Below are 57,671 nucleotides of genomic sequence, written 5' to 3' on the forward strand. Positions count from 1 at the left end.
CCGCGCCCGGCTCCGGGCAATGGATTCATGGCGGGTCCCGATGGCCGCTGGCGCCGGCTTGGCGATGACGGCAATCGCGACCGGGGCAGGCATGATGCGCAAGTCCGGGGCAATGTCGCGAAATCGCCCGCTGTGCAGACGCCGCACGCCGTTCAGACATCACCCGCCGTTCAAACACCACCCGCCGTTCAAACACCTTGGCGTCGTCCGCCGGTTGCGAATCAGGAGCATCGGGGATCCGCGCAGCCGCGCGTTCAACCGCCATCGTTCGGAGACAACGAACGCAGACCAGCGGATGCGAGACAGTTTCCGCCACGTGAACGCGTATTGGATCAGCGGCAGGCTAACGAAGTCCTTCCGCGCCCGCGGGTGGATGGACGGCTCATCATCGATCGCTCGCGCGTAAATGGGCAACAGGATCGGCCGGCGTCACAGGTGCAATCCCCGCAACGCATCCCCTCGGTTGCAGGCGTGCCTATCGAAAGGATGCCTTCGCAGCCGCAGCGTGCAATACCGCTGTCGCGCAGTTTTTCGCCGCCCGCGGGCCGCATCGAGCGACCCGCCATAACCGATCCTGGCCGCATCGAACGTCCGGCAATAGCCAATCCCGGTCGCGGCATGGAGCGTCCTGCGGTCAATGTGGGACGCAGTGTCGAGCGGGAGGGCGATCGGCCGCAGGCTCGCGGGGCCGAGGGGCGCAGCCATCCGGGTGCGGGTGTAGGAAGAGGACCGCGCATCGGCGAACGCTGAGCGCGGGCGCCGCTACGACTGGAAGCGCAGGGGCCGGTGCCACCAGTGCTCGAAGGGGTTGGAATGCAGAATGCCGTCGATGACATCGGCGGAGATGCGTGGCAGTCCGGTGCCTTCGACCATCTTGTTTACGTTCTTCAGTCCGTCGATGCTTTCCTGTACGCCCGAGAACGGAAAATCGGTTCCGAAAAAGATTTTGTCCGTCATCCGGTATTCCTGCGCGCAGGCGAGAATATTCCAGAATTGCCACGGCCGGTAAAACAGCGCCGATATCTCGCAATAGACATTTGGCTGCTTGCGCACCACGGCGATGGTTTCCTCGTACCACGGGTGCCCCATGTGGGCGCAGATCAGCTTGAGATCGGGATACTGTTGCGCGATCGGCTCAACGTGGATCGCGCGGCCGAGTTCGACCGGCGCATTGCGCGCGAAGGTCGTGCCCATATGCATGGTCAACGGCAGATCGTGGCGCACGCAGTATTCGTACACCGGCTTCATGCGCGGATCGGACAGCGGCACGCCATTGTAAATCGGTCCGTACTTGACGCCTTTGAGTTGCAGATCTTCCACCGCGTGCACCAGGCGATCCATGCAATCCGGCATGCGCGGATCGACGTAGGCGAAACCGACAAACTTCGACGGATACTTTGCGACACAGGCAGCGCAGGTTTCGTCGTCGCTCTCTACGCCGGCACTGTCGCCATAGCGGATCGGAAACACGATTGCCTTCCAGACGTTCTCCATTGCCTCGAACAAGGTATCGGCATCGGCAAGCACGCCAGGCGTTCCGTCCGGACGCATGCGCGCCATCTGGCTGCGCCACAACTCAGTCAGCTGATCGCGATTCCAGATATTGACGTGGCAGTCGACGATCATCTTCATGTCGTCAATCTCCGCGATTGCGAAGCTCGTGCCGGATGATTTTTCCAGTCGTGGTCATGGGCAGCGAATCGACGTAGCGCACCTGCCGCGGATATTCGTGGGCGGCAAGGCGCGTCCTCACGTGATCCTGCAGTTCGCGCGTCAGCGCGTCGCCGGGCGCGAAACCCGCCTCGAGCACCACGAAAGCCTTGACGATCTCGGTGCGCTCGGCATCCGGCGCGCCCACGACTGCCGCCATTCGCACGGCGGGATGGCCGAGCAGGCAATCCTCGATGGGTCCGGGTCCGATGCGATAGCCGGCGCTGGTGATCACGTCATCGTTGCGGCCGACGAATGTCACGTAGCCGTCCGCGTCCTTCATGCCGGTGTCCCCGGTGATGAGCCAGTCGCCGATGAACTTCTCCTGCGTGGCTTGGCGGTTGTTCCAGTAGCCGAGGAACATGACGGGGTCGGGGCGACGCACCGCGATGGCGCCAATCTCGCCCGCCGGCAGAATGCGCCCGGCGTCATCGACGATCTCGACGTCATGTCCGGGGGCCGCCTTGCCGATCGCGCCGGGTTTCGACGGGAATAATGTTTCGCAGGAAGACAACACCATGTTGCATTCGGTCTGCCCGTAGAACTCGTTGATGGTAAGGCCAAAGGTGTCGCGTCCCCATTGCAGCAACTCAGGTCCCAGCGATTCGCCGCCGCTGGCGAGCGAGCGGATGTCCAGTTCCCATCGCGAATTCGCATCGGCCACGCCGCGCATCATTTTCAACGCGGTCGGGGGCAGGAAGACATTGCGCACATTGTGTTTCGCGATCAGCGCGAAGGCCGTTTCCGGCTCGAATTTCTCGAACCGGTGCGCAAGCACGGGAATGCCGTGATGCCAGGCGGGCAGCAGGACATCGATCAAGCCGCCGATCCACGCCCAGTCCGCCGGCGTCCACATCAGATCGCCGGCTTCACCGAGAAAGTTGTGTGACATCTCGACGCCGGGAAGATGGCCCAGCAAGGTGCGGTGGGCGTGCAGCGCGCCTTTCGGCGGGCCGGTGGTTCCCGAGGTGTAGATGATCAGCGCCGGATCGTCGGCACGGGTCTGCACCGGCTGGAAGGTTTCGCCCATCGAATTCAGGGCTGCGTGGAAATCCTCGCCGCCTCGCCTCGCCCCGTCGATGCAGAACACGGTTTCCAGATCGGGAATATCGGCGCGGATATCTTCGATCTTGCCGATGCTGCGGGTATCCGTGATCAGGACCTTGATCCCCGCATCCTTCAGGCGATAGCGCAGGGCGTCGAGACCGAACAATGTGAACAGCGGAACGACTATCGCGCCGACCTTGTAAGCCGCTACGTGCGCTATCGCCGTTTCCGGTCCCTGCGGCAATAGGATGCCGACGCGATCGCCCGCGCGCAATCCGCGGCTGACGAACAGGTTCGCGGTCTGGTTGGACAGCCGGCGGATGTCCGCAAACGTATAACGCGCTGCGGACCCGTCGCGTTTTTCGTGAATCAGCGCAATGTGCATGGGATCGGCGGCCCACTTGTCGCAGATGTCGACGCCGATGTTGAAAAATTCCGGAATGGCCCAATCGAATCGGCTACGGACAGCTTCGTAGCTTTCGAAGCGTTGCAACACCTTTAATTCCTAAGGCAGGACTTTTATCTGTCTTACGAACTCAAGCGTGTAGGCCTTGTGGACATCCACGTCGGGCTTTACCAGCCTGGCCTTCGCCATGAAATCGAAAGTCTGCTTCCAGCGCGCGTCGGTCATCGTGAACAGGCCGAGCTTCTTCGCATCGCCGCCTTCGACGATGCCGTATTCCTTGAGCCTGGCGATGCTGAAGGCAAGCTGCTCGTCGTCCATCTGCGGATTGTCTTTCTTGATGAGCGCATTGGCCGGTGCCGGATTTTTGAGGTAACTCTTCCAGCCCAGCGCGGAAGCCTCGATGAAACGCTTGATCACATCCGGGCGTTCCTTGACGGTCTTGTTCAGCGTCACGACGGTCTGCGCATAAGGCGGATAGCCGTACTTGGCGAGATGGAAGATCTTCGGTTTCACGCCGCCCTTCTCGATGGCATAGGGCTCGGAGGTGATATAGCCTTGCTGCGCGATGTTCTTGTCCACCAGGAACTGCTGCACCGAGTAGGCGTAGGGCCGCTTTTGCGCTTCGGTGAAACCGTACTTCGCCTTCAACCACGGCCAGTAAGTGGTCTCGCTTGCCTGGCCGATCAGCAGCGTGCGGGTCTTCAGGTCTTCGATCTTTTCCACATCGGGATGCGCGATCAAACCGACCGGTTCGCTCTGGAAATTGGCGGCGACGGTGATGAGCGGCAAGCCCTGTTCGACGGCGTTGATGGTGGCGACGTCGTAGCCCATCACGAAATCGGCCTTTTCACCGAGCAGCAATTGATAGACGTTGACCTGCGGACCGCCCATGCCGATCTTTACATCCAGACCGTATTTCTCGTAGATCCCCTCGGCCACTGCCTGGTAGAAACCGCCGTGCTCGGCTTCGGCGAACCAGTTGGTGAGGAAGGTGACCTTGTCGAGCGCTTGGGCGGCGGCAGCGCTGAGCAAAAGCAACAAGGCGGCGGCAAGGCGGGCGAAGGTTTTCATTTTGAACAGCTCCTGCTGGACGGGATGCCGCAGTTTACGCCGCTCAAGCTTTTCCGGCATAGGGCTTGAGCCGGATTGGCGCTTAAGCGTCCAGCCAATTCGGTAGAGAGCGGAAAGTACCTGTCGGGCCTTGGACGAAGGCCAAGACGTCATGCAGCCGCTATCCCAATAGAGATGGGCTGTGGCACCGGTGCCGGCGAACGTGCCGGTTCTGGGCCAGGTTTCAATCAAGGCGGGCGAGCGCGCGCTGATCTGGCCTCCAGTGCTACTTCGTGAAATCTCTTTCTATTCGGCCTTTGACCAGTTTCGCGACTACGGGATCGAGCTTCGTCACTGCGAGGCGCTCGAACAATGCCGCCTTGTTCGTCATTGCATATCTTGCAAGAGCCTGGGTGAATTCGCGATCCTTTTCTCGTCCCGCTACATATTTGGAAATTGCGAGATCGTGAACTTCCAGACACAGACCGGCGAACCCTCCTGTATTGGGATTCTCGATGCGGACGAGACGCTTCTGCCAGTTTTTAGGAAGCGTGGCAGTGTCCGGACCTACACCTTGCGCGTAATAGCCATGGGTCCGATGGAATGTCGAACCTTCTCCAATTGCGCCGTCTATGCTGCCGGCCAGTTCGGGTCGCGACAAGGGATAGAGGTCGGCCTCCATGGATCGCGACAGTATCCCTGGCGCTTCGGGAAACTGACCGAGAACGGCCTGGCTGCCGATGATTACCAGTTCACGATCTCCGGCAATTTTTCCGGCAGCACGAATCAGGTGTTCAAGATCGGAACGCGTCATAGATCCGTTCCCGTTCTCTCATACTGAGAATGGTGGAAAAAGGCGACGATTGGCGCAGGCGGGTGGCACGTTCTCCAGGGTCGGTAATGACTGCGGAAACCTCCGCCCATGGCCGCTCAAGAAGCAGCCGCCATTCTTCCAGTGCTGATGGAATGCCATCCTTATACCGGGCACGCCAGCCGTCGAAAATTCTTTTCACGACTCGTAGCAGCGCACGATCCTGCTCGATTTTTGCCGCCGCCAGACAGTGCATCGCAAGGCTGCGCGCATCGAGGATCCGATGCTTCAATGCTCCGGCGGAGAGTGCCTGAATCGGTGCTTCAAGCCTTGTAACAGCGCGCAGGCCCGCCGCCCGGTGTCGTGCGCGGTAGCGCCGCATGCGCTCGGCGGCAGACTGCGCTTTTCCGGTCGACGGCCGGCCGATCCTGGATCGTGAAGATTTGGGCATTCATTTATCGTAACGAGTTACGATAAATATGGCAATCTCCATCGCGCGAACCTGCGATCGGTCATTTTCCCGGATGGGCGTCACGACAATCACGACTCCTGCGGCAATTCGCTTTCATGCCAGCGGCGCAATGCCAGCCTGGACAGCCAACTTACCACGAGAAAGAGCACAATTCCCGTTGCCGTGATCAGAAACAATGCGGCGAACAGTCTCGGGATTTTCAGTTGCAAGCCCGCCTGCAGTATCTGGTAAGCCAGGCCCGATCGCGTGCCGCCGGTACCGGCGACGAATTCGGCGACGACGGCGCCGATCAGCGCCAGTGCAGTCGCGACGCGCAGTCCGGCAAAAAAATAAGGTGCGGCGCTCGGGATGCGCAACCGCAGCAGGATTTGCGTGCGCGACGCGCCATAGAGACGAAACAGGTCGATCAGCCCGGTATCCACGCTGCGCAGACCCACGGTGGTGTTCGCGATTACCGGAAAAATAGAAGCCACCGTCGCGCAGATCACCAGCGCGTCGTACGGGTCGCTCACCCAGATGATGATCAGCGGCGCGATGGCAACCAGCGGCGTGACTTGGAGAATCACCGCGTACGGCAGCAGCGCAGATTCGAGCAGGCGGCTTTGCACGAACAGGATGGACAACAGGGAGCCGAGGAATACCGCGAGCAGCAGGGCCGAGCCGGTGACTTGCAGCGTGATCAGCAATGAGTGATAGAGCGATTCCCAATCGTGCAACAGGGTCTCGAGCACCAGCAGCGGGCCGGGCACGATATAGGACGGGATCTGGTTGATCGCGACCACGGCGTGCCACAACACCAGGAAGACCAGTCCCACCACGACCGGTGCGGCGATACTCGTCCAGTGGCGGCCGTTCATTCCCCGGCCTCCTGCATCACGGATCCGAGCATCTCCGACAACTGCGCGCTGTACGCCGCGAATTCGGCCGTGCCGCGGAAGGAGTCGGGGCGTGATCGCGGCGCATCGATACCGACCTCGGCGTGGATCCGGCCGGGTCGGGGAGACATCACCAGCACGCGCGAGGACAGGAATACTGCTTCGTAGATGCTGTGGGTGACAAACAGGACGGTGAGATTCTCGCGGGCGCTCAACTCGGAAAATTCCCGATCGAGGCGATTGCGCGTGATCTCGTCGAGCGCGCCGAAAGGTTCATCCATCAGTAGCAGGCGTGATCCGGTGACCAGTGCGCGCGCAATCGAAACGCGCATTTGCATGCCGCCGGAAAGTTCGCGCGGAAAGGAACGCGCGAATTCCTGCAGGCCTACACGCTCGAGCGCATGGCGCGTCGTCCTGTCCGCCTCGGCGCGGGCGGTTCCAGCCAAATCGAGCGGCAGCCTGACATTGGCCTGGACGCTCGCCCACGGCATCAGCGTCGGCGACTGGAATACATAGGCAAGGCGGGGCGGCGTAAATCCTTCCGAAATCACGATGCCGCCGCCGGTGGGAGGGGACAATCCCGCGATCAGCCGCAACAGGGTGCTTTTGCCGCAGCCGGAGGGGCCGACGATCGTGACGAATTCGCCCTCGCGCACGGTCAGGTCGATCGGTTCGAGCGCGCGAGTGTCATTCGGGTAGGTCTTGCAGGCGCCGCGAATGTCGACAGCGGCAACGGGTGTGTCTGGATGAGTCACGCCGCGATTCTAACAGCGCCGCTCCGCGGCCAGCCCAGAGAAAAATATTCATCACGGCAGCTTCAGCTCCAAGTGTTCCCTTGAGTGTTTCACCTTAAGGACACGGATACCCTGCGCGATAGCGTGGAGTACCCTTTTAGGAAAAGCAAAACTAGAAGAAGCGAATCGGGTTAATAGCAGGGTGACTATTCGCAGTTCCGTGCCGCCAACTTTTGCAGTGACGGATCATCAGTCACTGAAACAATCCAGCCCGAACATTTTCCTCGTTCTTGCCTTTCCTCCGCGCCCTCCGTGTCAGCCGCGGTGAAAAGGCTTTCCTGATCTTCACTTGCGTGTATCGATCGAAGGAAATGCCTCTGCAATCGATTCGATCTGACCTGCGCGTGGAGCGCTGTAGCCGGGCAGGCCGGCAATGAGATCGAGGAAGGCTTGCCCACGGATTAGTCCGATCAACTCCCGGGATTCCGGCAAGTCGAGCGATTCGTCGCGGCCTATCAGCATGTAGCGTTCCTTGGCCATCGGCAGGAAATCGAGCGCGAACTGGCGCGCGGCGGGTTCCACGCCGAATCCCGCGTCGGCCATGCCGCTGGCGACATAAGCTGCGATCGCGGCATGCGTGAATTCTTCGGTCTGGTAGCCATCGAGACGCTGATGATCCACGCCGGCGTCGTCGAGCAGTTGATCGATGAGCAGACGGGTTCCGGAACCGCGCTGCCGGTTGATGAATACCACGCCCGGACGGCCGAGGTCGGCGAAGCTGCGGATATTTTTCGGATTTCCCCGCGCCAGAAACAGTCCCTGGGTGCGGGTCACGAGGTGAATCAGTTTCTGTTTGTCGGGAAGGAGCCATTTCGCGTACTGGGCGAGCGCCAACTCGCCCAGCTTGCCTTCCGGCACGTGGAAGCCGCCGAAGTTGCAGGCGCCCCGCGCGACGGATGCGAGCGATTCCTGCGCGCCCAGGTAACGCAAGTCGAGCTGGATCAGCGAGTGCGCCCGCAACAACTCCGGCAGCTTGGCGACGGCGAAGCCATGGCTGGCGTGGATCCGCAGCGTGGATCGGGCTGTCGTGACGAGCTTGCTGATCTCCAGATTGAGTTCCGAGGCGAGGCTTTCCAGTTGCGGAGCGAGGCGTGCATTGATGCGCTGCTCCGCCCAGAGCAACTTTTCCCCCAGGGGAGTCAGGGTCGTGCCGCGACCGCGTTCAAGATTGACCAGCGGACTGCCGAAAAACTCCGACCAGCGGCCGATGAGGTTCCAGGCATGGCGATAGGAAAGGCCGGCTTTGGCGGCGGCCACCGTCAATTTCCCGGCGTCGTGAATGGCCTGCAGCACCGGGAAGAGTTGCTGATCGAGCTCATCCCCTGCCTCGTTGCTGACCAGCCAGGCTGGACGCACCAGAATCTTGCTCACTGCCCACGTCCTCTATATGCACGAATATTCATATTGTGGGATTATCACCCAGGCGCTAGCTTTTGCCTCCTAAAAGGATAGCACCGTCCACCCAATATGCAATTTCCTGCATAAGGGTCTGTCGAAGCGTGAGAATAGACCTGCCTCGCACGTCAGGCAGGAATCTAAGGAGGCGTTGTGTCTGAACACGAGCAGGACCGGAACGCGGTCATCAGCCGCGTTCTCGAAGAGCGAAAGCATCAGCCGGGAGCCTTGCTGCCGATTCTTCATGGCATTCAGGATGTCCTCGGCTACATTCCTCGCGAGGCCATTGCGCAAATCGCGCAGGCGCTCAACCTGTCCCGTGCGGAAATCCACGGCGTGGTGAGTTTCTATCATCACTTCCGCACCTCGCCGCCGGGACGGCACACGGTTTATCTCTGTCGTGCAGAGTCCTGTCAATCGATGGGGGCCAACCAGCTTGTCGAGCATGCCAAGGCGAAACTGGGCGTCGATTTCCACGAGACCACACGCGACGGTGCGTTTACCCTCGAACCGATTTATTGCCTCGGCAACTGTGCCTGTTCGCCCGCGATGATGATCGATGAAGAGGTGTACGGGCGCGTTACGCCCAAGCGTTTCGAGGAAGTTGTTCGCACTGTGAAAGAAGCAGCATGAGCGTCACGATCTACGTGCCGCGTGATTCTTCCGCCCTTTCGGTGGGGGCCGAAGCCGTAGCCGGCGCGATAGCGGTCGAAGCGGCGCGCCGCAACAGCGATGTGATCCTGGTTCGCAACGGGTCACGCGGACTGTACTGGCTGGAGCCGATGGTCGAAATCGAAACGGCGCAGGGCCGGGTTGCTTACGGCCCCGTGGCCATGAAGGATGTCGCTTCCCTGTTCGACGCCGACTTTTTGCACGGCGGACGTCACGTGCTTTGCATCGGCCCGACCGAGAAGATTCCCTATCTGCAGAAGCAGGAACGCCTGACTTTCGCTCGTGTCGGCATCACCGATCCGTTGTCGCTCGCCGATTATGCGGTGCATGGCGGCTGGAAGGGTTTGCGCGCAGCGCTGGCGATGGATGGCGCGACCGCCGTCAAGCAGGTTACCGATTCCGGATTGCGCGGCCGCGGCGGTGCGGCGTTTCCGGCCGGCATCAAATGGAAAACCGTGCTGGATACGTCCGCCGACCAGAAGTATGTGGTGTGCAATGCCGACGAAGGCGATTCGGGTACGTACTCCGACCGCATGATCATGGAAGGCGATCCTTATGTGCTGATCGAGGGCATGGCCATCGCCGGCATCGCCGTAGGTGCGACCCAAGGATACATCTACGTGCGTTCGGAATATCCTCATTCCTGCCAGGTGCTCGCCGAGGCGATCGCACTCGCCAAAGCCGGCGGCTATCTCGGCCCCGACGTATTGGGCAGCGGCAAGGCGTTCGAGCTCGAAGTGCGCAAAGGGGCCGGGGCCTATATCTGCGGCGAAGAAACTTCGCTGCTGGAAAGCCTCGAAGGCAAGCGCGGCATGGTGCGCTTCAAGCCGCCGTTGCCGGCCATCGCCGGGCTGTTCGGCAAGCCGACCGTCATCAACAATGTCATCACGCTTGCCTCGGTGCCGACTATTTTCGCCAACGGCGCGGCGCACTATCGCGATTTCGGCATGGGCAGGTCGCGCGGCACCCTGCCGATCCAGCTTGCCGGTAATCTGAAATACTGCGGCCTGGTGGAAAAGGCCTTTGGTGTGACCTTGCGCGAATTGCTCTACGACTACGGCGGCGGCTCGGCGAGCGGACGTCCGCTCCGTGCAGTGCAGATCGGCGGTCCGCTGGGCGCGTACCTGCCGGAACAGCAGTTCGATACGCCGCTGGATTACGAAGCCTTCATGGCGATCGGCGCGATGGTCGGCCATGGCGGCATCGTCGCTTTCGACGACACCGTGGATATGGCCGGCATGGCGCGCTACGCGATGGAATTCTGTGCCATCGAGTCGTGTGGAAAATGCACGCCCTGCCGGATCGGCTCGACCCGCGGCGTCGAAGTCATCGACCACATTGTCTCCGGTCTCGAGCGCGAAAAGAATATCGCGCTGCTCGAGGATCTGTGCGACACCATGCTGAACGGTTCGCTGTGTGCGCTGGGCGGCATGACGCCGTTTCCGGTGCAGAGCGCGCTGAAGTATTTCCCGAATGATTTTCGCGCGGCGCCCAAACGCAAGGTTGCGTGAGCGACGCAGCCCGGTAGAGGAGACTACGATGTCGCTGCAGACCAGCCCCGATTACGGCACCCCGAAGCGGGTTTCGGAAAAACTCGTCACGCTGGAGATCGACGGCGCCGAAGTTTCCGTGCCGGAGGGCACCTCGGTAATGAGCGCGGCCGTGGACGCCGGCGTACTCGTGCCCAAGCTGTGTGCGACGGACAGTCTCGAGGCATTCGGTTCCTGCCGCCTGTGCCTGGTCGAGATCGAAGACCGCAAAGGCTACCCCGCTTCCTGTACCACCACGGTTGCGCCGGGCATGAAGGTGCGCACGCAAACGCCGAAGCTCGCGGATCTGCGGCGCGGCGTGATGGAGTTGTACATCTCCGACCATCCGCTCGACTGCCTGACCTGTTCCGCCAACGGCAACTGCGAGCTGCAGGATATGGCCGGCGTGGTCGGCCTGCGCGAAGTGCGCTATGGTTACGAAGGCGAGAACCACCTGAAAGCCGAGAAAGACACCTCCAATCCTTACTTCAGCTTCGATCCGAGCAAGTGCATCGTCTGCTCGCGGTGCGTGCGTGCCTGCGAGGAAGTGCAGGGCACGTTCGCGCTGACCATAGACGGCCGGGGATTCGCTTCCATGGTCTCGCCGAGCGAAAACCAGCCGTTCATGGAATCTGAATGCGTTTCCTGCGGCGCCTGTGTGCAGGCGTGCCCGACCGCGACGCTGATGGAAAAATCCGTCATCGACAAAGGCCAGGCGGATCACAGTGTCACCACCACCTGTGCCTATTGCGGCGTGGGTTGTTCTTTCCGCGCGGAGATGAAGGGTGCGGAGGTCGTGCGCATGGTTCCCAACAAGGACGGCAAGGCCAATCACGGGCATTCCTGCGTAAAGGGCCGCTTCGCCTTCGGCTATGCCACGCATCCGGATCGCATCGCCAAACCGATGGTCCGCAGCCAAATCACCGACCCCTGGCGCGAAGTCTCCTGGGACGAGGCGATCGGCCATGCCGCTTCGGAATTCAAACGCATCCAGGCGAAATACGGCCGCGACTCGGTCGGCGGGATCACGTCGTCGCGGTGCACCAACGAAGAAACCTACCTGGTGCAGAAGCTGGTGCGGGCGGCGTTCGGCAACAATAACGTCGATACCTGCGCGCGCGTGTGCCACTCTCCGACCGGCTACGGACTGAAGACCACGCTCGGCGAATCCGCCGGCACCCAGGACTTCGACTCGGTGATGAAAGCGGACGTAATCATGGTGATCGGCGCCAATCCGACCGACGGCCATCCGGTGTTCGCTTCGCTCATGAAGCGCCGGTTGCGCGAAGGCGCGAAGCTGATCATCGCCGATCCGCGCACCATCGACATGGTGCGTACGCCGCATATCGAAGCTTCCTATCACCTGCAACTGCGCCCGGGAACCAATGTCGCACTGATCAATTCGCTCGCCCATGTGATCTTGACCGAGGGATTGGTGAAAGACGATTTCGTCGCCGCACGCTGCGACGTGAAGGAATTCGGCAAGTGGAAGGCGTTCATTTCCGAATCGCGTAATTCGCCGGAGGAGATGGAAAAAGTCACCGGCGTTCCCGCCGAGCAGGTGCGCGGCGCCGCGCGCCTGTACGCTACGGGCGGCAACGCGGCGATCTATTACGGACTGGGCGTCACCGAGCACAGCCAGGGTTCGACCATGGTGATCGGCATTGCCAACCTCGCCATGGCGACCGGGAACATCGGCCGCGAGGGCGTGGGTGTGAATCCGCTGCGCGGCCAGAATAACGTGCAGGGTTCCTGCGACATGGGTTCGTTCCCGCATGAATTACCGGGCTATCGCCACGTTTCCGACGACAAGGTTCGTGCTCAGTTCGAAAGGAAATGGGGCGTGAAGCTGGACAACGAACCGGGCCTGCGCATTCCCAACATGTTCGATGCGTCGATCGACGGCAGTTTCAAGGGCTTGTACATCCAGGGTGAGGACATCGCCCAGTCCGATCCGGATACCCAGCACGTCACCCATGCGCTGGAGGCGTTGGAATGCGTGGTAGTGCAGGACATTTTCCTCAACGAGACTGCGAAATTCGCGCATGTATTTCTGCCGGGCTCCTCGTTCCTGGAGAAGAATGGGACCTTTACCAATGCCGAGCGGCGTATCTCGCGCGTGCGCAAGGTGATGCCGCCGCTTGCCGGCAAGGAAGATTGGGAAGTCACGGTTGCGCTGTCCAACGCGCTCGGCTACCCGATGAAGTACAAGCACCCTTCCGAAATCATGGACGAGATCGCGCAGCTCACCCCTACCTTCACCGGTGTGAGCTACGACAGGATCGACGAGTTGGAGAGCATACAGTGGCCGTGCAATGACAAGGCGCCGGACGGTACGCCGGTGATGCACGTGGAGGAATTCGTGCGCGGCAAGGGCCGGTTCGTGGTCACCGAGTATGTGCCGACCGAGGAGCGCACCACCGGCAAGTATCCGCTGATCCTCACCACCGGCCGCATCCTGTCGCAATACAATGTCGGCGCGCAGACCCGACGCACGCCAAACAATGCCTGGCACAGCGAGGACCGCCTGGAACTTCACCCGCACGATGCCGAGCAGCGCGGAATCAACGATGGCGACTGGGTCGGCATCACCAGCCGTGCAGGCGAGACGGTGTTGCGGGCGACCCTCACCGAGCGCGTGCAGCCCGGCGTGGTCTACACCACGTTCCACTTCCCGGAGTCCGGCGCGAACGTGATCACCACCGACAACTCCGACTGGGCGACGAACTGTCCCGAATACAAGGTCACTGCGGTGCAGGTCACGCGCGTGACGCAGCCGTCCACCTGGCAGAAGCGCTTCCGCGAGTTCACCGATACGCAGCTCGACCTGCTGCCGCAACGCGAAGCCAGCGGGGCGTGAAGGCGTGACGCGCCGCGAGTTCGATGTGGCGACCGAAGTGCGCCGCGCCGTGCCGGCCGTGCGAGTCGACGAAAACTCGACTGGCGCCGTGGTCGAACAAATCGCCGAAGAAGCGCCGATCGCGCTGGTCTACAACGGCGTGCCGCATGTCGTCGTGATGGCTTCGCCGGCGAACCTCGGAGACCTTGCCCTCGGTTTCAGCCTGAGTGAGGGCGTGATCGCATCCGCGGCCGAACTCGGCGGCATCGAAATCGTGCCGGAGGAGACCGGCTACTCGGTCTATCTGAGCGTTCCGCCCGAGCGCGTCGCGGTCATCGAGCAACGCCGCCGCAATATGACGGCCCGCACCGGCTGCGGGGTATGCGGTGCCGAAACCATCGAGCAGGCGATGCGCAATGTCCCTAAAGTAGTAGCGCCGAAAGTTGCAAGTGCGCAACGGGTGACACGTCAGGCAATGGCAGGCGCAATGAAACAGCTGCCTGCGCTGCAAACGCTGAATGCGGCAACCGGCGCGACTCACGCGGCGGCTTGGGCGAATCTAGACGGGCAACTGCAACTGGTACGCGAGGATGTGGGCCGCCATAACGCACTGGACAAGCTGATTGGCGCACTGGCTGCCGGCGGCATCGATACCGCGCAAGGTTTCGCCGTGATCACCAGCCGCGCCAGTTACGAGATGGTGCAGAAAGCGGCGATGGCCGGTATCGGTTTGCTCGCAGCGGTGTCGGCGCCGACCGCTCTGGCCGTGCGTATTGCGCGCGAAGCGGGTGTGACGCTCGCCGGCTTTGTCCGCGGGGAGCGTTGCATGGTTTATGCCGATGAGGCGCACCGGTTGACCAAGAGTAAAGACTGGAAAGCATGAACATCGAACGTCTGGTTCGCATGGCGAACGACATCGGCAATTTCTTCAAGGCGGAACCGGATCACGCGGTGGCAGTGGACAGCGTGGCTCTGCATCTCAAACGGTTCTGGGATCCGCGCATGCGCAAAGAGATCGTGGCTTACGTCGATGAAGGCGGCACCGAACTGATGGATCTGGTGCGCGAGGCGGTACTCAAATTGCGCTGATGCGCGATTTGAAGGGGCTAGGGAAAAAGACGAGGGGCTAGGGACTAGGGGTTAGGGGCTAGTAAAGTTTCAGGCTTTATTCCCCCCTAGCCTCTAACCCCTAGTCCCTAGTCCCTAGTCCCTAGTCCCTAGTCCCTCGGCGGCTCACGCCGCCATCGCCTGCCGTTTCTCGGCCTGCTCGCCCACTCCCAGCACCGCAATCAGCGATAGTGCCTGGAAGGCGCCGATACCGATGAATACCCAACCGGGATGATGCGCGTCCATGAGCAGGCCGAACATCAATGGCGCGCCGGACAGTCCGATGTCGAGGCCGGAATAGACCACACCGTAAACGCGGCCGGTCGCATTCTTCGGCGCGGCAGCGCGCACCAGCAGGTCGCGCGATGGGCCCGCCACGCCGGACCCGAAGCCGATTGCACCCAAAAGTACGATGACCATCGCTACCGGCGGCACGGCGCTCGCCACCAGCACTGAAACTGCGCCCGCGCCGGCAAAGGCAATCGCGATCACCTTGTCATGCTGCTGGAACTTTGCCGCCAGGAAACCGCCGACCACAATGCCACCGGCACTCGCCAGCATATAGGCCGTGATGCACGCCGTCGCATACGTCAGGGGAATCTCGTACAGTTCGCGCAGCGCGGTGGCGGCGAAGCTCTGTATGCCGCCGAAGGAAATCGAGGAGATGAAGAAGAAGGCGAAGCACATCCACACCGCCGGTACTTTCATGAAACCCAGTGTTCCGCTTCGGGCTTCTTTCTTCTTCGCCGATTCCGCCACTGCGTCACCGACTTCGCGGGGATCGAGGAGATGGCGGAACGCGATCAATACCGCTAACACGGTGAAAGCCAGCACTGCGGCAGCCAGCAGCGCCATGCGCCAGTTTGCGACAGTCGCGATCCCGGCCAGAAAAATGGGTGCAATAGCCCAGCCGAGCGTGCCGGTCAGTCCGTGGACACTGAAGGCGTGCCCGAGACGCGGGACGCTGACGCGTCTGTTCAGCAGGGTGAAGTCCGCGGGATGGAATACGCAGTTACCCAAGCCGGCCACGCCGGCGAACAGGACCAGCATCGGATAGTTCTGGCTGGCGGCCAGGCCGAGCGCCGAAATGCCGAGCAGGGCGATACCGCCGAGCAATACCCGCAGGGCGCCAAAGCGGTCCACGACGAAGCCGGCGAGCGCTTGGCCGACGCCGGATACGATGAAAAATACGCTCATCAGCAAGCCGAGTTCCGCGTAGCTGACAGCAAAGGCATCCTTCAGCCAGGGGAACAGCGGTGCAAGTGAAAGATGAAAAAAATGTGATGTACCATGCGCCAAGCCGACTAGGCTGATGACCTGGGCGTCGCGCCGGAACGAATCGACCGTAGCGGTAGTCATGTGACGGGAGGGAAATGACGAGACTCGAAACATAGCGCAACCTTGCCGATACGGCAAACCGGTCGGTCGAGGCACTTGTTTCGCAGTGATTTATTTTGCGGCGATTTAGGCATAATCCGCATCACTTCGAAAGGATGCCGAACCCACTCATGCCCGCAGCCGGAAAACCTGGTTCAAGACCTGTGGCAAGCCGAAAGCGCGGCCCCGATCACAGCCTGACCGATCAGGCGTATTCGAAGCTGGAAGAATTGATCGTAACGCTGCAATTTGCGCCGGGAGAAATCGTGTCGGAGGCGGCGCTCAGCCGGCAACTACGCATAGGCCGTACCCCGATCCGCGAGGCGCTGCATCGGCTCGCGCGGGAACGCCTCGTGAACATCCTGCCGCGGCGCGGCATCATCGTTTCTGAAATCAACATTGGCGCGCAGCTTCGGCTGTTGGAAGTGCGGCGTGAGATCGAGCGCCTGGTGGCGCGCTCTGCGGCAAGGCGCGCCAGCGACGTCGAACGCAGGCAATTCATCGATCTCGGCAAGGCATTCGAAGCCGCGGCCCGTACCGATGATGCAACCGCCTTCATGCGGACCGACCGTGGCTTCAACGAACTTTGCCTGGTGGCTGCGCATAACGAATACGCGGCCAGCGCGATGGTGCTGATGAATTCGTTGTCGCGGCGGTTCTGGTTCATCCATTACCGGCAGGCGGCCGACATGCCGCTTGCCGCCAAACTGCATGCAGCGGTCGCTCGTGCGATTTCAAAAGGCGATGCAAAGGCCGCCGCCGGGGCCTCGGACCGGCTGCTCGACTACATAGAGGAATTCACCCGGTCCACGGGGGAAGCCGCCTAACGCCGGCCTGCTTGACTCCCGGCCGCTCGCGAGTGTAGGGTCGCATATCACTGATATATCAGAACGTACCCCTCGCTGCGGAGGCCTGACAATGAACGCTGGAACCCTTACGCCGAAGCAGGCGGCATTCCGCGACGAGTATCGGCGCAATATCGCTTCCTGGTACAACGGCTGGGGCCATCTGTTGTCGATCTTCGTTCCCGGCATCGCCGTCGTCTGGTATTGCGTCGCGCACGTGCACGAACCGACCGCCTGGGAACTGCTGTTCGTGATTCCCGTGCTGGTGTTCTACAACTGGAATGAGTGGTGGCTGCACAAGAACGCCATGCATCGTCCCATCAAGGGTCTTGGCGGCATCCTGATGCCGGTCTACCACCGCCATACCCATCAGCACCACCAGTACTTCACGGCGCAGGTGATGACCTACGACACCAACCGCGAATGGCGCATCGTGCTGTTCCCGCCTTATGCGTTGATCGTGTTCCTGGTGATGACGCTGCCGGCCGCGTTGATACTGGGCTTCCTGTGGTCGGCGAACGCAGGCTACATGCTGATGCTGCTGACGCCGATCTACTACCTGAACTACGAGACTTTCCACCTGTGCTGTCATGTGCACGACAACTGGTTCGTGCGCAATTTCCCGTTGGTGAACACGATTCGCCGCCACCATGCCGCGCACCACAGTCAGCCGATCATGATGGAACGCAACATGAACCTGACTTATCCGGTTGCCGACTGGTACATGAGGACCAGCGACCTGCAGCGCGGCCTGCTCGGCCATCTGTTCAACGGCTACAGCACACGGTATGTGAAGAAGGAATATACGAGCGACCAGGGTGCCGAGCTCGACGCTCGCGTGACCACTACCTGAAGATGAGGATTCCCTGACAACAACAAACCTCAAGGGAAAGGGAGGATGGGCGCCTTCGGCGCCCATCTGTTTTTTTTGCGGGCAAAAAACGTGGAATCCATCGATAATGGCGTCCTTGGACCGCCGAGCAACATGGACCTGCAGGAATTCACGCTGACCACGTCCCGGGATTCGCCGCCGGCGGGATTGATTCCCGCGCTGGAGGCGCTATGGTATCTGCGCAAAGGCAACTGGGATCGCGCCCACGCGATCGTGCAGGAACATGAAGACAACAACGCGAATGCGCTGGTGCACGCGCACTTGCATCGCATAGAAGGCGATCTTGCCAATGCGGGCTATTGGTATCGCCGTGCCGGGGAAAAGACGGCTGACGCCGCACTCGAAGAAGAATGGAAGTCGCTGGTCGCGTACTTCCTCCGGGAGAACGCTACATGAGCAAGCTCGAGATCCGCATCGAACCCTGCACGCAGTCGGCGCCTTCAACGCTACCGAACCCGCTGGGTTTCGGGCGGCATTTCACTGCGCGCATGTTCACGCGGCATTACACGGCCGGAAAGGGCTGGCACGATGCGGTCATCGGGCCTTATCGGCCGCTGGCGCTCGATCCGGCATCCCAGGTTTTCCATTGCGGGCAGATGATTTTCGAGGGAACCAAGGCCTACTCGCGCCCGGACGGCAATCTCAATCTGTTTCGTGTCGAGAAGAATGCCGAGCGGTTCAATCGCTCCGCCGCGCGTCTGGCAATGCCCGAGGTCGACATCGACGAACACGTTCAGGCAATTTCGGAACTGGTGAAGCTCGAACATGGCTGGGTGCCGAAGCAGGAAGGCGCGGCGCTCTATATCCGCCCGGTGATGATCGCCGTCGAAAATACGCTGGAGGTTCGCGCCAGCCGCACTTTCCTGCATTACATCATCCTGAGCCCGGTCGCGCCGTACTTTGCAGGCGGCTTCAAGCCGGTCTCGGTGTTCGTGTCCGACGGCTATGTGCGTACGGTACGCGGCGGCACCGGAGAGGCGAAGACACCGGGTAACTATGCGGGCAGTCTGGCGGGGACGGAGGAAGCGATCGCCGCAGGCTATCAGCAAGTGCTGTGGCTCGACGCGGTCGAACGGCGTTACGTCGATGAAGTCGGCGCGATGAATATCGCCTTCGTTTACGAGGGCAAACACATCCGCACGCCGATGTTGTCCGGCGCCATCCTGCGAGGCGTGACGCGCGATTCCCTGCTGACGCTTGCGCCCGATCTCGGCTACAGCGTGAGCGAGGACCGCATTGACATCCGCGACGTGCTGCGCGACATCGAGGCAGGCAGGATCACCGAAGCGTTCGGCATCGGCACGGGCGCCGTTATCGCGCCGGTCGGCAGCTTTGGCTACCAGGGCCGCGACTACGACTTGGGCACTGGCGAACCGGGGCCGGTGGCGCAGCGGTTGTTCAAGGGGTTGACCGACATCCAGTACGGCCGTGCCGCCGATCCCTACGGCTGGACGCGCGTGGTCAAAGTTGCGTCCGAAACCAGGGCAACTTCCGTCACCAGCGCGTAACGCTTTCCCGTCTTGCCGTGCCTGCCCCGAGCGTCTGCCGTTCCTAGCGACGTCGTTTGCCTCCATACTTGTACCCGAGCATGTGGTGCAATCGACTTCCCATCTTTCGTTTCCTTTTGCTGCGGATCGCCAGAGGCGGACTATTCGCGGTGCTGGTCTTTGCGAGCACTGCCCGCGGTGAGGACAATTACGCCGCAGCGCGCGGAGTAATGGTGCGCGAGATCGAGCAGATGACACGGCTCACTGCCGAAGAAACCGGGCGCCCTCGGTTCGACCAGCGGGTGCTCGAGGCGATGGGCGAGGTGGAGCGGCATCTGTTCGTGCCTGGCGCACAGCAGGGCAATGCCTACGAGAACCGGCCGCTGCCGATCGGACACGGGCAGACGATTTCGCAGCCGTACATCGTCGCGCTCATGACCGATCTGCTGCAGACCAGGCCCGATCACGTCGTCCTCGAGATCGGTACCGGTTCCGGCTACCAGGCGGCAATCCTGGCCAAACTCGCCCGCACGGTCCATACGATCGAGATCATCGACCCGCTGGGCCGCCAGGCTGGCGTTCGTCTCGCGCAACTCGGCTACCGCAACGTGCAGGTGAAAGTGGCGGACGGCTACTACGGTTGGCCGGAGCACGCGCCGTTCGATGGAATCATGGTGACCGCGGCCGCCAATCACGTCCCTCCATCGCTGGTCCGCCAGCTCAAGCCGGGTGGACGCATGGTGATCCCGGTGGGCACGAGTTTCCTCACGCAGGTTTTGCTGCTTGTGGAAAAAGAGCCCGACGGCTCGGTGACCAGCCGCCAGATATTGCCTGTGCGTTTCGTGCCGCTGACCGGCGGGCATTGATGGTGCCGCGGCAGCGGCCAAACGCCATGGACAATGCCGCGATCGCGCGCTTGCGCTTCACAACCGGCGGCGGAACCGCATGCCGTCGCTAGCGAACGGCGCTGCGCCCGAAAGGATCGGCCTGCCGCTTGCGCTCGGCCTCGCGCTGGCGCTGGTCTCCGCTGCGGCGCTGGCGTACGAGATCCTGCTTACGCGGCTCTTTTCGATCATCCAGTGGCATCACTTCGCCTACATGATGATCAGCGTGGCGCTGCTCGGCTACGGCGCCGCGGGCACGGCGGTAACATTGCTCCGCGCGCGCCTCGAGCCGCACTTCGTCGCAACCTTCGCCGCGGCCGCTGGCGGGTTTGGGGTGACTGCGGTCGCGTGCTTTCTGGCAGCGCAGCGGCTGCCGTTCAACGCGCTGGAGTTTCTGTGGGACTGGCGCCAGCCGTTGTGGCTGCTCGCAATCTATCTTCTGCTGTTCGTGCCGTTCTTCTTCGCGGCGATCTGCGTATGCCTCACCTTCACGCGCTTCGCCGCGCAAGCGCATCGCATCTACAGCTTCGATATCGTCGGTGGCGCGGCGGGCAGTCTCGGCGTGATCCTGGCGCTGTACGCGATGTCGCCAGCAACAGTGCTGGGTTGCGTCCCAGCCGCGGCGTTGAGCGCGGCGGCGTGCGTCTGGTGGTTTGCGGGGGGAAGGCCGCAACTCGCGGCGGCGCTGCCGATCGCGCTTGCGGTGGTCATCGTTCTGGCCCTGCAGACACCGCTTGCGCAACTGCGCGTGTCGGAATACAAGCAACTGTCGCAGGCGCTCAATGTCATGGGTGCGCGCGTCGTCGCCGAGCGCTCCAGCCCGCTCGGACTGGTGACAGTGGTCGAGAGTCCCGAGGTGCCGCTGCGGCATGCGCCGGGGTTGAGCCTCAGCGCACCAGACGAGCCGCCTGCGCAACTCGGCGTCTTCACCGACGGCGACGGATTGAGCGCGCTCGACCGTTTCGACGGCCGGCGCGAGTCCCTGAACTATCTCGACTACCTCACGTCAGCGCTGCCCTATCACCTCGCGCGCGATCCGCGCGTACTGGTGCTCGGTGCGGGGGCGGGCGGGGACGTGCTGCAGGCGCTGTACCACCGTGCCGCCAGCGTGGATGCGGTGGAGCTGAATCCGCAAGTCGTGGACCTGGTGGAGCGGCAGTTCGCCGGATTCTCCGGCCGGCCTTACAGCCAGCCTGGCGTCAGACTGCACATCGGCGAGGCGCGCGGATTCGTCGCTGCCGGCCGGGAGCGCTACGACATCATCCAGGTTGCGCTGCTGGACTCCTTTGGCGCCTCGTCTGCGGGATTGCACGCGCTGTCGGAAAGCTTTCTCTACACCGTCGAGGCGATGCAGCGTTTTATGGCGCATCTCGCTCCGGATGGAGTTCTGTCGATCACGCGCTGGGTGAGTCTGCCACCGCGCGACACCTTGAAGCTCTTCGCCACTGCCGTCGTCGCGCTGGAGCGGGACGGGGTGCGCGATCCGGCGGCACGCATCGTGCTGATCCGCAGTTGGAAGACGGCGACACTCGTCGTGAAGAACGGCGAGGTCACCACGGAAGATATCGCGCGACTGCGCGAATTCTGCCGCCTGCGTGGATTCGACCTGGTGTGGTATCCCGGTATGCACCCGGAGGAGGCGGACCGCTACAACCGACTTGACCGGCCGTACTTCCACGAAGGTGCCGTCGCGCTGCTCGGGCCGCAGCGCGACAATTTCATCGAGCGCTACAAGTTCGACATTGCGCCGGCGACCGACGACAGTCCCTACTTCTTCAATTTTTTCCGCTGGAAGACGCTGCCCGAACTGCTGCGCCTGAAGGATCGTGGCGGCCTGCCGCTGCTGGAATGGGGTTATCCGCTGGTGGTTGCCACGTTCGCGCAGGCGCTGCTGGTCAGCGCCGTACTGATCCTGCTGCCGCTTGTATGGTCGCATCGGGCGAAGCCGGAAGACCGTCGAACGGGGCGGCTTCGCACCGCAGCCTATTTCGCCGCACTGGGAACGGGATTCATGTTCGTCGAGATCGCCTTCATCCAGAAGTTCGTCCTGTTTCTGAGCCACCCTCTGTATGCCGTCGCGGTGGTGCTGTTCGCCTTCCTGCTCTCGGCAGGCTTGGGCAGCATGGCCTCGCAACGGGTCGCACGGTTGGTGCGCGGAGAGCTTGCGCCGATCGCCTTGCCGGTAATCGCCATCGTACTGCTGATCGCGGGCTATCTGCTGGCGCTGCCGGGCATGTTCGAGACGCTGATCGGGCTGCCCGATGCAGTCCGGATTGCACTGACCGTGCTGCTCATCCTGCCGCTGGGAATGTGCATGGGAATGCCGTTTCCGATTGGGCTGCAGGCGTTGAGCGCGCAGGCGCCGCAACTGGTGCCATGGGCGTGGGGGATCAATGCCTGCACCTCGGTCACGGGAGCGGTGCTGGCGACGCTGCTCGCGATCCATCTTGGCTTTACCAGCGTGCTATGTGCCGCTGCCGCCCTATATGTGCTCGCCGTCGCGGTGTTCCCGTGGAGGACGCGTTTACAGCATTGCTAGTGATCCGAACAGCTGATCGAGTGGTCGATGAAGGACGAGGGATGCGCTGCTGCTGGGCGAGCAAATCACCCTGGTCATGCTGGCGGGCTGCGGACTGATTCTGATCGGCACCGCGCTGGTATTCGGGATACTGCGGCTGCCGCTTCGGCGCGGGACCACCTGAGTTCGCTGTTACTTCTCCTGCAACAGAGGCAGCACTTTCTCCGCGTAGTAATACGGCTGTTTCGCGCCGCGGGTCTGGCTGCGCACGGTGCCGCTGCGGTCGATCACGAAAGCAGTAGGGGTCGGATATTTGCGTTGGAATCCGTTCTGCTCGAGATCGTCGGCCATCACACCCGGCAGTCCATAGATCCCGAGCATGCGCTCGACGCGATGGCGGTCTTCCAGGCTGTCGATGCCGACGACGATGACTTCGAAGCCCTGGTCATGGTGCTGCTCGTAGAAAGTTTCCAGATTGCCGATCTCGTATGCGCAGAAACTGCAGTAACTGGAGTAGAAATTGACCAGCACCACCTTGCCGCGCATCTGCGTAAGATCGAAAGCCTCGCCGGAGAACAGCGTGCCCTTCAGGGCAGGCGTGGGTTCGCCGAGCTCGGCGGCCGGCTCGGCCGGTGCGGCGGCAAGAATAAAAAGCAGGGCGGCAAGGGCTTTCAGCTTTTTCATGCGGGGAATCCAGCTCAGTCGAAATGCTTCGTCAGCGTCCGATGCACGCCAGTATACTTTGCCGATCATCGAAATAGACCAGGAGGTGACGCAATGGCCGAAGCAGGCAGTCAGATCACCGCCGATTCGCAGGTTGCCCGCATATTCGAGTGGCGGCGCGGATTCAATACCATTCATCTGATCGATCTGGGCGTGCACCTGGACTTGTTCCGCGCGCTGGCGCAGACGCCGGGACTGAATGGTGCCGAACTGGCGGGCCAGCTCGGATTGCACGCGCCATACGTCGAGGTTTGGTGCAAGACCGCTTACGGGCTGGAAATCCTGGATGCGGATGCGCACGGAAAATACCGGCTCGCACCGTATTTCGATGCGATCCTCGCCAGCCCAACGCATCCGCGCTACCTCGGCGGCTACGTGCGTCTGGGCATCGAAGTGGCGGCGGACGATTTCCGCCGCTGCCGCGAAGCTTTCAAGTCCGGAAAGGCGAAACCATTTCAGGGACGCGGCGACCACTTCAACCAGGCGATCGCCGAATCCACGCAAGGTCTGCAGGTTGTCACCGCCAAGAAGATCCTGCCCGGATTGACGGACCTCGCGGGACGCCTTTCCGCCGGCGGGGCGATTCTCGAAATCGGCTGCGGCACCGGCAATTTCCTTTTGCAGGCGGCGAAAGCCTTTCCCGGCGCGCGGCTCGTGGGCGTCGATATCGACGATGAGAGCCTGGCCAAAGCCCGCGACAAGGTGCAGCAGGCCGGCCTCGCCGGGCGAATTACCTTGCACAAGGAAAAAGTGGACGATGCCGCAGTCGCGTTCGACGCGGTCGTGATGATCGAAGTGCTGCATGAGATCGCGCCGGAGATACGTCCCGCCGTCGTCGGTGCCGCGGCGCGCACGCTCAAGGCCGGCGGCTGGATGGTCATCGTCGACGAAACTTATCCGACCACGCTGGACGAAGCGCGCCGTCCCGAATTCCGCTTTCCGTTGCAGACCGGCTTCGAGGAACTGATCTGGGGCAACGTGATTCCGACGCGTGAAGAACAGGAAAAGCTGCTGCGCGACGCGGGGCTGAAAGGCGCGATCAACCGCGAGTTGATCGGCGAGGGGTTTACCGTGCTGACGATACGACGCTGAAGCGCGCGCCGATTCGGGTCATTTCGTGAATACGCCGTCGGCGATTGCCGAGACTGCGGTTTGTCGAGGCCGAATTCGCGCGGATCCGTGCCGCGGTACTCGCCCGGTTCCATTGCTCGCACGGGGCCCGACGTGTTCATGGCCTGCACCACCAACGACAGTTTTTCCGCGAGGGCTTGAGCGGTGAGGGTCTTGACGGCGTTTGTGACTGGTGGCGGCGTTATCCGCCAAAAAATGCCCGGTCGACGAACAAGACCAGTCCCACCGCCAGTATTACGCCCGAGACGGTTGCGACCACGCGCGGTTCCCACGACTTTGATTTCAGCCGCATCAGGATGGGAACGACCAGCAATACGACGGTCAACTGACCCGCTTCCACGCCGAGGTTGAAGTTCAGCAGAGACAGCAGCAGGTTTTCCTTCGGCAATCCGATCTCCCGCAGCACCGAGGAAAACCCGAATCCGTGCGCCAGGCCGAACAGGAAACTCACCGCCCAGCGGCGGGATACCGCATAGCGCGGCAGCAGGTTTTCCAATGCGACGTAGGCGATCGAAAGCGCAATCACGGATTCAACCAGCGCGCTGGGAAGGACAACCACGTCCAGCGCGGCGAGTGCCAGCGTGATGCTGTGTGCGACGGTGAAGGCGGTGATGATCTTCAACAACGACCACAATCCGCCGCCGCGCAACATCAGCGCCAGCAGGAAGAGCAGGTGATCGTAGCCGGTCAGAATGTGTTCGATGCCCAGGGGAAAGAAGCTGCCGGCTCCGCGTGAGGCGCGGGCTTGTTCCCCTGCTGAAACGCTGGTCTCCCGAGCATCGGAGCCGAACGCAAACTGCTGGCTGCCCCCGGACCACACGATGAGCGCCAGCGTATGTTGGTTGCTGCCGAGCGCTTCCGACATGTCGTCGCGAATGGTCAGTTTGCGGATCTCGCCGGGACAGATGAAATCCACGGTTCCCGTGATGCTGATGGAGGTCGCGGACGGTGGCACAATTCGACCTTCGGCGGCCGCGCAGGTCGCGCCGTCGCTGGCAAGATGGATTTTTTCGCTGATCGTCGTGATGAGCGGCCGGTAGTCCGGTGTCGCACCCGATTGGCCGAGGTGCATCTGTTCGGCGAGGGGGCCGGGCGGAATGTCTGACAATGTCAGACTGTAGCGCACGGACTTTTCGTTTATGGTAATGGTGGCGAACCCTGTCATGCCACCAGTGTGCGCACCGGCCAGACCAGCCCATCCGAGCAGCAGGAGCAGTGCGAACGCCTTCGCCGTCTGTCTGCCAACCGCGGAGCGGAGAGATTTCCAGGCGGCGGGAGTCGGCTTGGTACGGGTCATCGTTTGCAGGGTTTGCGCTTCGTAGGGCGGCGAAGTTTACCTGCCGCTCCCGGGTGGCGGCAATGCCGGCGTCAGCCGCGCTTCTCGATTTCGATCCTGTGCGCCGGCGCTGCGCTGCCGCCGACCGCCTGAATGAGGTTCTGAAGATTGGTGATCTGATAATTGGCGATGGTGACGACCGATGCACTCCCCACTCGCAGCACGTAGCGGCTCAGACCATCCGGCGCGACGTCGCCGACGGCGTACTGGGCAAGCGGCTGCGGATTGTCCTTGCCATAGACCAGAATGATCATCTGCGGCGCAGTGAGACCGTAGGCGCCCGACTGCACGTCAAGTTTGAGCTGGCGCTCCATCCGCGTGCGTCCCAGCGCGGCGAACGCCTTGTCGATGGTCTGCGCCCGCGCCGGATCGGTCTGGTGTGCGTGGGCAGCCTGCGCATTGGCATGGACGCCGTGATAGAACCAGGCGCCGGTTGCATCGCGCTCGAAGCGATGCAGGGTGCCCGCGTGTCCGATCTCGATGGCACCCAAGTCCGCGACTGCGGCGGGAAGCAGCATGCGCGAACCTTCCGCGCCAGCCACGTGTTCGGCCACGTCTTCCGGAAGGCGCGATCGATTCCTGAATTCCATCACGCCGATCCCGGCAACGAGCGCGGCCAGAAGCAGCCAGACAATCAGTACGCGCCGCCGAATGCCTGCGCCGGCGCTCATCGCTGTTTCCACCAGACCGCGACGCCGATCGCAGCCAGCAGCGCGGGAACAAGAATGACCGCGAGGAAGAAAGTCCCCTTCATCTGGCGATTGGTGAGATTGACCCGGGGCACAGCGCGCGCGCGCGGCTCCAGCCCGATCAGGTTTTCCTTGGACGCCAGGTAGTTCACCGTGTTCAGGAACAGCCTGCCGTTGCCCATGATGTGAAAGAAGGAATTGGTGGCAAAGTCCGAGTCGCCCACGACGGCGATCCGGGAGTTACCGGTCACCGGAACGGTCGCGTCCTTGCCGACCTTTGCCGCGGCTTTCTCCGCTTCGGGCGCGCGATATGGCGTATCGCCGGCCGGAATCGGGCGGCGTATGGCCACGGCCATCAATGTCAGCGGACCGGGCAGGTCCTTGTCCTTTTCGAAGCGTGTTCGTTTGGGATCGGTTTGTCCGTAACTCTGTTTTGACGAGTTGGCCAGCGGAATGACATCGGTCCGGGGAATCCGTTGCGGAGTCGGAGCAAAAGACCGGGCGCCCGGGAAGAAGGTCAGAGGAAGGTCCTGGGCAATCGGATGATAGTTGTAATCGGTTACGGCGGGAGAAGACGGATCGGCCCAGAAGTGGCTGGACTCGTCGATCACGATATCGTCTTCGACGACGATTCCATATTCGCGCAGGACGGGCTCGAGGCCGGTGCGCACGAAAGGATCGAGCAGGAAGAACCCGTTGCCGCCGGCGGCGAGGAAGCGCTGGATCGTCGAGACTTCCACCGGCAGCAGGGCAAGCGTCGGGCCGGCGATGACCAGCAGCGAGCACTTGGTGAGCGTTTCTGCCGAGCCGCTTTGGGAAAGCGAGATCTTTTCCACGGTGTAATTCAGCGTTTCCAGGGCATTGCGGGCCTTGGCCATACCATGCTGCTGGTGCATCTCGTACACAGATCCCAGGCCGTGAGTATGGCCGGCCGTGCCTTCCATGTGGTCATGGGTCTCCAAGCTGAAGGGATCGGGCTCTCGATGTCCGTCGAGAAAACAGACTCTCTGCGTGACGCCCTGCGAGATGCGCAGGATGGCATTGGCGATTTCCGATTCGCTTGAGCCGTTGAACTGCATCTTGCGGCCTTCGCTCTCGAGGAGGGACGTGCCGGCGAATTGCACCCCGCGCATCCGCGCTTGCGCAGGATTGAGCATGGGATCGAAGAACTCAAGCGTGAGCTTGTCGGTCTGCCGGGCCATCAGCTCATACAGTTCCACGGTCTCGCGCATCAGCGGGTCATGGAAGAAGGTGATGTGCACCGGCTTTTCCAGCCGCTTGAGCATGGTGACCGTCTGCCCCGACAGCGAGTACTTTCCCTCTTCGGTCATGTCGAGGCGCGCCGGGAACTGGACGGACAGGTAGGCGATCGCGCAAAACACGCCCACCACGCCCAGGGTGTAGAGCACGATTTCGCCACGCCGCTGCCGCACCAGGGTGGCGAATTCGGCGCGCAATGCATAGGCGCCCCATGCGACGAGTGCAACGCCGGCAGCGCCGATCAGCAGGGTCCAGAGCTTGCCTTCGAGCAGGATTGCGTGAATTGCGCCGGCGAGCGCGAGCAGCGCAACGCCCGCGATAAGAATCAGACCGGATCGGAAGAATTTGTCCATTTCAGCGTCGCCATTGCAGGAAACCGGCATTCAAGGTCAGCGCGATGGCGCTGACGATCAGGTAGAACAGCACGGCTTCGCTCCGAATCAAGCCCTGGACGAAATCCGCGTAGTGAAGCGCGAACGAAAGGTAGGCGAAAAGACCGCGCAATGTTTGGGAAACCTGGAAAGTCTGCAGATGTCCGATGAACCAGAAGCTCAGCAGGACCGGCACCGCGATCAGGGCGGCGACGATCTGGTTCTGGGTCAGGGCGGAGAAGAACTCGCCCACCGCGAGGCAGGCCATACCCAGCAGAATGAAACCGATATAGCCGGCCACAATGGTCGTGGTCTGGGGATTTCCGAAAAGATACAGCGGCACCAGGTCGATGAAGGTGCCGGCCGTCATCAGCAGCAGAATCGTGACCGCCCCGAGGAACTTCCCGAGCACGATCTCCCACGTTTTCAGGGGCAGCGTCATCAGCAGTTCCATGGTGCGCCCGCTGTATTCGCCCGAAAACAGCCGCATCGACACCAGAGGAAGCAAGGTCAGGATCAGGATGCCCATGTTGCGGAACGTCTCGTCCATCGAGGCACTGCCCGAGAGAAACATGTTGTAGGTGAAGAAGTAGCCCGTGCCCACCAGGAACACGGCCACGACGAAATAGGCGATCGGCGACCGGAAATAGCTCAGCAGCTCTTTTTGGTAAACGGCCAAGACTCCGTTCATTGCGGTGCCTCCTCAACGGCAGCGGGAATGCAAATGTTTCCGGGTCGACGCCGGGCCGCACTCGCTTTGCCGTCGATCCCCGTACGCACGGGGCCCCTCGCCGGGTGGCTCATGCGGCTACCCCCTCTTTTTCCGTCTGGCCGACGTAGCGCAGGAAAATGTTCTCCAGAGTCGGTTGCTGGCGCTCCAGCCGGTGCAAATCCCAGCGGCCGGCCACGGCCCGCGCGATCGCGGCTTCCACGCCTTCCCGGACATCCGTCTGGCATTCGACATTGAGCATGCCTTCGATGCCCGGCACCGGACGGGCTGTCACTGCGCTCACGCCGGAAATCGAAAGCAGTTCCGTCCGCAATGCTTCCGCCGGTGCGCTTGCGATCAGCAATACCCGATTGGTCTGTTCGGAGGCGCGCTGCAGGCTGGCCGGCGAATCGATTGCAAGCAGGCGGCCCTGGTTGATGATGGCGACCCGCTGGCAGATCAGTGTCACCTCGGGGAGGATATGGGTACTCAACAGCACCGCATGCTGCTCCCCGAAGGAACGGATCACTTCGCGCGTTTCCTGGATTTGCCCTGGGTCCAGGCCCGCAGTGGGCTCATCCAGCAAGAGTACTTCGGGTTTGCCGAGCAGCGCCTGCGCCAGACCGACGCGCTGGCGATATCCCTTCGACAGCTTGTAGATTTCACGCTTGAGCACGCTTTCGAGCCGGCATGCCGTGGCTACGCGGTCGATTTCGGAGCGGACTTCGTTGCGCGAAACGCCTTTGACGCGCGCGACGAAGGTCAGGTATTGCGTGACATCGAGCGTATCGTAAACCGGGGGATGTTCCGGCATGTAACCGAGTCTGCGCGCCGCTTCTTCATTCTGGGTGGCCATGTCGAAGCCGGCGACCGTCACTCGCCCCGACGAGGCCGTGGTGAATCCGGCGATCATGCGCATCGTCGTGGTCTTGCCCGCGCCATTGGGGCCGAGAAAGCCCACGATCTCGCCCTTGTCGACCGAGAATGTCATGTCGTGGACGATGGTCTTGGAACCGAAGCGCTTGGAGACCGATTCCAGGGCGATTGCAGCGGAGGGAGTATTCATCAGATTTGTCGGCAACAAAAAGGCCCCCCGAAGGGGGCCTTCCAAAGCGGTCGGAGACCGGACTTGCTTATTTGTACCAGCGTCCGCCCTTGGCAGCGAACTGATCCTGGTCATGTGCGAAGAACAGTGAAGTGCCTTCGATGTCGCGCATGAACTTCAGACGGTTGATCGAATTGGTGTAGGCCTGGATGCTGAAATTCAGACCGGCGGGATAGCCATCCAGGTTTTCCTGCATCCAGATTGCGTCCTGCGACATGATGATGGTGCCGCTGCTGGCGGTCTTTACCTTCATCGACTGATGGCCGATGGTGTGGCCCGGCGTGCTCAGAATCAGGACGGACCCGTCACCGAACAGGTCATAGTCGCCGTCCAATTCCATGAAATTGAAATCGCGGGTGCCCTCCAGGTCAGCCATGACGAAGGCGCCACCGGTACGGCCCTGGAACTTCTCCGGCCACCAGCCTTGGAAGAGTTCCTTCTTCTGGAGCACGTGGATGGCGTTCGGGAACATCTTCAAGTTGCCGCCGTGATCGAGGTGGGTATGCGAAGTCACCACGATCTTGACCTTGTCGGCGGAATAGCCGAGCTTCTTCAGTTGCATGTCAATCATGTCTTCACGCTTCGCGCTCGGCTTCAGGAAATCGCACAAGCCGGGTTGCCAGTAGGCTTTGCAGTCCTGGGTAATCGCGACGTTGTTACCTGTGTCGAATACGACCAAGCCCTTCGGATGGTCGATGATCCACATGCTGACCGGAATGGTGATGTCGCGCTGCCTTTCCTTCGGCACGGTGGGGATCAACCCGGTGATGGGGAACGGACCGAACATGCCGCTGGTGGTCCAATACACTTTCACGGTTTGTGCGAACGTGCCGGACGAACCGAACACGCACAGCAGGCCCAGCAATGCGGCGACGATGCCTGATTTCTTCATGGTTTCAATTCCTCCTTGGAATTTTAGTGGTGGTTCTTCTACTTTTTTAGTACCCACATGCACCGCCTGTGATTCCTTATTTCTCCCAAACATTCGGGGCGGGAATTTTTGAGTTTCCCTGCGATTGCGTTCAGGTACTTGCGATACGGCGCGACGGAAGTTTGCCCTTTCCGTTTCAACGCGTCAATTCGAGTTGCGGGGTAACTCGCTAAATTACAAAATGTATTTCCTACGAAATTTCATTTTTGTAAGAAGTTCGCCAAATCCCCGCGCGGGGCGGGTTTCCGGGGTGGTCCGGTTCCGCCTAGGCGAGATTGTCGGCGCTGATCAGTCCTTTCTCGAGCAAGGTCGCGAACACCTCATGGGTCTGGCGGATGCCATCCTCGATTGAAATCGAGCCATAGTCGCCGAGGAAGCTGCGCACCGGCTGGTCCGACAGCGCCATGGGAAACGGCAGGGCATCGCCCGATATGTTGATCCTTGCCTCTGGTGCAAGCTTTCTGATCAGTTCTACCGACTGCTCGACCGTCGAGGCCACGCCATTGATGTCGAATACCTCTGCGCCATTGCGATCCCTGGACACAGCCTTGATGAACGCGCTAGCAACCTCGCCTGCATGCAGCCAGGAAACCGGTCCGCGAAATGGAATGGTGTATCGCTTGCCGGCAGCCGCAGCGAGGATCGCCACGGTTGTTTTCGAGGTCATCCCCTGATCGCGGCCGATGCCATAGACGACGCCGGGACGCAGGCCGACGCTGGGAATCTGCCAGTCCTGCGCGTATACCCGGGAGGTCTGTTCGTTCGCGAACTTGTAGGCGCCGTAGAGCGTCGCCATGGTCTTCGGATCGAAGACGCCGTGCGCGGCAATCGAGCTCGCATAGGCGATGCGCTTGATGCCGAACTTGCGCGCGGCTTCGAAGATGTTGATAGTGCCGACGACGTTGACCTTCGCGCCGGCTACGGGATCTGCCTTGCAGAATGGAACCTGTAGCGCGGCAAGATGGATGATCGCCTTTGCGCCGCTTTTTTCCACGGCGTTGTTCACGGCAGCGGTGTCGGCGATGTCGCCGGTAAACCATTGCACCTGGGCGAGCTCGGATTCGGCCATCAGCAATTTCGGGCGCCGCTTGTCTTCAGTGAGATCCATTGCCGCCACCGGCACGCCCGCGTCGGTCAGCAGGGTCAGTGCCCAGCTGCCGATGCACCCACCCGCGCCGGTCACCAGCACCGGACCATTGAATTCCTCGGGATTGATCCTGAATTGCTTGAACACGCGGGCCTCCTCACATTTCCATTGGTAGAGCGGGATCTCTCGCCCATTCGGACAGCGAGGCATCGTAGAGCTTGACGTTGTCGTGGCCGAGCATCGTCAGCACGAGCGTGTCGGCCGATGCCGCGATGCCGCCGCCGCAATACGTGATGACAGTCGGTCTGGACAAAGGCTCGGCAAACATGCGGCGCAGTTCCTCCGCGCTCTTGTAAACGTTGTTGTCGTCCACCGTCGCCATCGCGGCAAGGTTGACGCTGCGCTTGATATGACCGCGGCGGCCATAATATACGCCACCGGTGCCGGTGTGCTGCTCCGGACGCAGCGCATTGATGATGCAAGTGTCTGCGGTCCCGATCGCCGCCAACACGTCTTCTCTGGTGGCGACCATATCCCTGCGCGCAGAGGACGGTTTGAAGTGCGATCTGGCGGACGGCTTGGCAGCACCGCTGTCAACAGGCCGGTCTTCCTTGCGCCACTTCTGGAATCCGCCATTGAGGACCGCCGCGCGCTCGTGTCCGAATACGCGCAGCATCCACCACATTCGCGTCGCCCACCAGTGGTTGGCGCCCGAGTAGCTCACGACCAGCGTATCGTGGCCGATGCCCAGCGCAGACATCGCTTCCGCGAACTGGGTGCTCGAGGGCAGCATGAAATGGAACGGGGCTGAAGTGTCGGCCACGTCGTGGTCCATATCCACGAATGCCGAGCCGGAAATGTGCCCTTTGAGGAAATCATCGCGTCCCGGCCGTACTGTGTAATAGCTGTTATCCGGAAGCGGGGGGAGATGGGTTGTACAATCCAGCACTCGCACCCCGGGATCTTGCAGGTGCTCGGCCAGCCAGTCGGTTTCAACCAGAAACTCGGGACGAACGAAGCCTTGCGTCATGTCTTCGTAGACTGTGCGTCTGTCGAAAACCGAAGGCTACCAAAAAAAAGCCGGTCTCCGCGGTTCGATCGTCGTGCGAAAGTTGAAATCCGGCACTTGAAGTGCCGGGTACGCAGGGTCGATGGTGGCCTGGGCCGAGATTAGAAATGGCCACGCACCGTGGCGAACAGGAAATCGCCACCGGCGTCGATCTTGCCGGGAATGGTTGCGCCGAAGTCCGCGTCGAGCTTGAATCTGCGGTACTCCATCCCGACCGAAACGTAGCGCGAAACGAAGAAATCGGCGCCAACCAGCGCCTGATAGCCGATATTGTTCTCGTCTTCCTGCCTTATATCGTCGGGTGATGCATCGACCCGTAGTTGGCTGGTGTAAAGCCCCAGCCCGCCGCCTGCGTATAGTTCCACGCGGTCCAGCGGCAGGATGAATTTCACGATGCCACCGGCGCCTGCGGAGTGGAGTTGAGTTCTGCCGGTCGAGTTGGGGATCGTCGGGGGCGTATCCATTTTTTGCGAGGAATACAGTCCATCTATTTCGAGGGCAATGTTGGGGTGGAGCCGGTAACCCCCACTGAAGAAGCTGCCGTACTGGCCATCCTGGTTCTGCACCTGCGAATTGGATTCTTCCCTGAATCCGCCCAGTCCACCGCCGATATACCAGCGGCCCACCCGTTCGGGCGCAAACATCCCGGTGGAGTCCGCCCCGGCAATGAGCGGGTTCAAGGCAATGATCGCAAACATCAGCGACGTCCAGCGGGTCAATCGAAGCATGTCAACCTCCGGTGAAATATGGGGTATTGGCGAGCAGAATATTCCGGTGCGACCAGCCAGTTCGGCGATCGCCCCGAATATTCAAAGCGTTTGATTCACAAGGATCTGAATATGTTTCCCGCAGAGCAATAAATGTTTTGAGGGTCGAAACCAACGCCCGGGAATTTGCATCTGCGGCCGATTCCTGCATGATTCTGAAATCTGCTGACGCCGTCATATTCCGTCCGCCCCATAAGTCCTTAAAACTAAACCTGGAAAAGGTGGAGTTCCGAAATGATCAAAGACGCCGCGTACTATGAATCGATGTTCAACAACCGGGCGGCGGTCCCGGAATTCCAGAGTCATTTCGACAGCTGGGCGACCCGGTCGGAACAGGCGCGGCGCAGCCTCGATGTCGAACTGGACGTGCCTTATGGCGACGACCGCATGGAAACCATGGATATCTTTCGGCCTCGCGGCGAGGCGAAAGCGCTGCTGATGTTCATTCATGGGGGCTACTGGCGATCCCTCGACAAGAAGCACCATTCCTTCGTGGCTACACCCTTCGTGAATGCCGGGGCCGCCGTCGCCGCGATCAATTATTCGCTGTGTCCGGCGGTGAAAGTCGAAGATATCGTGCTGCAATGCCTCAAGGCCGGGGCATGGCTTTACCGCAACGCCGCAGAAGTGGGCGCGCCGCGCAACCGGATCTTCGTCGCCGGGCATTCAGCCGGCGGTCATTTGACAGCGATGTGCATGGCGGTGCAGTGGCCGCGCTATTCCCGGGGATTGCCCGAGAAAGTGATGCAGGGCGGCCTCTCGGTCAGCGGCATCTACGATCTGGGGTCGATCGCCCTAACGCCTTCGATTAACGCGGATCTACGCCTGAACGAGTCCGACGCGCTGAAATTGAGCCCGGGGCTGATGCCACCCGCCACCAAGGCGCCCGTCTATATAGCAGTAGGGGGGCGCGAGCTCGGTGGCTTCAAGGAGCAGCACGCGCTGATCGCCAACCAGTGGTCGACCGTCATCGCGGCAGACATTCCCTGCCCCGATGACAACCATTTCACGATCCTGAATTCGTTAGCCAATCCCGAAGCCGAGCTTTGCAAGGCGGCCCTGCGAATGATGGGGCTGTAAAGGGAGGTGAACAGTAACCGGTGAATAGTGAACGGTAAGTAGGCCCGCCTTAAGGACGTTCTTCCGCCAACCGATCACTGTTGGCTGTTCACTGTTCACAATGCGGTTGACTGTATATAATTACAGTATGCCGCTGAAAACCGTTACCGGAGACCATGGCGCTGCCTACAAGGGGCGCGGGGCGACCCTCAATCCGGAGGGCCGCTTCGAGAAAGCTGCGCGGGAAGCGTTCGACGACGGATGGGATGTGCCATTCGAAGATGAGCCGGGACGGCCCAAGACCATTGTCACGGCCGAGCGCGTCAAGAGCATCATTTCGAGAAACGATTCGCCGGACATCCCCTTCACCTGCAGCATCAACCCGTATCGCGGTTGCGAACATGGCTGCATCTACTGTTACGCGCGGCCTTCCCACGCGTACCTGAATCTTTCGCCCGGCATCGATTTCGAGACGCGGCTATTCGCCAAGGTGAATGCAGCCGAAAAGCTGCGCGAGGAACTCGCCAAGCACGGTTACGTCTGCAGCACCATCACTATTGGCGCGAACACCGATCCTTATCAGCCGGCCGAACGCAACTGGAAGATTACCCGGTCGATCCTGGAGGTGGTGGCGGAGTGCAACCAGCCGGTCGGCATCATCACCAAGAGCGCGCTGGTCGAGCGCGACCTCGATATCCTGGCGCCCATGGCGGAAAAAGGCCTGGCAACCGTATTTATTTCGGTGACCACTCTCGATCACGATCTGGCGCGCAGGATGGAGCCGCGGGCTTCGGCGCCGGCTCGCAGGATCGACGCCATTCGCCGCTTGGCGAACGCCGGTGTACCGGTCGGGGTAATGGTGGCTCCGATCGTACCGTTCCTCACCGATTCGTCGACAGAGCAGATTCTCGAAGTGGCACACGATGCCGGCGCGCTCTCCGCGGGCTATGTGTTGATGCGCTTGCCGTACGAAGTGAAAGACCTTTTCAAAGACTGGCTGATGCATCACTATCCGCTTAAGGCGGAGCATGTCATGAGCCGCGTGAAGCAGATGCGCGGCGGGCGCGAGAACGATCCCGAATTCGGCACGCGCATGCGAGGCAGCGGAGAGTTTGCCGACTTGCTGAGGATGCGGTTCGAGAAAGCCTGCAAACGGCTGGGCCTGAACGAACACCGGCGCGTGCTGGACATTGCGCAATTCAAGCGGCCGCGCCTGGACGGACAGATGGATCTGTTCTAAGGATCCGAAAGCGAATAATCGGCGGCACGAGGGAAGGGAACCTTCGGCAATGCGCGACGCGGGATTCATCAGACGGCTGGAAAAAGCTCTGCCTGAGTGGGGCGAGCGCGGGTTTCTTTCCGGCCAAGGCGCGAAAGACATCCTCGCCTTCGAAAAGGAGCGCGCCGGTGGCGGAATTCCCTATCTCACCGTAGCGCTGGCTATCCTCGGTGTATTGCTCCTCGGCTCCGGAATCATCAGTTTCTTCGCTGCGAACTGGCAATGGCTGCCGAAGATCGCAAAGCTCGGGGTGCTGTTCGGCGGCATGTGGGTTGCGTACGCCATCGCCGGATACATGCTCGGGCGTGGTGCCCATCCGCTGGTGGGTCAAGCGGTGTTGTTGCTCGGCGTTCTTCTGTTCGGCGCCAACATCTGGCTGATCGCACAGATTTATCACATCTCTTCGCACTACCCGAACGGCGTGTTGATGTGGGCACTCGGTGCATTGCTGGCAAGTTATCTGCTGCGTTCCCATCCCGCACTTTGCGCCGCGGCATTGCTTGCCATCCTCTGGACCGGCATGGAAGGTTTCGGCTTCGACCGTCCGGTGCACTGGCCTTATCTGCTGTTCTGGCTCGCCTGCCTGCCGCCCGTGGTTCAGCACCGCTGGCGGTTTGCCGCCCATGCGGCGGCGGTCGGTATTCTGTTCTGGAGCTGGTCTGCCGTATTTCACGTCGAATGGGCCGTGCGCGGCGGAATGCTTTACATGGCTCAGTTGTGTTTCCTGATTTATCTCGCCGCCTTTCTTGCCGGCATGTTGATGGAGCGCACGGATAGTGCTGCCGATCTGTCCGGTCTGGTCAAACGTTATGCCGGTATCGCAGCGCTTGCCGCGCTGTTCGTCCTGACGTTTCCCGAACTTCACAAGGAAACCGGCTGGTGGCGCGCCGGCGGTGACGTCGAACCGGCGCACACCGGCCAATGGGTGATTGCGACTCTGGTTGCGCTGCTTCTGGTCATTGCACTGGCGTGGCAGCATCGCAGAGTCGATGCCGGCAGGGGGCGCCCCGGGCATCTCGACTGGGGCTGGGGTTTGCTGGCGATCGTGACGGCGTTGATCTTTGTCAACCTGTTTGCCCGCGGCGAGTATCCGCAGTTCGTTCCCATCCTGTTCAACCTGCTGTTCTTCGGCGGGCTGGTCTGGCTGATCTACGTCGGCATCGCCGCGCATGATCGCGGCCTGGTGAACCTGGCATTCGCATTCTTTGCGCTCGGCATTCTTGCGCGCTATCTCGATACTTTCTGGACCTTGCTGGGCCGCTCTTATTTCTTCATGGGCGGAGGGCTGGTGCTGATCGTCGCCGGCATCGTCCTGGAACGCAGCCGCCGCAGGATCACGCGCACCCTGGAAGGCGGCGTCAAATGAGCGGACGCCTTTTCATCACCGTCCTGGTGCAGACGCTGATCCTTCTCGCGATGATCGGTATGCGCCAGTGGACGCTGGCGACCGGTATTCCCGTGATACTTGAAACCCAACCCATCGATCCGCGTTCGCTGTTTTCCGGTGACTATGTGCGGCTCAATTACAAGGTCTCCGACCTCAAACTGGAAGAGCTGGCGGGGGACGGGATATTCAAGCGCCATGACACGGTTTTCGTTGTCCTGGCGCCCGATGGCGAATACTGGAAGGCGGTATCGGTGCACCGCAGCCGTCCTCGCCCAGGCGACGGGCAGGCCGTGATCAAAGGCAGTGTCGAGTACACCGATGACAAGCTATGGGATGCGGCGGGGTACAAGATGGCGGAAGTGACGCGGCTGCACGTAAAGTACGGCATCGAGGACTACTTCGTGCAGGAAGGCACCGGTCGCGAGCTGGAGCGTCCGCAGCAGGATGAGAAGGTTTCCATCCAGGTTGCCGTGGACCGATTCGGCAATGCCGGCATCAAAGCGGTTTTGGTGAACGGCCGGCCGAAAACCATCGAAACGCTGCTCTGATGTTGAAAATCTATTCCGCGCAGACGCTTCCCGATGCGCACCTTGTGCGTGGTCTGCTTGCGCAGGCAGGCATCGACGCGCGCGTATTCAACGAAAATGCACAGAGCGTCATGGGCGAAATCCCCTTCCACCAAGCGTGGCCCGAAGTATGGATCATGGACGAAGGTGACGCGAAGCAGGCGCGAGATCTGATCCATCAGATCGAGCAGCCACAGCCTCGGTCAAGCCCGACGTTCTGTCCGCACTGTCATGAAGAAAATCCCGCCAACTTTCATACCTGCTGGAATTGTGGACGGGAGTTCTGAACTGTCTGCCACGCGCCGCGGTGTGCTGCGTGAAATCGCGATGGGCGTGTTGGGAGTGCCGATCATGCTGATGGCAAGGAAACTCGAAGCGGCGACCGTAACGGATGCTTGTCTATTGGTCGGCGAGGAGCTTGCCCGGTATGGTTTTCCCAACGGACATCCGCTCGGGGCGGACCGCCAGGGCGCATTCCTGAAGGAGGCCGAAATACAAGGTTTGCTCACGAAAGTCAGGACCTGCCCGCCGCGTATCGCCACGAACGAAGAGATCGGTCGCTTCCACACGCAACGCCATATCGAGAAGGTGATGCATGCGGAGCGCGACAAGCTCGAGTTTCTCGACAATGGCGACACGCCGGTATTCGCCGGCGTTTTCGAAGCATCCGCGAATGTGGTCGGTGCGGCCCTCGACGGGCTAGCGCAAGTAGTGCGAGGTGAATGCGCCCGCAGCTTTCAGCCTATCGGCGGATTGCATCACGCCGGGCGCGACCATTCCGCGGGCTTCTGCGTGTTCAACGATCTCGGCGTGGTGATCGAGACGCTGCGGCAGCAATACGGTATCAGGCGGATCGCCTACGTGGATATCGACGTGCATCACGGCGACGGCATTTTCTACGCTTACGAAGCAGATCCGGACCTGATTTTCGCCGACGTCCATGAGGACGGCCGCTATCTTTATCCGGGTACGGGGCGCGAAGACGAAACCGGCAAAGGTGCCGCCAAAGGCAGCAAGCTCAATATCCCGCTGAATCCGGGGTCCGGTGACCGCGAGTTCGCGGAAGTCTGGCCGCGAGTCGAACAACATCTGGTTCGCTTCGAGCCGGAATTCATTCTCTTCCAGTGTGGCGCAGACGGGCTGCAGGGTGATCCACTCGCCCACCTGGAATATTCCGCGGCAACGCACGCGCGTGCGGCAAAGAGTCTGGTGGATATCGCCGAGCGGTTCTCAAGAGGCAGGTTGATGGCCTTCGGCGGCGGAGGCTACGACCGCAATAATCTGGCAAAAGCCTGGAACGCGGTACTGCGCGAAATCGTCGCCCGGAAAACCTCGGCACTGAAAACGTAAACGTTCGAGCAGCGGAGTCGGAACGGTGTTCAGCTGCTGCTGGCGAATCCGGAAACCGATCCGATCTGGGCTGCGCTGGCGCGGCATGACGCTGGCACGTAGCCGGAGATGTCAACAGTGTTATTGGGGTCTGGTCCACAATCCCACATCGCCACGCGGTCGCCTCCGACGATCGTCGCAGATCGCGAGACGTCCGGCCAGGGACGCAGAACGATTCTCTGGCCATCTACCAGCGCGCTGACACCCTGAATCTCGATTCTCATCGCTCCCAGGCTGTTGGTCTGGATTTTCGACACGTAGCGCGACGCCGCGGTTGCACTGGCCGATGTTTCACAACCCCACTGGCCCGCAGCCGGCAGGTTGGTCTCCGACTGCACTATCTCTGCAATACTCGTGCGGCATACGCTGCTGGCGAGAAGTGCCTCCGAGACCTTGGCGCGGGCGGCGTAGTTCTGATAGGCCGGCAACGCGACCGCGGCAAGAATGCCGATGATCGCGACGACGATCATCAACTCGATAAGGGTGAAACCACCTTCGGATGTTTGCATGTCGGGATCCTAGGAGATCAAGTGGGCCGTTTATCTAATCGTCAAGACCATCAAGCAGGGCTTGTGCCATTCTGAAGAGGTCAGGACTCGACACCGGAGCGATAGATATTTTAAAACAAGGAGATGCAATTCAAAACGGAAATTCTACGGGCGGCCGATCGAATTTGACTACCGCAAATAACATGCGCCTATATCGTTACCAAGACAAAAAGCGTCAGTTACTACAAATGACGAATTGCAACCTGTGGCAGTCTTGGGCAGTGAGGGCAGTCCATGCATGGACTTTCTCGAAAGCAATGTTTGCTCCGCATAGTACGACGACGACATTGTCTTTCGGCCGACCGTAATTCGGCCTTCGATCAGCGCCGCAACCGAGCAGGATGTCGCCGGTTCGGTCAAAAGTTTTTCAGTCCGACTTTGAAACATCGATTCCGCTCCTTCGGTTTCGACGCCGATGACACGGGTCGCCGGTGAGAAATGCTTTGTGTCGCGGAAATAATTCCCGAGATCAACATGCCGCCGCCGATCGAGACCACGATGAGGTCGGGCGCGGGCACGCTGCAACAGTTCGGGCACGATGGTTCCCTGGCCCGCCATGACGGCGCGATTATCGAAGGGATGGATATAGGCCCGGCCGGACTCGCGCGCCACGTGCATCGCCAGCGCGTTGGCACCGTCCCAGGCAGCCCCGTGAATGATGATCTCGGCACCGAGCAGGCGAATCGCGGCGAGCTTGGCTGCGGTTGCGGATTCCGGTAAATGGCGAAAAACACGGCCGCCGGTGTTTGCGGCGGCCGTGTCCGGAGGCGATCGCAATCAAGCCGGAACAGATGGCAAACCGGCCAGCGCCATCGCCAGTTCGCGTTCTTCGTAGCTCCTGTCGGTGAGTTTGCCGGCGAAGTAGTCGGTGTAAGCCTGCATGTCGAAGTGCCCGTGCCCGCAAAGATTGAACAGGATCGTGCGCGCCTTGCCTTCCTGCTTGCACTTCAGCGCTTCATCGATCGCGCCTTTGACCGCGTGATTCGCTTCCGGCGCCGGAACGATGCCTTCCGTGCGTGCGAACTGCACTCCCGCCTCGAACACCTCGATCTGTTTGTACGCGCGCGCTTCGATGAGCCCGAGATCCTTGACGTGCGATACCAGCGGCGCCATGCCGTGGTAACGTAATCCTCCTGCATGGAACGCGGGCGGAATGAACGTGGAGCCAAGCGTGTGCATTTTCACCAGCGGCGTGAGATGCCCGGTGTCGCCGAAGTCGTAGGCGTATTTGCCCTTGGTCAGGCTGGGGCAGGCCGCGGGTTCGATGGCAATGATGCGACGCTTTTTGCCGCCGCGGAGTTGCGCGCCGAGGAAAGGGAACACGATGCCTGCGAAATTCGAACCGCCCCCTGTGCAACCGATGATGATGTCGGGATCATCGCCGGCCATCTCCAGTTGCTTCATGGCCTCCTGTCCGACCACGGTCTGGTGCAGCAGTACGTGGTTCAGCACCGAGCCAAGCGCGTACTTGGTGTCCTCGCGTGTGGCGGCAACTTCGACGGCTTCCGAAATGGCAATGCCGAGTGATCCGGTGCTGTCGGGAGACTTAGCGAGGATGGCGCGGCCGACATTGGTTTCCATTGACGGGCTGGCAATGCAACGCGCGCCGTAGGTTTCCATCAGAGCCCGGCGATAGGGTTTCTGCTGATACGACACCTTCACCATGAATACCTGTACCTCGATGCCGAACAGCGTACCGGCGAAGGCAAGCGCAGACCCCCACTGGCCGGCGCCCGTTTCAGTCGCGATCTTCCTGATTCCGGCTTCGTGGTTGTAGAAGGCCTGCGCGACCGCTGTATTCGGTTTGTGCGAACCGGCCGGACTGACTCCTTCATATTTGTAATAGATCTTCGCCGGCGTATCGAGCGCCTTCTCGAGACGGCGTGCGCGGAACAGCGGCGACGGGCGCCACTGCTTGTAGACTTCGCGAACCGGGCCCGGAATCTCGATCTCGCGCTCGACTGATACCTCCTGCATGATCAGCGACATCGGGAACAGGGGTGCGAGGTCGTCCGGCCCGAGAGGTTTCAGCGTGCCCGGGTGCAGCGGCGGCGGAGGCGGTGAGGGCAGATCCGCCATGAGGTTGTACCAGGACTTCGGAATCTGCTCCTCCGGGAGCAGGTATTTGATCGTGTCCGCCATGATTCCTCCCTTTGATTGTAGTGTGGGCCGACAGGGCAGATTAGCAGAACACGACGGCAGCGGGGGGCGAAGATAAAGGCGGTGCTTCTCGCGCCGCCTGTCGTTGCCGGTCTACTGAAACCCGGCGCAGCGGATGCTCAGTTTTTCGCCGACTTGTCGGAATCGGGCAAACCATCCCAGCCGCCGCCCAATGCCTTGAACAAGTCCGCGGTCGCAGCCAGTTGCGCGCGCTGGGCTGCGACGCGGTTCAATTGCGCATCGAGCAGGGCGCGCTCGGCGATGAGCACATCGAGTAGACTCGAGATCCCGTTGTCGTAACGCAGTTGTGCCAGTTGCATGGAGCTTTGCAGCGCGTCGATGCGAATCTGTTCCGCTTCCATTGCTTCCCGTGCTTTGCGCTGCGCGACCAGGGCGTCCAGGGCGTCCTTGAAGGCGTTCTGGATTGCAGACTGATATTGCGCCAGCGCCTGTTGTTGACGTGCCTCTGCGACGCCGACCTGCGCTCCGGTGCGACCCGCGTCGAACACGGTTTGCGCGGCCGAGCCGGCAAATTGCCAGACGCGCGCCTGCGCGTCGAACAAGCCGGAAAGCGTTGTGCTTTCGCCACCGAAAAAGCTGGTAAGCGATATCGACGGGTAGTACGTCGCCTTCGCCTGGCCTATGCGTGCATTGGCCGCGACCAGGCTCTGTTCAGCCTGGCGCAAATCCGGGCGGCGCTCCAGCATTTCGGACGGCAATCCCGAGGGTACCGACGGCGGCGCGGTCAGTGCGTCCATCGCAGCGCCCCGCTCGACCGGCTGTCCGACAATCGCGCGCGGGCTGCGTCCCAGCAGCACGCCCAGCGCGGTTTCCTGTGCGGCGAGCTGTTGTTCGATCGTCGGCAACAAGGCCTGCGCCTGCGCGGCTTCCGCTTCCACCTGCCGCAGTTCGAACTCGGACGCAACCCCGGCTTCGAAGCGCATGCGCTGCAGGGCGGTCGAAGCCTGACGGGTCGAGATCGTGCGGCGTGTAATGGCCACCTGCGCATCCAGCGCGCGCAGGCTGAAGTAACTCTTGGCGACATCGGCGATCAGCGCGAGCCGTACGGCTTCGCGATTGAACTGCGAGCCGAGCAACTCCGCCCGCGCCGCTTCGGTGGCACGACGATACTTGCCCCAGAAATCAATTTCGTAAGAGGCGTTCAGCGCCGCGCGATAGTCCGAGTATTTCGGATCGGTGCCCGGTGGCACGGAAAGCACGCTCTCCTGACTGATGCGATTGCGCGACGCGCTGGCATTGGCGGAGACGCCGGGATATTGGTCGGCGCGCGTGATGCCAAGGGCGGCGCGGGCTTCGTTGACGCGGGCAATCGCCCGGCGCAAATCGAGGTTATGCACCAGTGCTTCGTCGATCATCTGGTCGAGCACCGGATCGCCGTAGACCTTCCACCACGTCGACGACAGTGTCTCAGTTGCTGTCGCGCCGGGCCATTGCCCGGGTGTTTCGACCTGCGGGCGCTGGTAGTCCGGTCCGACGGTCATGCAACCGGTGAGCGCAACGGCAATCAGCGTTGCCGCGAGTAGACGGGCTCGCATCATGAGCGTTCTCCTCTCGGCGGTGGCGCACGGTGAGGATTTTCCGCCGCCTGCACGGCGAGCGTCTTGTGATGCTCGATTTCAGCGCGGATCTGCGCCGTTGAGCGCTTCTCGGTCAGATGCCGGTCGGTGATCAATTTGAAGAACATCGGCACGAAGAAAATCGCCAGGAAGGTGGCGGCCAGCATGCCGCCCATGACCCCGGTGCCGACGGCGATCCGCGCACCGGCGCCGGCGCCGGTCGAGAACGCAAGCGGCATGACCCCGAGGATGAAAGCCAGCGAAGTCATCAGGATCGGACGGAAGCGCAGTCGCGCGGCCTCTACCGCCGCCGCGGAAGGCGACAGGCCCTCCTGATTTTTCAGCAGCGCATATTCCACGATCAGGATTGCGTTCTTTGCCGCCAGGCCGAGCAGCGTGACCAGGCCGATCTGAAAGTAAACGTCGTTGGTCAGACCCCGCACCCAGACCGCCGCCAATGCGCCGAAGGTGCCGAAAGGCAGGGCCATCATCACGGAAAGCGGCAGCGACCACCTTTCGTATTGCGCGGCCAGAATCAGAAACACCATGATTGCGGCGAGTCCGAGCGCGAGCGTCGAGGTGCCGCTGGATTTTTTCTCCTGAAACGATGCACCGCCCCAGTCGTAACTGAAATCCGGAGGCAGCACTTCGTTTGCTATACGTTCGACCACGGCAATGGCCTGACCCGAGGAAATTCCCGGCGCGCCTTGACCCAGCAGTTTGACCGCCGGCAAATTGTTGAAGCGATCCAGCGAGTCCGGTCCCGAAGTGTAGGAGACCTTGGCCAGCGTCTGGATCGGCACCATGGCGCTCTTGTCGGAGCGTACGTACAGCTCGCCGACTGAATCCGGCTTGTTGCGATATCCGGGCTCCGCCGACATCAGCACTTGCCAGGTGCGTCCGAATTTGTTGAAGTCGTTCACGTAGTAGGAACCGAGCGTGGCCGACAGCGTGTCGAAGACATCGCCGATCGGCACGCCGAGCGCCTTGGCTTTTTCGCGATCGACATCGACATGCAACTGCGGCACGCCGGCACGCCACAGCGTCTGCACTCCGGCAAGTTGCGGGTCCTTGTTGGCCGCCGCGAGGAACTTGCCCATTTCCGCGGCCAGCCGCTGCGGGCCGCCTTCGCCGCGATTCTGGATGTAGAACTCGAAACCGCCGGCATTGCCCAGGCCGAAGATCGGCGGCGGCGCGAACGCCAGCACGAGGCCCTCCTTGATCCCGGCGGTCTTCATGAAGTAATCGCCGATGAGTTCGCGGGTGCCGACGCCCTTGCGCTCGTCCCAGTGGCGCTGGGTCACGAAGATGGTGGCGGCATTGTTGCGGAATCCGCCGCCGAGAAAATCGAGTCCGGTGAAGGCGATCGCGAATTCATTGGCATGATTGGACTGAATTGCCTTGAGCACTTCGCTGACGACTTTATCGGTGCGCTGCAGGGTTGCACCGTCGGGCAGAAACACCGCCCCGATGTAGTAGCCCTGGTCCTCGTCGGGCACCAGGCTGCCGGGAGTGATCCTCCACAATCCGATGGTGATCGCCACCATGCCGACGAAGAGGAGCAGGCCGATGGCGCCGCGGCGAATGATCCAGGCGGCGCCGCCGGTGTAGCGGCCGGTCACGCGCCGGAACCAGTCGTTGAACCAGGTGAAGAAGCGCAGCGGCGTCTTGTGTTCGCGTCTCAGTATCAAGACGCAAAGGCTCGGGGTCAGCGTGAGCGCGATGATGCCGGAGAGCACGACCGCGATGGCAATGGTGACCGCAAACTGGCGGTACAGCTCGCCGGTCAGCCCGCCGAGGAAGGCGATCGGCACGAATACCGCGCACAGCGTCAGCACGATGGCGATTACGGGGCCGGTCACCTCGGTCATGGCTTTGATGGCGGCTTCGCGTGCGTCCTTGTGCTCCTCGTGCATGATGCGCTCGACGTTTTCCAGTACCACGATGGCATCGTCGACTACGATGCCGATCGCCAGCACCATGCCGAATAGCGTGAGCGTGTTGATCGAGTAACCGAGCAGAAAAAGGCCGGCAAAGGTGCCGATCAGCGACACCGGTACCGCGGCAAACGGAATGAGGGTCGCGCGCCAGTTCTGCAGGAACAGGAAGACCACGAGGAACACCAGCGCCATCGCCTCGAGCAGGGTCTTCACCACTTCGCGTATCGACACCTTTACGAAGCGCGTGGTGTCGTACACGTTCTGGTATTCCATGCCGACCGGGAATCGCTTTGAAATCTCCGCCATCGCCTTGCCGACGTCCTGTGCTACATCGAGCGCGTTCGCGCCCGGTTGCAGGAAAATGCCGAGCAGCGCCGACTGTCTGCCGTTGACGCGGCCGATGAAGTCGTAATCCTTCGACGCCAGTTCGACGCGCGCCACGTCTTTCAGGCGCAGCGCAGAGCCGTCCGGATTCGAACGAATGATGATTTCTTCGAACTCTCGCGGGTCCGCGAGCCGGCCCTTGGTCGTGATCGTGTACACCAGTTCCTGCGGGCCGCCGGTCGGCGCCTGGCCGACCTTGCCCGCGGCGAACTGCGCGTTCTGCTCGTTCAGCGCGCGCAACAGGTCGGCGGTGGTGAGTTTCAGTTGCGTCATCCGGTCCGGCCGCAGCCAGATACGCATCGCGTAATCCTTGGCGCCGAAGATCTGCACATTGGTCGTGCCCGGCACGCGCTTGATCGTGTCGAGCACGTTCAGCGTGACGTAGTTGCTGACGTACAGATCGTCGAAAGTACCGTCCGGCGAGTTGAAAGCCAGCACCTGCAGGAAAGACGTCGAATTCTTTTCCGCCGTGACGCCCTGGCGCCGCACTTCCTGCGGCAGCCTCGCTTCGGCCTGCTTGACGCGGTTGTTTACGTTGAGCGCAGCCTGATCGATGTTGGTGCCGATTTCGAAGGTGACATTGATCTCTACCACGCCGTTGGATGACGAGTTGGAACTCATGTAGAGCATGTTCTCGACACCGTTGATCTGGTTTTCCAGCGGCGCGGCCACGGTCTGCTCCAGCACCTCTGCCGAGGCGCCGGGGTAGACGGCGCGCACCGTGACCACCGGCGGCGCGATTTCCGGATACTGGGCAATCGGCAGCGTGCGCATCGCGGCGAGGCCGGCGAGAACCAGGAAGATCGACAGTACAGCCGCGAAAATCGGGCGGTCGATAAAAAATCGGGAGAACATTTGGCGAGTTATTTGGCTGGTTGCGGGGCTTCGGGTCTTGCCGCGGGCTTGGCCGGCTGCTGCTCACCCTGGGGTGGCGGACCCTGTGATGGTTGCGCGGGCTGGACGCCTGCAGGCGGCGCCTGCGCGATCTTCACCGGGGAACCTGGGCGCGCCTTGACTACCCCATCGACGATGACCTGATCACCGGCCTTCAAGCCCCCGGTGATGACCCAATCGGCTCCTGACCAATCACCGACCTGTACCGGTCGCGGCTCGACGATGTCTTGCGCATTGACGGTCAGCACGATCTTGGTCCCCGGGCCTTCGAGGACCGCGCGCTGCGGAATCGCGATCGCATTGGGGCGGACACCGCCCGACAGTTGTACCCGCGCAAACTGGCCGGGGCGCAGCAGACCCTGCGGATTGCCGATGACCGCTCGCGCGTCGATGGTGCCGGTGGCCGGATCCACGCGCACGTCGGTGAAGTCGACTTTACCCGGGCGCGCGTATTCGCTGCCGTCGGCGAGCTTGAGTTTGACGTCGAACTTGCCGTCTTTGGGTAGGCGCAATGTACCGTCGGCCATCGCGCGTGTGAATTTCAGATGCTCGGCTTCGGTGAAACTGAAGGTCACGTGCACCGGGTCGATCTGGGAAATCTTCGTCAGCAGTGTCTGCTGGGCCTGCACCAAGCTGCCCTCGGACTGCAGTGCGCGACTGGTAATTCCGGAGATCGGCGCTTCGACCCGGGTATAAGAAAGATTGAGCCGTGCTTCGGTAACCGCGGCCTGCGCTGCCTTCACGTTTGCGCCGGTAACCTGTTCGCCGGAGGTTGCGTCATCGAATTCCTTCTGGCTGACCGCCTTCGCTTCGTAAAGAGGCTTTAGCCGGGCGGCGTTGCGCTTTGCCTGGTCGAAACTGGCTTGTGCGCTGACCAGGTCCGCTTCGGCTTTGGCGAGCGCTGCGCGATAGGGCGCGGCATCGATCGTGAAGAGACTCTGTCCTGCGGCGACTTTGCTGCCTTCCGTGAAATTCCATTTCTCCAGGATGCCGGATACGCGCGGGCGTACTTCGACTTCGCGAACGCCCGATATCTGTGCGACGTATTCGAAGTTCGCCGGCAGATCGCGTGGCTGGACGACCGTCACGATCACTTCCGGCGGCGGCATGCCGCCCGGCGCCTGATTCGGGGCTGCCTTCTGGCACGCACCGAGCGCAGCCAGGGTAAATGCGGCGATAATGCCGCGCACTGCAAGCGAAAACGAGGCGTGCACTTGAAGCTCCTGTAAGATCTTTTGGTGTGCCGGACCCTGGGACGCGAACGCAGGCAGCCGGAACGGAACACCGGGGTCATACCAGCAAGCGGCGAAGTTTACTTACATACAATAATGTATGTAAAGTACAAACTTGCTGAATTTTTTGGGACTGATTGTAATGTCACGCTGGCGGCTTCACCGGCGGCAGCACCACGGAGGTGCAATATGGTGAGAAGAACGAAAGAGGAGGCGCTCGAAACACGCAACAGGATTCTGGATACCGCAGAACGGGTATTCGTGGAAAAAGGCGTGTCCAACACATCGCTGGCGCAGCTTGCGGAAGCAGCAGGGGTCACCCGGGGCGCAATCTATTGGCATTTCAGGAACAAGGCGGATCTGTTCGATGCGATGATGAGTCGCGTGGTCCTGCCGATGGAGGAAATGGCGGCGCGAGCGAGTGACGACGATCTGGCGGATCCGCTCGCCCATGTGCGCGCCTGTGCGCTGAACGTCCTCGAGCACCTGACAACCGACGCACAGTGCCAGCGCGTCTTCGAAATCTGTTGTCACAAGGTCGAATATGTCGACGAAATGGTGCAGGTGCGCCGGCGCCACATCGAAGCGCGCAACAATTGCCTTAAGCACATGGAGCGCGGTTTGCGCAACGCTGCGAGGAAGGGATTGCTTGCACCATCGGTCAACCCGCGCCTGGCAGCCGTGGGACTGCATGCGCTGGTGGACGGACTGATCGTGAACTGGGTGCTCGATCCGGCATATCTGCCTTTGGCGCGGGACGCAAAGACGCTTGTTGACCAGTATCTTGAACGACTCAGGGCGGGGCCCGTCAAGACTGCGCCGCGACGCATGTCGTCCGTGGTGCGGCGAACGCGTGCCGAAGTCCGCGGTTAGTCGGTTGCCGTGATCGTCCCGGTCAGCCGGACGGCGCGGCCGACGGCGTCGCGTTCGGTGACCCGCCCGCTGCAATAGACCCGCTTCCACTGTCCCGATCGGGTTTCGATCCGGAACCCCGTGCGCGTGATCGGTATGTTTGCCTTGAATGCACCGACGATCGCGTCACGCACCACTTCCCGGTCTTCGGGATGGATCAATTCGTTGAGGCGACGTGCAGTCGTCGTGAGTGCTTGCGGACCGTAACCGGTCAGGGCGTTCCACTCGCGACTGAGAAATACTTCTCCCGACGGTATATGCCAGTCGAATAGTGCCAGGCGGGAGCTTTCCAGGGCAAGATGCAGGCGTTCCTCGCTTTTGCGCAGGGCTTCCTCGGCTTCCCGCCGTTCACTGACATCTTCGATACTGCAGGCGAACCCGAGTAACTGCTCGCCGTCGCTCATTCTCGCGGATTTCATGGACGCCCATACCACCCTGCCGCTGCGGTGCACGAACCGATGCACCGAGGCGAACGATGCGCCGCTGCTTGTGGCCCTGCTCCAGGCTGCAAGGACTCTTTCCCGATCGTCCGGGTGCAGCGTCGATTGCCAGCCGTTGCCCAGAACCACCGGCTTGGACAGGCCCGCAATACGTTCGAAGGCGGGATTCGATTGCACGCAGGCGCCGGAGCCGTCGGCCAGGAACATTCCAAGCGGTGAAGCTTCACTCATTGCACGCAGCGTCGCGGACGATGTTCTCATCGCGCTCTCCGCGACTTCGCGCGAGCGCCTCTGTCCTGCGAGTTTTGCCAGTGTGCGCCTGAGCAGCAGAGCGAGTGCCGCCAGAGCCAGCAGCAGGGCGACGGCGCGTGCGCGCATCCATGCAGCGGTGCTTTCGAGCTTCCGCTGCAGTTTGAGCCGTGCGCCCGCAATGTGTTCGCGCTCGACCTGAATCGACTCGACAAACTGCGCGCGTATGCGCTCGGCCTGACTCTCACCCGGGCCTCTATGCATGACTTCAAGGATCGCCTTCATGGTGCGCTGGCCGTCTTCGCCGGCGCTGCGCTTGACCACCAGAGGGGATGCATAGCGAGCCAGCCAATCCAATGCCGATGCCACGGCACCCGCTACCAATTGCCGATGCCGCGCATCATCGCCAAGCAGCGCGAGCGCTTTTTCCGAAATGCCGGGAAATTCATCGGCCGCGTCGCGATAACGATTCAAGGAGGCACTCGAGCCGGTCAGGAGATAGCCGCGCATGCCGGATTGCATTTCGAGCATCATCGTTGGCAGCGGCTGCAATGCTTCCAGGATCTGGCTGTGATTGTCCAGTTCCTTGACGGCCTGCTCGAGTTCGCGATAGGCGGCGAGCGCGAACAGGTCGATCGCGAACAACAATCCCAGGGCCACCAGAACGAAAAGAATGGGCCGGGGAAGAACGAATCGATCTTTCAAAGTTGTGCACCAAGTTGATGCGGAGGATGGCTCAGCGCGCACCGCCCTATCGCAGCGGAAGTGTACTCTTCGGGCTAATTTATTGTTTCAACATGAAAAAGGTGAGTGGCACACCGGTTGCATTGAATCGAAAAGACGACAATCCCCGAGCCGAATGCGGTGTTTTTCGATAAACGATGAGTATTGCCCGATTCATCAAGGAAATTGCCAGCGATGCCGACACTCGCCGTGATCTGAGCGAGGGCGACGCGCATGATCTGTTTGCCGCCATGCTCGATGGCGGTGTGCCGGATCTGGAGCTCGGCGCCTGCCTCTGCGCGCTGCGCATGAAGCACGAGTCGGCAACCGAACTCCTCGGTTTCTATCGTGCCGCCTCGGAGCGGGTGTATTTGCTCAAACCGCCCGCCACCGCCCTGCGGCCGCTGGTTTTCGCCACGTATAGCGGCGCGCGGCAGGAGCCCAATCTGCTGCCGCTGCTGGTTTTGCTGCTGCAACGCATGGGAGTCCCGGTGCTATTGCACGGGACACTCGAGGGCGGCGGGCGCGTTGCGAGCGCATACATCCTGCGCGAGCTCGGCGTGCTGCCGGGCGGGTCGCTGGCTCAGGCCCAGAAATCGCTGGACGAGGACTTACTGGCGTTCGTACCGACAGCCGTACTGTGTCCCGGACTTGCCAATTTGCTGGCCTTGCGCGGTCGACTGGGCGTAAGCAATCCCGCGCACAGTCTGGTTACGTTGCTGGATCCCATCGAGAGTGGCGGACTGCGAATGGTAAGTGCGGCCCAGCCTCCCCAGATCGAGCAACTGGAAACATTTCTGCTCGCAACCGGGTTCGATGCCCTGTTGATGAAAAGTACGGAGGGCGAACCGTTCGCCAATCCCAAACAGCGGCCGCGCATCAAGTTTTTCCGTCAGGGCGAGGCGATCGTGCTGTTCGAGGAAGAGATGCTATCGGCTCGCGGCGCGTTGAGCCAACCGTCCGCCGTTGACGCAGCGGCAACCGCGGCGTGGGTGAAACAGGCGATGACGGGCCAGGTCCCGATTCCGCATCCCCTGGTGAACCAGCTGGCGTGCTGCCTTTACGCTTCCGGGTATACCGACGACATGAATCAGGCGAAGGCGATCGCGGCGGTGGAGACGGGCGGCCTCACGCCGCAGGTTCACGGACGGTCCATCGAGGGAGCGCATTCGCGGGCTATTACCTGACTATTCGCGTCCGTCCCGGCCGCAGGTAGCTCTTGTCACGTCCATCTGAAGCCATGATGCCAGAAGACGCCTCTGTCTCCCCGGAAAACGTCGTGTACACGGGGACAACACTCGGCAAGCCTCTGTTGCAATTGCAGCTGGGCCACGCAACCGCTGCGGTGCCAGGCAAGAACAACGAAGACTTTCACGGGATCGTGACGCCGCGCGAGGATCGCGAAGCGCAATCCAGGGGCATTGCCGTTGCCATTGCCGATGGAGTGAGCGGCAACGGGGGTGGACGGCTTGCTTCGGAAACTGTCGTAAAGAGCTTGCTGCGAGATTTTTACGGCGCCCCCGTCACCTGGAACATTGCACAGGCGCTGGACAAGCTGCTGCGGTCTATCAATGACTGGCTGCTTTCCGAAAATGCACGCCATCCCGAATATGACGGCATGGTGACGACCCTGACCATGATCGTGTTCAAGGGCAACTACTATCACATGGCGCACGTCGGCGACACGCGCGTCTATCGCCGACGCGGTGATGTATTCAAACAATTGACTATCGATCACACCTGGGAGCGTGGGGACATGCGTCATGTTCTCAAGCGAGCGGTCGGGCTCGACAGCCACCTCGTGGTGGACTACACCGATGGCGAATTGATCCCCGGGGATGTTTTCCTGATGGCGAGCGATGGCATATGGGAAGTGCTGGGCGAGCGCATCGTCCACGAAGTGATGCACAAGAGGGGTTCAACCCAGTCCATTGCCGACGAGTTGGTGGAACGATCGATCAAAAATCAAGTCCAGTACATGGGACGCAACGACGCAACGGCGGTTGTGATCGCGGTCGACGAGGTTTTGGCCGGCCTGTAATCCGGTTTTGCCGCTTCACCGCGTTCCATTAGAACCGTATTCCACTAAACTAGCGCGCTTTTCAACGAGCCCATTCACAGATGTCTGGGAGCATGCCCACTACTACGTCGACTACCGAAACCGCAGGCCGGACTACGCGGCGGCATTCTGGAACCTCGCGCACTGGGACTTCGCGGCGCAGAACTACGCAGGCTGATCATTTTCGCGATCGCATCCGGGGCGTCGACGGACGCCCCTTTTTATTTTCTTCAAGGCCTGCCGGCAGCCGCAAGCGTGAAACTCGACTATGACGACTGGCTGTTGCGGCACCCGTCCGCGTTGTCTACACTGTTCCCGTTCGACTAAAGGAGGAGGGCAAGATGAAAAACCCGCTGGATTCTCTGTGGGGTACGGTAATAGCAGGCTTCGTGCTCACTGTTATCTTGTATTACGTCGTCAAATCCGTGATAGGGGGATAAGCCATGGAAATGCTTCCGGGAATTTACCGCTGGATTCATATCATGGCCGGCGTAATGTGGATCGGTCTGTTGTATTACTTCAATTTCGTACAGGTGGCGGCCCTGAAGGCGGCGCAGGCCGACAGCACGGCCGCCGGCATTACCAAGCACGTGGCGCCACGCGCGCTGCTCTACTTCCGCTGGGCGGCAGTTGTAACCTGGCTGGCGGGTGCCGCATTGCTGAGTTCCAATTTTGTCGCGGCATTTACCTTGCAGGCGGGCTTCCAGAAAATCGGCATCGGCGCTTGGCTTGGCACGATCATGCTGCTCAACGTCTGGGGGTTGATCTGGCCGAACCAGAAGAAAATCCTTGGGCTAGTGCCGGCGACGGACGAGCAGAAGAACAAAGCACGGCGGGTGGCCTTCCTCGCTTCGCGCACCAACACTATGTTGTCCATACCAATGCTTTTCTTCATGGTGGCACAGATGCATATCCCGATGTAGACGGGATCGTAGTCCGTCGCAACGCCCGGGAAGAGCCCGGGCGTTTTTTATCGCGCCGGCGGAAGGTTCTCCAATCCTTCGACACGATCCCCCACCTTGATGCCTTGCTTCCTGAACCAGCCCCGGTTCATTTCCAGCGCATAGGCCGCTGCGCCGGACGAAGCGTGCGCTTCCTCTGAAAACGGTTCCATTTCGGCGATGTTGAGAATGCGCCCGCTCGCATCGATGAATGCGACCGAAAGCGCAATTCTGGTGTTCTTCATCCACATCGCCGACGCCTCAGCACGCGGGTACAAAAAAATCATCCCGTTGTTTTGAGCGAGCTTGTCGCGGAACATCAATCCCCGCAGACGGTCTTGCTCGGTATTGGCGACTTCCGCGCGAATTTCATGTTTCTTTATCCGCAGGCGATAGGTGATGAGCGGATCGGCATATGCCAAAAGCGCGGTCGCAACGATCAGAATCGCGATCATTGCGAAATGTGAGCGGGATTTTACGTATCGCATTCGATTTCGGTAGATGAAACGTGGAATGGGCGGATCGCATGGGCCAGTTTGACGACTGCGTGATGTTTTCGTCCAGTTGAATTTGCGCAGCCCGAGAGCTTATGCGGCAGTTGCACACAGACGCGTATCGCCAAGTGTCGGTGCGATTGAAACGATTGCGTCAGTTGCGTACCTGAGTCGCAGACTGCGCGCGGTTGACGCAGGCCGAACGTGGATTGTGTCGGACACCTGCGGCGCCTCCCAGTATTATTTGTGCGACGCAATAATTCAGACATGGCATATCCATGCTGTTACTAGGCAGAAATGTGTTGACAACATAGTGCGTAACTCTTATTTTCGACTTGCAGTAAAGCTCGTCTAAATCTGAAGTTTCTCAGGTTGTTCGGTCTTGCTTTACGCATCGAGGCAGTAATCAAAACCAAATGCGCGGTGTCGAAGCTCGAAGCGCTGCGCAATATCTTCGGGAGGTTTTAAAAAAAATGGTGAAGCAATCGTTGCACTTCAAACGTGCTGCGGTATCCCTCGCTGCAATCGCGGCGTTCGGTGCTTCTGGGGTTGTCTCCGCACAGGGTCTGGATAGTGCTGAATCAAAGCTCTATCCCAACTATGTAACGGACGACATGCTTCTGAATGCCGACAAGGATGCGCAGAACTGGCTCCTTTATGGTCGTGACTACCAGACCACGCGCTACAGCCCCCTGTCCCAGGTCAACAGGGAAAACGTCAAGAAGCTGACTCCCGTCTGGAACCTGTCGTTCGGCGTTCTCGAAGGACAAGACAGCCAGGCAGTCGCGGTTAACGGAATGATTTATGTCACGACGTCCTTCAACAAGGTCATTGCGGTCGACGCTGTTTCCGGCAAAGTCCAGTGGAGGTATGACCGCGAACTGCCGGGCGACGTGTTCCCGAAACTGTGCTGTGACGTTGTGAACCGCGGTGTCGCCGTCTACAAGAACAAGGTCTACCTGGCCACCCTGGATGCGCATATCGTCGCGCTCGACAACGCTTCCGGCAAAGTGGTCTGGGACAAGAAGATCGGCGATTACACCTATGCCGAGACTTTCACCATCATGCCGATGGCCTTGCATAACAAGATCATCTTCGGTACCGCCGGTGCTGAATATGGCGTGCGTGGCTGGATCGCTGCAATCGATGCCGACACTGGCGCCCCGGTATGGAAGACGTACACCATTCCCGGACCCGGCGAACCCGGCAACGATACCTGGCCCGGCGAATCTTGGAAATACGGTGGTGGATCGGCCTGGATTACCGGCTCGTACGACAAGGAAACCAACTCCTTGTACTGGCCCGTGGGCAACCCCGGACCGGACTTCGACCGCCATGTTCGTATCGGCGACAACCTGTTCACCAACAGCAATCTGGTGCTTGACCCGGAAACGGGCAAAATCCGCAGCTACTTCAACTACACGCCAAACGATCCGTACGACTACGACGGTGTGAATGAAATGATTCTCGTCGACGTCGGCGGCAAGAAGCTGTGGTTGCATGGCTCGCGTAACGGTCACGTCTACGGTATCGACCGTGTCAACACCGTGAAGGGCAAAGCCGGTAACGAACACAAGTGTGTGTGGGTTAGCGCTTTGCAGCGCGTGAACTGGACCAAGCCGATCACCCCGGCGAACAACTGCAAGCCGGTCTACAACTATCCCGAGAAGGATGTGGTGTACGACAAGGTGACCACCGATATCGCCCCGTCCTTGGACGGCGGCAAGGAATGGCACCCGATGGCGTACAGCCATCGTACGAAGATGGTCTACGTTCCGGTATACGACTTCGCCATGGACCTGCAGGCGAAGAAGATGGAATGGAAGCGCGGTGAGTGGTACCTGGGCGCGAAGATAATCAATTTCAACGCGGGCGCGGGTTCCACCAAGGGCTTTGACGCTGCGACCGGTAAGCTCGCCTGGCAGAAGTCCATGAGCTATCCGGCCACCAGCGGCATACTGGCCACCGGGGGCGGCCTGGTGTTCTACGGCGATCCCGAAGGCTACTTCAACGCTGTGAATGACGAAACCGGCGAGCATCTCTGGTCCTACCAGACCGGCTCCGGCATCCATGGCAACCCGACGGCCTTTACCGCGCCGAATGGCAAGCAGTACGTTGCCATTGTGTACGGTGCGGGCGGCGGCGGCATCTGGCCCATTTTCTATTCAGAGTGGCTGAAGAAGAATCAGAAGGGCGGCGGCCTCATGGTATTCGCTGTTGAGTAACATTCAGCAGCGGACGCCAAGTTAAGTAATACGTAGCAGCAGTAAGGCTAAGGGGGGCAAGGCGTCTGCCCCCCTTATTTTTTGTGAAGAAACGGCGCAGACCGTTTTTGCTCTTGGGTAAGCTGGCAAAGCTGCAGTAGCGTTGACGAGGAGAAAAGGGGAATGGCCGATAAGATTCTTAAAAGGAGTTGAATGTGCGTAAGTTATTTGCTTTGTACGGGTTGACCTTTTTGCTCGCATTGACGTCAGTTTCAGGCTGGGCGCAGACCGATCCGGATGAGATCGCCGACACGCTGGAGCGTTCGAAAGCGAAAGGTAAGCTGTTGGCGTGTGCTGATCCTTATGCGTTCCCTTCGGCGGCCCAGAATACCGATCCTCCCGGATACGATGTTGAAATCATGCGCGAGATCGCCAAACGCGGCGGCATGCGACTGGAAATGGTTTGGGCGGACACCGGCACGCGCGGTGGCACCTCCCGTGCATTCCGCAATTCGATACTCAAGAAACGCTGTGACGTTTTTCTTGGCATGTCCGATGGCGGCGACGACGACATGCTGATGGGGCAGCTGGCATTCACCAAACCGTATCTTGGAATGGGTTACGTACTGGTCGTGCAAGGAACGGCGGCGGACAAAAAATCGCTGACTGAACTCAAGGATGCCAATATCAAGGTGGGCGTGCCGATGTCTACGCCGATCGATGACTATCTCTTCACCCGCAACATTCCGAGATCCCTCTATCTGGATAACCGCAGAATCATGCAGGGAATGGCGAATGGCGAGATCGATGCCAGCCTGGTATGGGCGACAGCGATATCGGTTGCGCGTCGCGAATATCCCGACGCGAAGTTCCACATGGTAGAAGGCTACGTGCCTGAAGCCGACCAGCGCTGGAATCTGAATTTCATCGTTCGCAAACAGGACCAATCCCTAATGAAGTTCATCGACGACGCCGTTGCGGAACTGCTTGCAAATGGAAAGATGAAACAGATCCTCGATAATTACAATGTACCGTTCTATCCGCCTTTTTCATAAGTTCCTTAAGGAGGTTAGTTAGTCATGTCAGGTTTGAAACTCAATGCTGTATTCGTAAAGCTGGCAGCGATTGCGGTCTTTGCCTCAGCCCTTGGTGTGGCGTTACCGGCGGCTGCGCAGCACAAGGCAAACGAGAACGATATGGAAGTGCCGACCAACGACATGAAGGTTGTCGAGGCCGGCAAGGCCTGGTTCGGGCGACGCTGCGCGTTCTGTCACGGCACAGGCGGCCACGGCGCCAAAGGTCCGTGCCTGTCCTGTGGAGTTTTCAAATATACCGGCAACACCAAC

At 60.9% G+C, this 57,671-nt stretch carries 54 protein-coding genes (2 of these 54 only partly in view); 27 read left to right on the top strand and 27 right to left on the bottom strand.

Annotated features, from left to right (window positions below; translation table 11 throughout):
- Positions 1–750, top strand: the 3' end of a protein-coding gene (locus HY067_03990) for a hypothetical protein (GenBank protein ID MBI3527107.1). 1,917 nt of this gene lie to the left of the window's left edge; the window shows 750 of its 2,667 coding nt (coding positions 1,918–2,667); its start codon lies beyond the left edge, outside the window; its stop codon occupies positions 748–750.
- 12 nt (positions 751–762) lie between these two features.
- On the opposite strand, the gene HY067_03995 is transcribed toward HY067_03990, so the two are convergent.
- The 8 genes from HY067_03995 to HY067_04030 form a co-directional block, all read right to left on the bottom strand.
- The gene (locus HY067_03995) at positions 763–1,626 is read right to left on the bottom strand and encodes an amidohydrolase (GenBank protein ID MBI3527108.1); all 864 of its coding nucleotides are present in this window, start codon (positions 1,624–1,626) and stop codon (positions 763–765) included.
- Positions 1,627–1,636: 10 nt separating this feature from the next.
- Positions 1,637–3,253: an acyl-CoA synthetase gene (locus HY067_04000; protein ID MBI3527109.1), complete on the bottom strand. Its 1,617-nt coding sequence runs from the start codon at positions 3,251–3,253 to the stop codon at positions 1,637–1,639.
- A 9-nt stretch (positions 3,254–3,262) separates the two neighbouring features.
- Positions 3,263–4,234: an ABC transporter substrate-binding protein gene (locus HY067_04005; protein ID MBI3527110.1), complete on the bottom strand. Its 972-nt coding sequence runs from the start codon at positions 4,232–4,234 to the stop codon at positions 3,263–3,265.
- A gap of 265 nt (positions 4,235–4,499) precedes the next feature.
- On the bottom strand, positions 4,500–5,027 hold the full coding sequence (locus HY067_04010) for a hypothetical protein (protein MBI3527111.1): 528 nt from the start codon (positions 5,025–5,027) through the stop codon (positions 4,500–4,502).
- On the bottom strand, positions 5,008–5,406 hold the full coding sequence (locus HY067_04015) for a hypothetical protein (protein ID MBI3527112.1): 399 nt from the start codon (positions 5,404–5,406) through the stop codon (positions 5,008–5,010). The genes HY067_04010 and HY067_04015 overlap by 20 nt, the downstream gene beginning before the upstream one ends.
- A 158-nt stretch (positions 5,407–5,564) precedes the next feature.
- Entirely contained in the window at positions 5,565–6,353 is a 789-nt protein-coding gene (locus HY067_04020; protein ID MBI3527113.1) for an ABC transporter permease, read from the bottom strand.
- Complete coding sequence (locus HY067_04025) at positions 6,350–7,126, bottom strand: ABC transporter ATP-binding protein (protein ID MBI3527114.1); 777 nt, start codon at positions 7,124–7,126, stop codon at positions 6,350–6,352. Before HY067_04025 ends, HY067_04020 begins: the two co-directional genes overlap by 4 nt.
- Before the next feature lie 324 nt (positions 7,127–7,450).
- The gene (locus tag HY067_04030) at positions 7,451–8,536 is read right to left on the bottom strand and encodes a helix-turn-helix transcriptional regulator (GenBank protein ID MBI3527115.1); all 1,086 of its coding nucleotides are present in this window, start codon (positions 8,534–8,536) and stop codon (positions 7,451–7,453) included.
- A 177-nt stretch (positions 8,537–8,713) separates the two neighbouring features.
- On the opposite strand from HY067_04030, the gene HY067_04035 reads away from it, so the two are divergent.
- The 5 genes from HY067_04035 to HY067_04055 are packed head-to-tail and all read left to right on the top strand — an operon-like array spanning position 8,714 to position 14,689.
- Positions 8,714–9,193: a formate dehydrogenase subunit gamma gene (locus HY067_04035; GenBank protein ID MBI3527116.1), complete on the top strand. Its 480-nt coding sequence runs from the start codon at positions 8,714–8,716 to the stop codon at positions 9,191–9,193.
- Positions 9,190–10,743 carry an NADH-quinone oxidoreductase subunit NuoF gene (locus HY067_04040; protein ID MBI3527117.1) on the top strand — a complete coding sequence of 518 codons (1,554 nt, stop codon included), beginning with the start codon at positions 9,190–9,192 and terminating at the stop codon, positions 10,741–10,743. The genes HY067_04035 and HY067_04040 overlap by 4 nt, the downstream gene beginning before the upstream one ends.
- A 28-nt stretch (positions 10,744–10,771) precedes the next feature.
- Positions 10,772–13,621 (top strand): formate dehydrogenase subunit alpha, encoded by a 2,850-nt coding sequence (fdhF, locus tag HY067_04045; GenBank protein ID MBI3527118.1) that lies wholly within the window; start codon positions 10,772–10,774, stop codon positions 13,619–13,621.
- Positions 13,575–14,483, top strand: coding sequence for a formate dehydrogenase accessory sulfurtransferase FdhD (fdhD, locus tag HY067_04050; protein ID MBI3527119.1), 909 nt, complete (start codon positions 13,575–13,577; stop codon positions 14,481–14,483). Before fdhF ends, fdhD begins: the two co-directional genes overlap by 47 nt.
- Positions 14,480–14,689, top strand: coding sequence for a formate dehydrogenase subunit delta (locus HY067_04055; GenBank protein MBI3527120.1), 210 nt, complete (start codon positions 14,480–14,482; stop codon positions 14,687–14,689). The genes fdhD and HY067_04055 overlap by 4 nt, the downstream gene beginning before the upstream one ends.
- 144 nt (positions 14,690–14,833) lie before the next feature.
- Here the strand turns inward: HY067_04055 and HY067_04060 are convergent, their stop codons facing one another.
- Positions 14,834–16,066 (bottom strand): MFS transporter, encoded by a 1,233-nt coding sequence (locus HY067_04060; protein ID MBI3527121.1) that lies wholly within the window; start codon positions 16,064–16,066, stop codon positions 14,834–14,836.
- A 149-nt stretch (positions 16,067–16,215) separates the two neighbouring features.
- Here HY067_04060 and HY067_04065 point away from each other — a divergent pair, with 149 nt between their 5' ends.
- From HY067_04065 to HY067_04090, 6 genes are all read left to right on the top strand, one after another.
- Positions 16,216–16,911, top strand: a complete 696-nt coding sequence (locus HY067_04065) for a GntR family transcriptional regulator (GenBank protein ID MBI3527122.1) — start codon at positions 16,216–16,218, stop codon at positions 16,909–16,911.
- A 91-nt stretch (positions 16,912–17,002) separates the two neighbouring features.
- Entirely contained in the window at positions 17,003–17,782 is a 780-nt protein-coding gene (locus HY067_04070; GenBank protein MBI3527123.1) for a fatty acid hydroxylase family protein, read from the top strand.
- 132 nt (positions 17,783–17,914) lie between these two features.
- A complete protein-coding gene (locus HY067_04075) occupies positions 17,915–18,217 on the top strand; it encodes a hypothetical protein (GenBank protein MBI3527124.1) in 303 nt (100 codons plus the stop codon).
- The gene (locus HY067_04080) at positions 18,214–19,329 is read left to right on the top strand and encodes a branched-chain amino acid aminotransferase (GenBank protein ID MBI3527125.1); all 1,116 of its coding nucleotides are present in this window, start codon (positions 18,214–18,216) and stop codon (positions 19,327–19,329) included. The genes HY067_04075 and HY067_04080 overlap by 4 nt, the downstream gene beginning before the upstream one ends.
- Before the next feature lie 209 nt (positions 19,330–19,538).
- Positions 19,539–20,174 (top strand): protein-L-isoaspartate(D-aspartate) O-methyltransferase, encoded by a 636-nt coding sequence (locus HY067_04085; GenBank protein ID MBI3527126.1) that lies wholly within the window; start codon positions 19,539–19,541, stop codon positions 20,172–20,174.
- Positions 20,175–20,253: 79 nt separating this feature from the next.
- Positions 20,254–22,731: an SAM-dependent methyltransferase gene (locus HY067_04090; protein ID MBI3527127.1), complete on the top strand. Its 2,478-nt coding sequence runs from the start codon at positions 20,254–20,256 to the stop codon at positions 22,729–22,731.
- 171 nt (positions 22,732–22,902) lie between these two features.
- Here the strand turns inward: HY067_04090 and HY067_04095 are convergent, their stop codons facing one another.
- Positions 22,903–23,394 carry a TlpA family protein disulfide reductase gene (locus tag HY067_04095; protein ID MBI3527128.1) on the bottom strand — a complete coding sequence of 164 codons (492 nt, stop codon included), beginning with the start codon at positions 23,392–23,394 and terminating at the stop codon, positions 22,903–22,905.
- A gap of 93 nt (positions 23,395–23,487) precedes the next feature.
- On the opposite strand from HY067_04095, the gene HY067_04100 reads away from it, so the two are divergent.
- A complete protein-coding gene (locus HY067_04100; protein ID MBI3527129.1) occupies positions 23,488–24,525 on the top strand; it encodes a methyltransferase domain-containing protein in 1,038 nt (345 codons plus the stop codon).
- 220 nt (positions 24,526–24,745) lie between these two features.
- On the opposite strand, the gene HY067_04105 is transcribed toward HY067_04100, so the two are convergent.
- The 9 genes from HY067_04105 to HY067_04145 all read right to left on the bottom strand — a co-directional run bounded on the left by HY067_04105 (position 24,746) and on the right by HY067_04145 (position 33,849).
- Positions 24,746–25,861 carry a HupE/UreJ family protein gene (locus HY067_04105; GenBank protein MBI3527130.1) on the bottom strand — a complete coding sequence of 372 codons (1,116 nt, stop codon included), beginning with the start codon at positions 25,859–25,861 and terminating at the stop codon, positions 24,746–24,748.
- Between the two features lie 71 nt (positions 25,862–25,932).
- Entirely contained in the window at positions 25,933–26,571 is a 639-nt protein-coding gene (locus HY067_04110; protein MBI3527131.1) for a DUF4340 domain-containing protein, read from the bottom strand.
- Positions 26,568–28,202, bottom strand: coding sequence for a Gldg family protein (locus tag HY067_04115; protein ID MBI3527132.1), 1,635 nt, complete (start codon positions 28,200–28,202; stop codon positions 26,568–26,570). The genes HY067_04110 and HY067_04115 overlap by 4 nt, the downstream gene beginning before the upstream one ends.
- Position 28,203: 1 nt before the next feature.
- Positions 28,204–28,911: an ABC transporter permease subunit gene (locus HY067_04120; protein MBI3527133.1), complete on the bottom strand. Its 708-nt coding sequence runs from the start codon at positions 28,909–28,911 to the stop codon at positions 28,204–28,206.
- Positions 28,912–29,020: 109 nt separating this feature from the next.
- A complete protein-coding gene (locus HY067_04125; protein MBI3527134.1) occupies positions 29,021–29,995 on the bottom strand; it encodes an ABC transporter ATP-binding protein in 975 nt (324 codons plus the stop codon).
- Positions 29,996–30,062: 67 nt separating this feature from the next.
- Complete coding sequence (locus HY067_04130) at positions 30,063–30,926, bottom strand: N-acyl homoserine lactonase family protein (GenBank protein MBI3527135.1); 864 nt, start codon at positions 30,924–30,926, stop codon at positions 30,063–30,065.
- Between the two features lie 304 nt (positions 30,927–31,230).
- Complete coding sequence (locus tag HY067_04135; GenBank protein MBI3527136.1) at positions 31,231–32,262, bottom strand: SDR family oxidoreductase; 1,032 nt, start codon at positions 32,260–32,262, stop codon at positions 31,231–31,233.
- Positions 32,210–33,082, bottom strand: coding sequence for a sulfurtransferase (locus tag HY067_04140; protein ID MBI3527137.1), 873 nt, complete (start codon positions 33,080–33,082; stop codon positions 32,210–32,212). Before HY067_04140 ends, HY067_04135 begins: the two co-directional genes overlap by 53 nt.
- 140 nt (positions 33,083–33,222) lie before the next feature.
- Entirely contained in the window at positions 33,223–33,849 is a 627-nt protein-coding gene (locus HY067_04145) for a porin family protein (protein ID MBI3527138.1), read from the bottom strand.
- A gap of 273 nt (positions 33,850–34,122) precedes the next feature.
- Here HY067_04145 and HY067_04150 point away from each other — a divergent pair, with 273 nt between their 5' ends.
- From HY067_04150 to HY067_04175, 6 genes are all read left to right on the top strand, one after another.
- Positions 34,123–34,968 (top strand): alpha/beta hydrolase, encoded by an 846-nt coding sequence (locus tag HY067_04150; GenBank protein MBI3527139.1) that lies wholly within the window; start codon positions 34,123–34,125, stop codon positions 34,966–34,968.
- Positions 34,969–35,095: 127 nt separating this feature from the next.
- Positions 35,096–36,187, top strand: a complete 1,092-nt coding sequence (locus tag HY067_04155) for a PA0069 family radical SAM protein (protein ID MBI3527140.1) — start codon at positions 35,096–35,098, stop codon at positions 36,185–36,187.
- A gap of 49 nt (positions 36,188–36,236) precedes the next feature.
- Positions 36,237–37,592 carry a DUF2157 domain-containing protein gene (locus HY067_04160; protein ID MBI3527141.1) on the top strand — a complete coding sequence of 452 codons (1,356 nt, stop codon included), beginning with the start codon at positions 36,237–36,239 and terminating at the stop codon, positions 37,590–37,592.
- Positions 37,589–38,161 carry a GDYXXLXY domain-containing protein gene (locus HY067_04165; GenBank protein MBI3527142.1) on the top strand — a complete coding sequence of 191 codons (573 nt, stop codon included), beginning with the start codon at positions 37,589–37,591 and terminating at the stop codon, positions 38,159–38,161. The genes HY067_04160 and HY067_04165 overlap by 4 nt, the downstream gene beginning before the upstream one ends.
- Positions 38,161–38,466: a DUF2007 domain-containing protein gene (locus HY067_04170; protein ID MBI3527143.1), complete on the top strand. Its 306-nt coding sequence runs from the start codon at positions 38,161–38,163 to the stop codon at positions 38,464–38,466. The genes HY067_04165 and HY067_04170 overlap by 1 nt, the downstream gene beginning before the upstream one ends.
- A 70-nt stretch (positions 38,467–38,536) precedes the next feature.
- Entirely contained in the window at positions 38,537–39,529 is a 993-nt protein-coding gene (locus tag HY067_04175) for an acetoin utilization protein AcuC (GenBank protein ID MBI3527144.1), read from the top strand.
- Positions 39,530–39,558: 29 nt separating this feature from the next.
- On the opposite strand, the gene HY067_04180 is transcribed toward HY067_04175, so the two are convergent.
- From HY067_04180 to HY067_04205, 6 genes are all read right to left on the bottom strand, one after another.
- Positions 39,559–40,077, bottom strand: coding sequence for a pilin (locus tag HY067_04180; GenBank protein ID MBI3527145.1), 519 nt, complete (start codon positions 40,075–40,077; stop codon positions 39,559–39,561).
- A 168-nt stretch (positions 40,078–40,245) separates the two neighbouring features.
- Positions 40,246–40,893 carry a pyridoxal-phosphate dependent enzyme gene (locus HY067_04185; GenBank protein ID MBI3527146.1) on the bottom strand — a complete coding sequence of 216 codons (648 nt, stop codon included), beginning with the start codon at positions 40,891–40,893 and terminating at the stop codon, positions 40,246–40,248.
- On the bottom strand, positions 40,894–42,258 hold the full coding sequence (locus tag HY067_04190) for a TrpB-like pyridoxal phosphate-dependent enzyme (GenBank protein MBI3527147.1): 1,365 nt from the start codon (positions 42,256–42,258) through the stop codon (positions 40,894–40,896).
- 137 nt (positions 42,259–42,395) lie between these two features.
- Positions 42,396–43,832, bottom strand: a complete 1,437-nt coding sequence (locus HY067_04195) for an efflux transporter outer membrane subunit (GenBank protein MBI3527148.1) — start codon at positions 43,830–43,832, stop codon at positions 42,396–42,398.
- Positions 43,832–47,032, bottom strand: coding sequence for a multidrug efflux RND transporter permease subunit (locus tag HY067_04200; GenBank protein MBI3527149.1), 3,201 nt, complete (start codon positions 47,030–47,032; stop codon positions 43,832–43,834). The genes HY067_04195 and HY067_04200 overlap by 1 nt, the downstream gene beginning before the upstream one ends.
- A gap of 8 nt (positions 47,033–47,040) precedes the next feature.
- Entirely contained in the window at positions 47,041–48,285 is a 1,245-nt protein-coding gene (locus HY067_04205) for an efflux RND transporter periplasmic adaptor subunit (GenBank protein MBI3527150.1), read from the bottom strand.
- Between the two features lie 207 nt (positions 48,286–48,492).
- On the opposite strand from HY067_04205, the gene HY067_04210 reads away from it, so the two are divergent.
- On the top strand, positions 48,493–49,176 hold the full coding sequence (locus tag HY067_04210) for a TetR family transcriptional regulator (protein MBI3527151.1): 684 nt from the start codon (positions 48,493–48,495) through the stop codon (positions 49,174–49,176).
- Here the strand turns inward: HY067_04210 and HY067_04215 are convergent.
- A complete protein-coding gene (locus HY067_04215; GenBank protein ID MBI3527152.1) occupies positions 49,173–50,609 on the bottom strand; it encodes a PAS domain S-box protein in 1,437 nt (478 codons plus the stop codon). The two genes, HY067_04210 and HY067_04215, sit on opposite strands and share 4 nt — an antisense overlap.
- A gap of 176 nt (positions 50,610–50,785) precedes the next feature.
- Between HY067_04215 and ybiB the strand changes: the two genes are divergently transcribed.
- From ybiB to HY067_04235, 4 genes are all read left to right on the top strand, one after another.
- Positions 50,786–51,814 carry a DNA-binding protein YbiB gene (ybiB, locus tag HY067_04220; protein ID MBI3527153.1) on the top strand — a complete coding sequence of 343 codons (1,029 nt, stop codon included), beginning with the start codon at positions 50,786–50,788 and terminating at the stop codon, positions 51,812–51,814.
- Positions 51,815–51,867: 53 nt separating this feature from the next.
- Positions 51,868–52,668, top strand: coding sequence for a serine/threonine-protein phosphatase (locus tag HY067_04225; protein ID MBI3527154.1), 801 nt, complete (start codon positions 51,868–51,870; stop codon positions 52,666–52,668).
- Positions 52,669–52,675: 7 nt separating this feature from the next.
- Entirely contained in the window at positions 52,676–52,864 is a 189-nt protein-coding gene (locus tag HY067_04230; GenBank protein ID MBI3527155.1) for a hypothetical protein, read from the top strand.
- 265 nt (positions 52,865–53,129) lie between these two features.
- Entirely contained in the window at positions 53,130–53,609 is a 480-nt protein-coding gene (locus HY067_04235; protein ID MBI3527156.1) for a urate hydroxylase PuuD, read from the top strand.
- Between the two features lie 47 nt (positions 53,610–53,656).
- Here HY067_04235 and HY067_04240 read toward each other — a convergent pair whose 3' ends face one another.
- Entirely contained in the window at positions 53,657–54,082 is a 426-nt protein-coding gene (locus HY067_04240) for a DUF192 domain-containing protein (protein ID MBI3527157.1), read from the bottom strand.
- Between the two features lie 512 nt (positions 54,083–54,594).
- On the opposite strand from HY067_04240, the gene HY067_04245 reads away from it, so the two are divergent.
- From HY067_04245 to HY067_04255, 3 genes are all read left to right on the top strand, one after another.
- A complete protein-coding gene (locus tag HY067_04245) occupies positions 54,595–56,346 on the top strand; it encodes a PQQ-dependent dehydrogenase, methanol/ethanol family (GenBank protein MBI3527158.1) in 1,752 nt (583 codons plus the stop codon).
- A gap of 188 nt (positions 56,347–56,534) precedes the next feature.
- Entirely contained in the window at positions 56,535–57,380 is an 846-nt protein-coding gene (locus HY067_04250; GenBank protein MBI3527159.1) for a transporter substrate-binding domain-containing protein, read from the top strand.
- Between the two features lie 24 nt (positions 57,381–57,404).
- Positions 57,405–57,671, top strand: partial view of a c-type cytochrome gene (locus HY067_04255; GenBank protein MBI3527160.1) — the 5' portion only. Its footprint extends 210 nt past the window's final position; only the first 267 of its 477 coding nucleotides appear in the window; it begins with the start codon at positions 57,405–57,407; its stop codon lies off the right edge, out of view.

The organism is Betaproteobacteria bacterium (assembly GCA_016194905.1).
In the GTDB taxonomy this organism is placed as follows: Bacteria; Pseudomonadota; Gammaproteobacteria; order Burkholderiales; family JACQAP01; genus JACQAP01.

Bases quoted from the DNA above. Each gene is read 5' to 3' on its own strand.
- HY067_03995 (MBI3527108.1), bottom strand. From the start codon at position 1,626: ATGATCGTCGACTGCCACGTCAATATCTGGAATCGCGATCAGCTGACT.
- HY067_04005 (MBI3527110.1), bottom strand. From the start codon at position 4,234: ATGAAAACCTTCGCCCGCCTTGCCGCCGCCTTGTTGCTTTTGCTCAGC.
- HY067_04010 (MBI3527111.1), bottom strand. From the start codon at position 5,027: ATGACGCGTTCCGATCTTGAACACCTGATTCGTGCTGCCGGAAAAATT.
- HY067_04015 (MBI3527112.1), bottom strand. From the start codon at position 5,406: ATGCGGCGCTACCGCGCACGACACCGGGCGGCGGGCCTGCGCGCTGTT.
- HY067_04020 (MBI3527113.1), bottom strand. From the start codon at position 6,353: ATGAACGGCCGCCACTGGACGAGTATCGCCGCACCGGTCGTGGTGGGA.
- HY067_04040 (MBI3527117.1), top strand. From the start codon at position 9,190: ATGAGCGTCACGATCTACGTGCCGCGTGATTCTTCCGCCCTTTCGGTG.
- fdhF (MBI3527118.1), top strand. From the start codon at position 10,772: ATGTCGCTGCAGACCAGCCCCGATTACGGCACCCCGAAGCGGGTTTCG.
- HY067_04055 (MBI3527120.1), top strand. From the start codon at position 14,480: ATGAACATCGAACGTCTGGTTCGCATGGCGAACGACATCGGCAATTTC.
- HY067_04060 (MBI3527121.1), bottom strand. From the start codon at position 16,066: ATGACTACCGCTACGGTCGATTCGTTCCGGCGCGACGCCCAGGTCATC.
- HY067_04065 (MBI3527122.1), top strand. From the start codon at position 16,216: ATGCCCGCAGCCGGAAAACCTGGTTCAAGACCTGTGGCAAGCCGAAAG.
- HY067_04070 (MBI3527123.1), top strand. From the start codon at position 17,003: ATGAACGCTGGAACCCTTACGCCGAAGCAGGCGGCATTCCGCGACGAG.
- HY067_04075 (MBI3527124.1), top strand. From the start codon at position 17,915: ATGGACCTGCAGGAATTCACGCTGACCACGTCCCGGGATTCGCCGCCG.
- HY067_04080 (MBI3527125.1), top strand. From the start codon at position 18,214: ATGAGCAAGCTCGAGATCCGCATCGAACCCTGCACGCAGTCGGCGCCT.
- HY067_04085 (MBI3527126.1), top strand. From the start codon at position 19,539: ATGGTGCGCGAGATCGAGCAGATGACACGGCTCACTGCCGAAGAAACC.
- HY067_04090 (MBI3527127.1), top strand. From the start codon at position 20,254: ATGCCGTCGCTAGCGAACGGCGCTGCGCCCGAAAGGATCGGCCTGCCG.
- HY067_04095 (MBI3527128.1), bottom strand. From the start codon at position 23,394: ATGAAAAAGCTGAAAGCCCTTGCCGCCCTGCTTTTTATTCTTGCCGCC.
- HY067_04100 (MBI3527129.1), top strand. From the start codon at position 23,488: ATGGCCGAAGCAGGCAGTCAGATCACCGCCGATTCGCAGGTTGCCCGC.
- HY067_04105 (MBI3527130.1), bottom strand. From the start codon at position 25,861: ATGACCCGTACCAAGCCGACTCCCGCCGCCTGGAAATCTCTCCGCTCC.
- HY067_04110 (MBI3527131.1), bottom strand. From the start codon at position 26,571: ATGAGCGCCGGCGCAGGCATTCGGCGGCGCGTACTGATTGTCTGGCTG.
- HY067_04115 (MBI3527132.1), bottom strand. From the start codon at position 28,202: ATGGACAAATTCTTCCGATCCGGTCTGATTCTTATCGCGGGCGTTGCG.
- HY067_04120 (MBI3527133.1), bottom strand. From the start codon at position 28,911: ATGAACGGAGTCTTGGCCGTTTACCAAAAAGAGCTGCTGAGCTATTTC.
- HY067_04125 (MBI3527134.1), bottom strand. From the start codon at position 29,995: ATGAATACTCCCTCCGCTGCAATCGCCCTGGAATCGGTCTCCAAGCGC.
- HY067_04130 (MBI3527135.1), bottom strand. From the start codon at position 30,926: ATGAAGAAATCAGGCATCGTCGCCGCATTGCTGGGCCTGCTGTGCGTG.
- HY067_04135 (MBI3527136.1), bottom strand. From the start codon at position 32,262: ATGCCTCGCTGTCCGAATGGGCGAGAGATCCCGCTCTACCAATGGAAA.
- HY067_04140 (MBI3527137.1), bottom strand. From the start codon at position 33,082: ATGACGCAAGGCTTCGTTCGTCCCGAGTTTCTGGTTGAAACCGACTGG.
- HY067_04145 (MBI3527138.1), bottom strand. From the start codon at position 33,849: ATGCTTCGATTGACCCGCTGGACGTCGCTGATGTTTGCGATCATTGCC.
- HY067_04150 (MBI3527139.1), top strand. From the start codon at position 34,123: ATGATCAAAGACGCCGCGTACTATGAATCGATGTTCAACAACCGGGCG.
- HY067_04155 (MBI3527140.1), top strand. From the start codon at position 35,096: ATGCCGCTGAAAACCGTTACCGGAGACCATGGCGCTGCCTACAAGGGG.
- HY067_04160 (MBI3527141.1), top strand. From the start codon at position 36,237: ATGCGCGACGCGGGATTCATCAGACGGCTGGAAAAAGCTCTGCCTGAG.
- HY067_04165 (MBI3527142.1), top strand. From the start codon at position 37,589: ATGAGCGGACGCCTTTTCATCACCGTCCTGGTGCAGACGCTGATCCTT.
- HY067_04170 (MBI3527143.1), top strand. From the start codon at position 38,161: ATGTTGAAAATCTATTCCGCGCAGACGCTTCCCGATGCGCACCTTGTG.
- HY067_04175 (MBI3527144.1), top strand. From the start codon at position 38,537: ATGGCAAGGAAACTCGAAGCGGCGACCGTAACGGATGCTTGTCTATTG.
- HY067_04180 (MBI3527145.1), bottom strand. From the start codon at position 40,077: ATGCAAACATCCGAAGGTGGTTTCACCCTTATCGAGTTGATGATCGTC.
- HY067_04190 (MBI3527147.1), bottom strand. From the start codon at position 42,258: ATGGCGGACACGATCAAATACCTGCTCCCGGAGGAGCAGATTCCGAAG.
- HY067_04195 (MBI3527148.1), bottom strand. From the start codon at position 43,832: ATGCGAGCCCGTCTACTCGCGGCAACGCTGATTGCCGTTGCGCTCACC.
- HY067_04200 (MBI3527149.1), bottom strand. From the start codon at position 47,032: ATGTTCTCCCGATTTTTTATCGACCGCCCGATTTTCGCGGCTGTACTG.
- HY067_04210 (MBI3527151.1), top strand. From the start codon at position 48,493: ATGGTGAGAAGAACGAAAGAGGAGGCGCTCGAAACACGCAACAGGATT.
- ybiB (MBI3527153.1), top strand. From the start codon at position 50,786: ATGAGTATTGCCCGATTCATCAAGGAAATTGCCAGCGATGCCGACACT.
- HY067_04225 (MBI3527154.1), top strand. From the start codon at position 51,868: ATGATGCCAGAAGACGCCTCTGTCTCCCCGGAAAACGTCGTGTACACG.
- HY067_04235 (MBI3527156.1), top strand. From the start codon at position 53,130: ATGGAAATGCTTCCGGGAATTTACCGCTGGATTCATATCATGGCCGGC.
- HY067_04240 (MBI3527157.1), bottom strand. From the start codon at position 54,082: ATGATCGCGATTCTGATCGTTGCGACCGCGCTTTTGGCATATGCCGAT.
- HY067_04245 (MBI3527158.1), top strand. From the start codon at position 54,595: ATGGTGAAGCAATCGTTGCACTTCAAACGTGCTGCGGTATCCCTCGCT.